The sequence below is a fragment of the Ornithinimicrobium sediminis genome (genome assembly GCF_021272345.1).
GTDB lineage: Bacteria > Actinomycetota > Actinomycetes > Actinomycetales > Dermatophilaceae > Ornithinicoccus > Ornithinicoccus sediminis_B.
In genome coordinates this window covers 1-50,847 of sequence record NZ_JAJSDQ010000012.1, presented here as the reverse complement: position 1 = coordinate 50,847, position 50,847 = coordinate 1, and the positions used below count along the sequence as shown (strand labels likewise).

Annotated in this window: 43 protein-coding genes and 1 pseudogene; 3 read left to right on the top strand and 41 right to left on the bottom strand. The window is 72.9% G+C overall.

Annotation, left to right across the window (positions count from 1 at the left end; translation table 11 throughout):
- Positions 1-263: 263 nt before the first annotated feature.
- The 26 genes and pseudogenes from LVO85_RS16200 to LVO85_RS16075 all read right to left on the bottom strand — a co-directional run bounded on the left by LVO85_RS16200 (position 264) and on the right by LVO85_RS16075 (position 29,805).
- A complete protein-coding gene (locus tag LVO85_RS16200) occupies positions 264-2,135 on the bottom strand; it encodes an ABC transporter substrate-binding protein (protein ID WP_232748650.1) in 1,872 nt (623 codons plus the stop codon).
- 181 nt (positions 2,136-2,316) lie between these two features.
- Entirely contained in the window at positions 2,317-4,419 is a 2,103-nt protein-coding gene (locus tag LVO85_RS16195; RefSeq protein ID WP_232748649.1) for a primosomal protein N' family DNA-binding protein, read from the bottom strand.
- Positions 4,420-4,453: 34 nt separating this feature from the next.
- The gene (gene metK / locus LVO85_RS16190) at positions 4,454-5,668 is read right to left on the bottom strand and encodes a methionine adenosyltransferase (RefSeq protein ID WP_232748648.1); all 1,215 of its coding nucleotides are present in this window, start codon (positions 5,666-5,668) and stop codon (positions 4,454-4,456) included.
- A gap of 61 nt (positions 5,669-5,729) precedes the next feature.
- Entirely contained in the window at positions 5,730-6,965 is a 1,236-nt protein-coding gene (gene coaBC / locus LVO85_RS16185) for a bifunctional phosphopantothenoylcysteine decarboxylase/phosphopantothenate--cysteine ligase CoaBC (RefSeq protein WP_232748647.1), read from the bottom strand.
- Between the two features lie 10 nt (positions 6,966-6,975).
- On the bottom strand, positions 6,976-7,248 hold the full coding sequence (rpoZ, locus tag LVO85_RS16180; RefSeq protein ID WP_332875460.1) for a DNA-directed RNA polymerase subunit omega: 273 nt from the start codon (positions 7,246-7,248) through the stop codon (positions 6,976-6,978).
- Complete coding sequence (gene gmk, locus LVO85_RS16175; RefSeq protein WP_232748646.1) at positions 7,245-7,859, bottom strand: guanylate kinase; 615 nt, start codon at positions 7,857-7,859, stop codon at positions 7,245-7,247. The genes rpoZ and gmk overlap by 4 nt, the downstream gene beginning before the upstream one ends.
- 30 nt (positions 7,860-7,889) lie before the next feature.
- Positions 7,890-8,207, bottom strand: coding sequence for an integration host factor, actinobacterial type (gene mihF / locus LVO85_RS16170; RefSeq protein ID WP_232748645.1), 318 nt, complete (start codon positions 8,205-8,207; stop codon positions 7,890-7,892).
- Between the two features lie 168 nt (positions 8,208-8,375).
- On the bottom strand, positions 8,376-9,221 hold the full coding sequence (gene pyrF / locus LVO85_RS16165) for an orotidine-5'-phosphate decarboxylase (RefSeq protein WP_232748644.1): 846 nt from the start codon (positions 9,219-9,221) through the stop codon (positions 8,376-8,378).
- Positions 9,218-12,553, bottom strand: coding sequence for a carbamoyl-phosphate synthase large subunit (gene carB, locus LVO85_RS16160; RefSeq protein ID WP_232748643.1), 3,336 nt, complete (start codon positions 12,551-12,553; stop codon positions 9,218-9,220). The genes pyrF and carB overlap by 4 nt, the downstream gene beginning before the upstream one ends.
- A complete protein-coding gene (gene carA / locus LVO85_RS16155) occupies positions 12,540-13,682 on the bottom strand; it encodes a glutamine-hydrolyzing carbamoyl-phosphate synthase small subunit (protein ID WP_232748642.1) in 1,143 nt (380 codons plus the stop codon). Before carA ends, carB begins: the two co-directional genes overlap by 14 nt.
- Positions 13,679-15,004, bottom strand: a complete 1,326-nt coding sequence (locus LVO85_RS16150; protein ID WP_232748641.1) for a dihydroorotase — start codon at positions 15,002-15,004, stop codon at positions 13,679-13,681. The genes carA and LVO85_RS16150 overlap by 4 nt, the downstream gene beginning before the upstream one ends.
- Entirely contained in the window at positions 15,001-15,933 is a 933-nt protein-coding gene (locus tag LVO85_RS16145) for an aspartate carbamoyltransferase catalytic subunit (protein WP_232748640.1), read from the bottom strand. Before LVO85_RS16145 ends, LVO85_RS16150 begins: the two co-directional genes overlap by 4 nt.
- Positions 15,930-16,532, bottom strand: a complete 603-nt coding sequence (gene pyrR, locus LVO85_RS16140) for a bifunctional pyr operon transcriptional regulator/uracil phosphoribosyltransferase PyrR (RefSeq protein ID WP_232748639.1) — start codon at positions 16,530-16,532, stop codon at positions 15,930-15,932. Before pyrR ends, LVO85_RS16145 begins: the two co-directional genes overlap by 4 nt.
- A gap of 55 nt (positions 16,533-16,587) precedes the next feature.
- A pseudogene (locus LVO85_RS16135) lies at positions 16,588-17,699 on the bottom strand (PLP-dependent transferase).
- 26 nt (positions 17,700-17,725) lie between these two features.
- Entirely contained in the window at positions 17,726-18,139 is a 414-nt protein-coding gene (nusB, locus tag LVO85_RS16130) for a transcription antitermination factor NusB (protein ID WP_232748638.1), read from the bottom strand.
- A 5-nt stretch (positions 18,140-18,144) separates the two neighbouring features.
- Complete coding sequence (efp, locus tag LVO85_RS16125) at positions 18,145-18,705, bottom strand: elongation factor P (protein WP_232748637.1); 561 nt, start codon at positions 18,703-18,705, stop codon at positions 18,145-18,147.
- A gap of 101 nt (positions 18,706-18,806) precedes the next feature.
- Complete coding sequence (locus tag LVO85_RS16120) at positions 18,807-19,259, bottom strand: type II 3-dehydroquinate dehydratase (protein WP_232748636.1); 453 nt, start codon at positions 19,257-19,259, stop codon at positions 18,807-18,809.
- A gap of 41 nt (positions 19,260-19,300) precedes the next feature.
- The gene (gene aroB / locus LVO85_RS16115) at positions 19,301-20,407 is read right to left on the bottom strand and encodes a 3-dehydroquinate synthase (protein ID WP_232748635.1); all 1,107 of its coding nucleotides are present in this window, start codon (positions 20,405-20,407) and stop codon (positions 19,301-19,303) included.
- Positions 20,404-20,925, bottom strand: coding sequence for a shikimate kinase (locus LVO85_RS16110; RefSeq protein ID WP_232748634.1), 522 nt, complete (start codon positions 20,923-20,925; stop codon positions 20,404-20,406). The genes aroB and LVO85_RS16110 overlap by 4 nt, the downstream gene beginning before the upstream one ends.
- The gene (gene aroC, locus LVO85_RS16105) at positions 20,918-22,171 is read right to left on the bottom strand and encodes a chorismate synthase (RefSeq protein ID WP_232748633.1); all 1,254 of its coding nucleotides are present in this window, start codon (positions 22,169-22,171) and stop codon (positions 20,918-20,920) included. Before aroC ends, LVO85_RS16110 begins: the two co-directional genes overlap by 8 nt.
- A gap of 13 nt (positions 22,172-22,184) precedes the next feature.
- The gene (locus LVO85_RS16100) at positions 22,185-22,931 is read right to left on the bottom strand and encodes a prepilin peptidase (RefSeq protein ID WP_232748632.1); all 747 of its coding nucleotides are present in this window, start codon (positions 22,929-22,931) and stop codon (positions 22,185-22,187) included.
- Between the two features lie 7 nt (positions 22,932-22,938).
- Positions 22,939-23,781 carry a shikimate dehydrogenase gene (locus LVO85_RS16095; RefSeq protein WP_232748631.1) on the bottom strand — a complete coding sequence of 281 codons (843 nt, stop codon included), beginning with the start codon at positions 23,779-23,781 and terminating at the stop codon, positions 22,939-22,941.
- A complete protein-coding gene (gene mltG, locus LVO85_RS16090) occupies positions 23,759-25,156 on the bottom strand; it encodes an endolytic transglycosylase MltG (protein WP_232748630.1) in 1,398 nt (465 codons plus the stop codon). The genes LVO85_RS16095 and mltG overlap by 23 nt, the downstream gene beginning before the upstream one ends.
- Positions 25,153-25,677 (bottom strand): Holliday junction resolvase RuvX, encoded by a 525-nt coding sequence (gene ruvX / locus LVO85_RS16085; protein ID WP_232748629.1) that lies wholly within the window; start codon positions 25,675-25,677, stop codon positions 25,153-25,155. Before ruvX ends, mltG begins: the two co-directional genes overlap by 4 nt.
- Positions 25,678-25,684: 7 nt before the next feature.
- The gene (gene alaS / locus LVO85_RS16080; RefSeq protein ID WP_232748628.1) at positions 25,685-28,366 is read right to left on the bottom strand and encodes an alanine--tRNA ligase; all 2,682 of its coding nucleotides are present in this window, start codon (positions 28,364-28,366) and stop codon (positions 25,685-25,687) included.
- 35 nt (positions 28,367-28,401) lie between these two features.
- A complete protein-coding gene (locus LVO85_RS16075; RefSeq protein ID WP_232748652.1) occupies positions 28,402-29,805 on the bottom strand; it encodes a replication-associated recombination protein A in 1,404 nt (467 codons plus the stop codon).
- Positions 29,806-29,829: 24 nt separating this feature from the next.
- Here LVO85_RS16075 and LVO85_RS16070 point away from each other — a divergent pair, with 24 nt between their 5' ends.
- Entirely contained in the window at positions 29,830-32,148 is a 2,319-nt protein-coding gene (locus tag LVO85_RS16070) for an MMPL family transporter (RefSeq protein ID WP_232748627.1), read from the top strand.
- Complete coding sequence (locus tag LVO85_RS16065; protein WP_232748626.1) at positions 32,145-32,945, top strand: GNAT family N-acetyltransferase; 801 nt, start codon at positions 32,145-32,147, stop codon at positions 32,943-32,945. Before LVO85_RS16070 ends, LVO85_RS16065 begins: the two co-directional genes overlap by 4 nt.
- Here LVO85_RS16065 and LVO85_RS16060 read toward each other — a convergent pair.
- Positions 32,923-34,053 (bottom strand): carboxylate-amine ligase, encoded by a 1,131-nt coding sequence (locus LVO85_RS16060; RefSeq protein WP_232748625.1) that lies wholly within the window; start codon positions 34,051-34,053, stop codon positions 32,923-32,925. The two genes, LVO85_RS16065 and LVO85_RS16060, sit on opposite strands and share 23 nt — an antisense overlap.
- Positions 34,054-34,143: 90 nt before the next feature.
- On the opposite strand from LVO85_RS16060, the gene LVO85_RS16055 reads away from it, so the two are divergent.
- Positions 34,144-34,932 carry a TIGR01458 family HAD-type hydrolase gene (locus tag LVO85_RS16055; RefSeq protein ID WP_232748624.1) on the top strand — a complete coding sequence of 263 codons (789 nt, stop codon included), beginning with the start codon at positions 34,144-34,146 and terminating at the stop codon, positions 34,930-34,932.
- On the opposite strand, the gene aspS is transcribed toward LVO85_RS16055, so the two are convergent.
- From aspS to LVO85_RS15985, 14 genes are all read right to left on the bottom strand, one after another.
- Positions 34,929-36,731, bottom strand: a complete 1,803-nt coding sequence (gene aspS / locus LVO85_RS16050; protein ID WP_232748623.1) for an aspartate--tRNA ligase — start codon at positions 36,729-36,731, stop codon at positions 34,929-34,931. The two genes, LVO85_RS16055 and aspS, sit on opposite strands and share 4 nt — an antisense overlap.
- Positions 36,732-36,773: 42 nt before the next feature.
- Positions 36,774-37,454 carry an NUDIX domain-containing protein gene (locus LVO85_RS16045; protein WP_232748622.1) on the bottom strand — a complete coding sequence of 227 codons (681 nt, stop codon included), beginning with the start codon at positions 37,452-37,454 and terminating at the stop codon, positions 36,774-36,776.
- Positions 37,455-37,457: 3 nt separating this feature from the next.
- A complete protein-coding gene (locus tag LVO85_RS16040) occupies positions 37,458-39,131 on the bottom strand; it encodes a CTP synthase (RefSeq protein WP_232748621.1) in 1,674 nt (557 codons plus the stop codon).
- A gap of 16 nt (positions 39,132-39,147) precedes the next feature.
- Complete coding sequence (locus tag LVO85_RS16035; RefSeq protein ID WP_232748620.1) at positions 39,148-40,278, bottom strand: glycosyltransferase family 4 protein; 1,131 nt, start codon at positions 40,276-40,278, stop codon at positions 39,148-39,150.
- 4 nt (positions 40,279-40,282) lie between these two features.
- Entirely contained in the window at positions 40,283-41,920 is a 1,638-nt protein-coding gene (gene murJ / locus LVO85_RS16030) for a murein biosynthesis integral membrane protein MurJ (RefSeq protein ID WP_232748619.1), read from the bottom strand.
- Positions 41,917-42,711: a hypothetical protein gene (locus tag LVO85_RS16025; protein ID WP_232748618.1), complete on the bottom strand. Its 795-nt coding sequence runs from the start codon at positions 42,709-42,711 to the stop codon at positions 41,917-41,919. The genes murJ and LVO85_RS16025 overlap by 4 nt, the downstream gene beginning before the upstream one ends.
- Complete coding sequence (locus LVO85_RS16020) at positions 42,708-43,832, bottom strand: copper transporter (protein ID WP_232748617.1); 1,125 nt, start codon at positions 43,830-43,832, stop codon at positions 42,708-42,710. Before LVO85_RS16020 ends, LVO85_RS16025 begins: the two co-directional genes overlap by 4 nt.
- 4 nt (positions 43,833-43,836) lie before the next feature.
- Positions 43,837-45,021, bottom strand: a complete 1,185-nt coding sequence (gene steA / locus LVO85_RS16015) for a putative cytokinetic ring protein SteA (RefSeq protein ID WP_232748616.1) — start codon at positions 45,019-45,021, stop codon at positions 43,837-43,839.
- Positions 45,022-45,082: 61 nt separating this feature from the next.
- Positions 45,083-46,861 carry a DNA repair protein RecN gene (gene recN, locus LVO85_RS16010; RefSeq protein WP_232748615.1) on the bottom strand — a complete coding sequence of 593 codons (1,779 nt, stop codon included), beginning with the start codon at positions 46,859-46,861 and terminating at the stop codon, positions 45,083-45,085.
- A gap of 9 nt (positions 46,862-46,870) precedes the next feature.
- On the bottom strand, positions 46,871-47,785 hold the full coding sequence (locus LVO85_RS16005; RefSeq protein ID WP_232748614.1) for an NAD kinase: 915 nt from the start codon (positions 47,783-47,785) through the stop codon (positions 46,871-46,873).
- Positions 47,782-48,606, bottom strand: a complete 825-nt coding sequence (locus LVO85_RS16000) for a TlyA family RNA methyltransferase (RefSeq protein WP_332875459.1) — start codon at positions 48,604-48,606, stop codon at positions 47,782-47,784. The genes LVO85_RS16005 and LVO85_RS16000 overlap by 4 nt, the downstream gene beginning before the upstream one ends.
- On the bottom strand, positions 48,603-48,770 hold the full coding sequence (locus LVO85_RS15995; protein ID WP_232748613.1) for a hypothetical protein: 168 nt from the start codon (positions 48,768-48,770) through the stop codon (positions 48,603-48,605). The genes LVO85_RS16000 and LVO85_RS15995 overlap by 4 nt, the downstream gene beginning before the upstream one ends.
- 9 nt (positions 48,771-48,779) lie before the next feature.
- On the bottom strand, positions 48,780-49,616 hold the full coding sequence (locus LVO85_RS15990) for an HAD-IIA family hydrolase (protein ID WP_232748612.1): 837 nt from the start codon (positions 49,614-49,616) through the stop codon (positions 48,780-48,782).
- A complete protein-coding gene (locus LVO85_RS15985) occupies positions 49,613-50,425 on the bottom strand; it encodes a tetratricopeptide repeat protein (RefSeq protein ID WP_232748611.1) in 813 nt (270 codons plus the stop codon). Before LVO85_RS15985 ends, LVO85_RS15990 begins: the two co-directional genes overlap by 4 nt.
- Positions 50,426-50,847 lie beyond the last annotated feature (422 nt).

Sequence of the window (50,847 nt, the reverse complement as noted above, 5' to 3'; positions counted from 1 at the left end):
TGAGGAGCGGTTCCTTAGACAGCTCCACACCTCACTCGGAGGTCTTCCTCATGTCACGTCGACACCCCGGTTCCGTACCCAACCTCCGTGGTCAGTACACCTAGCCGAGGCACGTTCACACGGGAACGCGCTGGCCAGGTCCGGACGGACCGGTAGGGCGGGAGTGAGTCACTCCCGCCCTACCGGGTTGTCAGTCGCGTCGGGCGACGAAGAGTGTTGGCCGATCCTAGGTCATGGACCCGGGCCCGCCGACACGGGCTACGTCACTCCGAGCGCACCCACTGCTCCGCGTTCCAGGCGGTGCCGGTCTGCGTCGAGTTGAAGAAGATGTTCTCGATCGAGGACTCGTGTGCCACGAGGCCCGGGTGCGAGAAGATCGGGATGCCGTAGAGGTTGTCCCACAGCAGCTTCTCGATCACCTTCTGCTGCTCCAGGTGCACCTCCGGGTCGGAGGACCCGGCGAGCGTGTTCCAGGCCTCGTCGACCTCCTCGTTGGAGAAGCCACCGAAGTTCTGGCCACCGTCGGTGGAGTAGATCGGCTGGCCCGAGGCGATCTGGCCCGAGCCCGCCCAGGCGAACAGGGCGATCTCCCAGTCACCGGTCTCCAGCGAGCCACCCGCAGCGAAGAACTCCGGGTCACCCGCGTCGACGATGTTGAAGCCGGCCTCGTCACAGCTGGACTTGATGGCCGTGACCTGGTCGGTGCGACGCTGGTTCGGAGCCGAGTAGCCGATGCGGACCTCGACCGGCGTGTCGAGGCCGGCCTCCTCCAGCTTGGACGTCGCGCCCTCGATGTCGACCTCGTCGTAGCGACCGTCGTAGGCCGCCTCGACGACCTCGTCGTAGGTCTCCTGGAACGGGAAGACCTCGCGGAGGTTCATGACCTCGGCCTCGGGGTTGATCGGTGCGATCAGGTTGTCGATGATCTGCTGACGGGGCACGCACATCGCGAACGCCTCACGGGCGGCCAGGCCGCCGTTCTCGTCCGCGAAGGGGCTGTCCTCCGCGAAGTTGAAGTCGAGGTGCTCCCAGGTGAGCGAGTCACCGCGCAGCAGGGTGAAGTCCTCACCGAGGGCCTCGATCTGCGAGACGGTGTCCACCGTGGCCTGAGGCTCGATGACGTTGATGTCACCGTTCTCCAGAGCCTGGACGTGCGTCTCCGGTGCGGCGAAGCGGAAGGTCAGGTTCGCCGTGGCCGGGACCGGTCCGTAGTAGCTCTCGTTGGGCACCAGGGTGAGGTACTCCGGGCTGTTCCAGGTCGCGCCGTCCAGCGAGTACGGGCCGCTCGAGGGCACCAGGGAGGCCTCCGGCAGCGACTTGTCGCCGAAGATCCAGCCGGTGTTCCAGAACTCCGCGACCTCGTCCATGCCCTCGGTCTCGCCGTCGATGACGGCCTGGGCCAGCTCGGCCGGCTCCAGTCCGACCTGCTCGGCGACCACGTGCGAGGGCTTGGCCGCCGAGACGAGGAGCTCCCAGTCCGGGTAGGGCTCGGGGTAGGTGACCGTGAAGGTCTTGCTGTCGGGCTCGGTCTCGAGGCCGTCCGGCACGTAGACGCCGAAGGTGTCGCTCACCGGGTCGAACGGACCGTCCTCGTCACCGAACAGGCTGCTCGGGTTGGAGGAGGCCCACTCCAGCAGGTAGTCGTTGGAGGTGATCGGCGTGCCGTCCTCCCACACGGCCTCGTCGGAGATCGTGTACTCGACCGTGAACGGGTCCTCGCTGGTGACCTCGTAGGAGCCGAAGTCCTCGTTGGGGTAGACGGTGCCGTCGGTGCCCCAGTACCAGAAGCCCTCCTGCAGCCGGCCGTTGACCACGGCGTTGTAGGTGGAGTTGGTGGCGGAGGTGTCCCCGTTGTAGGCCTCCCACTCGACCTCACCGATGGAGTAGAAGATCTCGTCGTCGGCGGTCGTCACGTCACCCAGGTCGGGCTTCGCGGTGTCCTGCTGGCCGGCGTCGCCGGTCTCCTCGGCACCGTCGCCGGTGCCCTCCGCACCGTCGCCGGTTTCCTCCGAGGTGTCCTCGGACCCCGCGCCACCCCCGGCATCGGTGTCCGAGTCGCCGGAGTCCGATGTGCACGCGGTCAGCGCCAGGGCTCCCGCGGCCACGATGGCCATCGTCGTGCGCCTGATCTTCAATGTTCCTCCTGAGTGAATGGTCGCGCCCCTGAGCGAGCCCCTCCGGCCTTGCCGGACCGGCGCACGCCTGCGGGTGCACCGAGGTTGCAGGGCAAAGTTATGCAGGAAGTCCGCACTTTGCCACCGAAGAGACAGCAAGGTGACCCGATCGTTACCGACTTGAGACTAAGTTACCGACGGGTTACGCCAGCAGGTCCGGCGGGTCGACCACTGCGACAACATGACCGGTGGCCTTGTGGGCGCTCCGCCCTCTCCGGAGCCGTCTGACCGCCTGGACCACGAGGTCGTCGCACACCGCCGCGGCCGACCCCTCACGGCCCCGCACCACCACCTGGACCTGCGGCTCGTCCCCAGGTCTGTCGTGCCCACCTCGACCCGTCACGGGGACCGGCCCGAGGACCTCCAGCGCGGACAGGCCGGGGTCGGTGACGACCCCCGAGGCCCAGGCCGTGACGGCGTCGGCGTCCCCCGAGACGACGGCGGCCCGGCGGACCGGAGGCAGCCGCAGGGAGGCACGGTCGGCCACCTCCTGGGCGACGAACCACTCCGGGTCCCAGCGCACCAGGGCCTCGACCGGCCGCACGTGCCCGTGCGGAGGGACGCCGACGACGACCACCTGCCCTCCCGCACCGGAGGGCCGGGTGAGAGCCGCTGCGTCCGCCCAGCGCCGGAAGGCCTCCACCGCGGTGTCCAGCCCGGGCCGGTCCAGCAGGGCCCACCCGTCGAGGAGGAGGGTCGCGGCATAGCCGCCGGCGGCGACGGGCTCGGCTCCCGGGGTCGCGACGACGACCGCCGGGGTGTCCCCCACCTCGGGCAGCACGTGGCCGGCGCGTGAGCTGCGCACCGGCACACCGGGGAACGCTCGCCCGATCTCCTCGGCCGTGCGCTGGTCGCCGACGACCGCAGGCCTGCGGCCCGTGGCCCCGCACTCGGGACAGGGGACGTCGGGGACGCCCTGGCCGCACCACTGGCAGGCCGCCCGACGCTCCGGTCCGTCCACCACGCTGGGCCCCCCGCAGTGGGTGCAGCGCAGTGGATGCCGGCACCGGGCGCAGCTCAGCCCCACGGCATACCCGCGCCGCGGCACCTGCACGAGCACCGGTCCGCGCTCCAGCGCGTCGTGCACGGTGCGCCAGGCCAGGCTCGGGATCCGGGCGCGCGCAGCCGCCGCGTCGCGCTCGGCCTCCACCCCCTCACCCGCGACCAGCACCCTCGGGGCGCTGTCCCGCACCGACCGGTGGTGCGGGGCGACGGGCTTGACCCGCCCCTGGTCGACCCAGAGCTGGACCTCGGGGGAGCGCACGAACCCCCCCAGGAGCAGCGCCGATCCGGCGTGCTCGGCACGGGTCCGGAGCACCTCACGGATGTGCGGGTAGGGCGTGCGGGGCTCCCGGAGCAGGTCGTCTCCGTCATCCCACACCGCGAGGAGTCCCGGGTCGAGCACGGGAGCGTACGCAGCAGCGCGGGTGCCGACCACGATGCGCTGGTGGCCCCGCAGCACGGAAAGCCAGGCACGGTACCGCTCACCGGGGCCGAGGTCGGCCGTGAGCCGTGCATGCCGGCCAGGCCCGAGGACGGCGTCGACGGCAGCACAGACCCGGTCGACGTCGCGGTGGTCGGGCACGACGACGACACTCCCCCGACCGGAGGAGAGGGTGGCGGCCGCCGCCTCCGCCAGGGCGAACGGCCAGTCCTGCGCGCCGGTCCGCCCCGGGAGCGCCGTCCATGCCGCCGAGGGAGACTCACCGGCGGAGAGCCGCCGCAGGAACGCCGGCCCCGCGGGATGGTCTGCCCAGGCAGTGCCCGCCACCGGGGCGACACCCGCGTCACCGGGCGCCTCGACCACTTCGGCCTCGACCCGCGCATGACGTGGTGGGACGGCCAGCCGCAGCACGTCCGCCATGGTGCCGCCGTAGTGGTCGGCCACGGCACGACACACCGCCGCGGTGTGCGGGGTGAGCACCGGCTCGTCACCGACCACCCGGCGCAGGGGCGAGAGCGGTCCGGCGTGCTCGGCGCGGTCGGTCCGCTCCAGCACGAACCCGTCGTGGTCCCGCCCGGCCAGGCGCACCCGGACCCGCACCCCGGGGACCGCCCGCTGCGCGAGGTCCTCGGGGACGGCGTACTCGAACGGGCGGTCGAGGTGGGGCAGGGGCGTGTCCACGACCACGCGGGCCACCGGCAGGTCCACGGACGCGGGTGTGCCGGTGGGACGGCGGCGAGGCCGCTGCTCCGGCACGAGGGCCAGCTGCTCCCCCTGTGGCGCGTCGCCCGGTCCGCTCATGGCACCGGTCTACCGCACGGGACCGACAGGGCGGTCAGCAGGCCGACTGCAGGGCCCCGACGCGGTCGGTGCGCTCCCAGGTGAACCCGCGGTCCAGGCCCGGGACCGACGTGCGACCGAAGTGGCCGTACGCCGCGGTCGGCTGGTAGATCGGCCGCAGCAGGTCCAGCTCCTCCACGATGGCCGCGGGACGCAGGTCGAAGACGCTCGTGATCGCGCCCTCGATCTTCTCGACGGGGACCGTATGGGTGCCGAAGGTCTCCACGTAGAGGCCGACCGGGCGCGCGGTGCCGATGGCGTAGGCGACCTGGATCTCGCATCGCCGGGCCAGTCCGGCCGCGACGACGTTCTTGGCGACCCACCGCAAGGCGTAGGCCGCCGACCGGTCCACCTTGCTGGGGTCCTTGCCGGAGAAGGCTCCCCCGCCGTGCCGCGCCATCCCCCCGTAGGTGTCGACGATGATCTTGCGGCCCGTCAGGCCGGCATCCCCCATGGGCCCCCCGACGACGAAGATCCCCGTGGGGTTGATCAGGGTGCGGTAGTCGCTGGTGTCGAGCACCACGCCGGCGTCGCGCGCCTCCTCCAGCACAGGCGTGACCACCCGGGCCCGGATGTCGGGAGCGAGCTGGTCGGACAGCGAGATGCCGTCGGCGTGCTGGGTGGAGAGGACGACGGTGTCGAGACGCACGGGGCGGTCGTCCTCGTAGCCGATGGTGACCTGCGTCTTGCCGTCCGGACGCAGGTAGTCCAGCTCTCCCGACGTGCGCACCTGGGAGAGCTGCTCGGCCAGCCGGTGCGCCAGGAAGATCGGCAGGGGCATGAGCTCGGGGGTGTCGTCACTGGCGTAGCCGAACATCAGCCCCTGGTCACCGGCGCCCTGGGCGTTGCGGACGTCCTCGGTCGAGCCGGTGCGGTGCTCGTATGCGGTGTCGACGCCGACCGCGATGTCGGTGGACTGCTCCCCGATGGAGACCTCCACGCCGCAGGTGCGGCCGTCGAAGCCCTTGTGCGAGTTGTCGTAGCCGATGGCCAGGATCGTGTCGCGCACGATCCGTGGGATGTCGGCGTAGCCGCTGGTGCGCACCTCCCCGGCGACGTGGACCAGGCCGGTCGTGACGAGGGTCTCGACCGCGACCCGCGACTGCGGGTCCTGTCGCAGGAGCTCGTCGAGGATGCCGTCGCTGATCTGGTCACAGATCTTGTCGGGGTGCCCCTCGGTGACGGACTCGGAGGTGAACAGACGGGCCACAGGCTTCTCCTCGGGTTGCAGCGGCTGCTGACTGACGCCCGGGGAGTCTAGCCCTAGGGCCTCAGCGTGCCTGCAGCACCTCGAGGACGGCGTCCCAGACGGCGGTCGCCGTCACCCGCTTGTCCGCAGGGCCGACGCGACGGGGCTCGTCCGTGCCGGGCCGGAGCAGATGGACCGTGCTCTCGTCCTGGCCGAAGGTCACGCCCGGTCCGACCTCGTTGGCCACGAGCAGGTCGCACCCCTTCCGTGCCAGCTTGGCCCGGGCATGGTGGATGAGGTCCCCGTCGGCGTCCCCGGTCTCGGCCGCGAAGCCCACGACCACCGGTCGTGGCGCGGCACCGCGCTCCTGCACCAGCCCGGCCAGGATGTCCGGGTTACGGACCAGGGGGACCGTCGGGGAGGCCTCCTCGTCACCGGGGCCGTGGCGCTTCTTGATCTTGGTCTCGGTGTAGCGGGCAGGACGGAAGTCGGCCACCGCCGCGGCCATCACGACCACGTCCGCCCCGGCCGCTGCACGCCACACCGCTTCCTGCATCTCCAGCGCGGACTCCACCCGCTCGACCTCGACCCCGTGGGGCACCGGGAGCTCGGTCGGGGCACTGACGAGGTGGACGACGGCACCGCGGGCGGCGGCCACGTCGGCCAGCGCGTAGCCCTGCTTGCCGGAGGAACGGTTGCCGAGGTAGCGCACCGGGTCCAGCGGCTCCCGGGTGCCTCCTGCGGTGACCACGACCTGCAGGCCGGCGAGGTCCTGCTGCGGCGTGCCGGGGCGGCCGTCGACCAGCGCCATCGCGGCGGAGAAGATCTCCTCCGGGTCGGGCAGACGGCCCGGCCCGGTGTCGGCGCCCGTGAGGCGCCCGCTGGCGGGCTCGAGGACGTGCACACCACGCGACCGCAGGAGCCCGACGTTGGCCGCCGTCGCGGGATGTGTCCACATCTCCGTGTGCATCGCCGGTGCGACCAGCACCGGGCACCGGGCGGTGAGCAACGTGGACGTGAGCAGGTCGTCCGCCAGGCCGTGGGCGGCCCGCGCGAGCAGGTCGGCGGTCGCCGGGGCCACGACGACCAGGTCTGCCTGCTGGCCGAGCCGGACGTGCGGGACCTCGTGGACGCGGTCCCACACGCCGGCTGCCACCGGACGGCCGGACAGCGCGGCCCACGTGGGCGCTCCGACGAACTCCAGGGCGGCCCGCGTGGGCACGACGGTGACCTCGTGACCGGCCTCGGTGAGCAGGCGCAGCAGGGAACACGCCTTGTACGCCGCGATGCCGCCGCTCACCCCCAGGACGACCCGCATACGGCCGGGCTCAGCTCGGGGCGTCGGTGGGGCTCGAGGTGTGCAGCTTGCGCTGGTCGATCTCGTGCAGCGCGATGGAGAGCGGCTTGTCGGTCTGGTCGGCCTCCACGAGGGGGCCGACGTACTCCAGCAGGCCCTCGCTCAGCTGCGAGTAGTAGGCGTTGATCTGACGCGCCCGCTTGGCGGCATAGATCACCAGCGCGTACTTGGAGTCCGCCTTCTCGAGCAGGCTGTCGATCGGCGGGTTGGTGATGCCGTCGGGGTGGGCCAGGGTGCCAATCACGGAATGTCAGTCCTTCGGGTCGAGGATGGCTCAAGGAGCAATGATACGAGTTCTTCGGCCGCGCGGGCGACATCGTCGTTGACGATGGTCACGTCGAACTCCGTGGCGGCCGCCAGCTCGGTGCGCGCCGTCCGCAGCCGCACCGCACGCTCCTCCTCGGTCTCCGTGCCACGGCCGACCAGCCGGTCCACCAGGTCGTCCCACGACGGGGGTGCCAGGAACACGAAGAGCGCCTCCGGCATGGCCGCGCGCACCTGCCGGGCGCCCTGCAGGTCGATCTCCAGCAGGGCCGGCCGTCGCTGCGCCAGCACCCTCTCCACCGGCCGCCGAGGGGTGCCGTACTTCGCGCGCCCGTGGACCACCGCCCACTCCAGGAGGTCACCCTCGGCGCGCATGCGCTCGAAGTCGGCGTCGCTGACGAAGTGGTAGTGGACCCCGTCCTGCTCACCCGGTCGCGGCGGGCGTGTCGTCGCAGACACCGACAGCCACACCTCGGGGTGGTGCCGTCGCACGTAGCCCGCGACCGTGCCCTTGCCCACCGCGGTGGGCCCGGCCAGCACGACCAGCCGGGGGTGCGCTGCACCCCCGGCCGGTCGTTCGGAGTCCGTCACCGGGCTCGCTGTCGGCGTGTCGATGGCCGGTCAGACCTGGCTGAAGCGGTCGAGCAGCTTCTCCGTCTGGTTCGCACCGAGACCGCGGACCCGCCGGCTCTCGGAGATGCCGATCTCGTCCATGATCGCGCGCGCCCGGACCCGCCCGACCCCGGGCATGGACTCCAGCAGCGCCGAGACCTTCATCTTGCCGACAACGTCGTTCTGCTTGCCCTCGGCGATGACCTCCTTGAGAGAGCCCTGCGAGTTCTTCAGTCGGTTCTTCACGGCAGCGCGCTCGCGCCGCGCCTCAGCGGCCTTGGCCAGTGCGTCGGCACGCTGCTCGGGGGTGAGTTGGGGAAGTGCCACGTCCGTCTCCTCGATGTCGTTGTGCTGTCTGGACGGGGCCGGGCGGCGTGTGCCCGGTCCGTTCCTCGCGGTGGCCCACCGTGCCTGAGCACGCCTTTCGTAGACCTCCACCTGCGAACTTAACGACTCTGTCACCGAGTGCCAACCTCAGAGGCACGGCACGCGGGCTCACCCGAGAGCGTGCCTGAGCTCGTCCCCGAGCTCGGCCACCCTGCGGCTGAGCTGCGCTGCAGCCGGACCGGCCGAGAGCACTCCACGGCTCACCGGCACGACGAGGCGGGAGGTGCATCCGGCGAAGAGTCGGGCCAGGTCAGCGGGCTGAGCGCCCTGGGATCCCACCCCGGGTGCCAGGATCGGCGCCCCTGACCCTGCCAGGTCCAGACCGAGGTCCTCCACCGCGCTACCGACGGTCGCGCCCACCACGACGCCGACATCGCCCATGGGGGTCGCCCCCGCGTTGTCACGGGTCGCTCCCGCCACGACCCGCGCGGCCACCGAGGGGGTGCCGGCGTGCTGCGTCGCCACCCCCTCGGGGTTGGAGGTCAGGGCCAGCACGAAGACCCCCCGGCCCGACGCGCGTGCGAGCTCGACCGCGGGGCGGAGGGAGCCGTAGCCCAGGTAGGGGCTGACAGTCAGTGCGTCGGCCGCCAGAGGCGAGCCCTCGGCGAGGTAGGCCTGGGCGTAGGCCTCCATCGTCGAGCCGATGTCACCGCGCTTGGCGTCCAGGATGCTGACCGTGCCGGACCCCGCCAGGTCCTCCAGCACCCGCTCCAGCACGGCGACGCCACGCGCACCGTGCCGCTCGAAGAAGGCCGACTGCGGCTTCACCGCGCTCACCCGGCCGGCCACCGCCTCCACCACCGTCCGGCTGAAGCGCTCCAGACCCGACGGGTCGTCGCCCATCCCCCACGCACGGAGCAGGTGCGGATGCGGGTCGAGGCCGACACACAGCGGTCCGTGCGCCGCCAGGGCGGCATGCAGCCGTGCGCCGAACCGCTCACGCGTCACGCTCACGGCGCCGTCTCGGCGGGCCGGCCGTGCAGGTCCAGCCGGGCGGCATGCTCCTGCAGGGAGGACACCTGCATGTCACCCCGCTGCATGGCCTCGATGCCGAGGACGGCGGCACCGAGCTGCTGGACGGTCGTGATGATCGGACGGTCCAGGCTGGTGGTCGCCGCGCGGATGGCGTACCCGTCGGCCCTCGCGTCCCGACCCGACGGCGTGTTGACCACCATGTCCACCTCACCGGAGGCGATGCGGTCCACCACCGTGGGCTCACCGGACGGGCCGCGGCCTGTGCTGTGCTTGCGCACCACCTCGGCCTCGATGCCGTTGCGTCGCAGGACGTCGGCGGTGCCACTCGTCGCGAGGAGCCGGAAGCCCAGGTCCACCAGGCGCTTGATGGGGAAGATCATCGAGCGCTTGTCCCGGTTGGCGACCGAGACGAACACCGTGCCGTGGGTGGGCAGGGCCGACCCCTGGCGCAGCTGGCTCTTGGCGAAGGCGGTGCCGTAGTCGACGTCGATGCCCATCACCTCACCGGTCGAGCGCATCTCGGGCCCCAGGATCGAGTCCACCGCATGCCCCTCCTGGGTGCGGAAGCGGCGGAAGGGCAGGATGGCCTCCTTGACGCTGACCGGGGAGTCCACGGGCAGCTGTCCGCCGTCGACGTGGGCGGGCAGCATCCCCTCCTCGCGCAGCTCGGCGATCGTCGCCCCGAACATCACGCGGGCCGCCGCCCTCGCCAGGGGGACCCCGGTGGCCTTCGCGACGAACGGCACGGTGCGACTGGCCCGAGGGTTGGCCTCGAGCACGTAGAGCACGTCCTGGGCCAGGGCGAACTGCACGTTGATCAGGCCGCGGACCCCGATCGACTCGGCCAGGAGGCGGGTGGCCTCCCGCACCCGCCGCATCTCCTCCCTGCCCAGGGTGATGGGCGGCAGGACGCACGCCGAGTCGCCGGAGTGGATGCCGGCCTCCTCGATGTGCTCCATGATGCCTCCGAGGTAGAGGTCGTGGCCGTCGTAGAGCCCGTCGACGTCGATCTCGATGGCCTCGTCGAGGAACCGGTCCACCAGCACGGGGTGCTCCGGCGACGCCTCGGTGGCACGCCCCACGTAGCGGCTGAGCGACTCGTCGTCGTAGACGATCTCCATCCCGCGACCACCCAGCACGTAGGAGGGCCGGACCAGCACGGGGTAGCCGATCTCGTGCGCCACCTCCAGCGCGTCGGCCACGCTGTAGGCGGTGCCGTGACGCGGCGCGGTCAGCCCGGTCTCGGCGAGCACCCGCCCGAACGCACCGCGGTCCTCGGCCAGGTGGATCGCCTCCGGAGAGGTGCCCACCACGGGCACCCCTTCAGCCTTGAGCTTCGCTGCCAGCCCCAGCGGTGTCTGGCCTCCCAGCTGCACGATGACCCCGGCCACCGGACCCGCGGCACGCTCGGCGTGCACCACCTCCAGCACGTCCTCGAGCGTGAGCGGCTCGAAGTAGAGCCTGCTCGAGGTGTCGTAGTCGGTGGAGACCGTCTCGGGGTTGCAGTTGACCATGACGGTGTCGAACCCGACGTCGCGCAGTGCCAGCGACGCATGCACGCACGAGTAGTCGAACTCGATGCCCTGGCCGATCCGGTTGGGCCCGGACCCGAGGATGATGACCGCGGGCCGCTCGCGAGGGGCGACCTCCGTCTCCTCGTCGTAGCTGGAGTAGTGGTAGGGCGTCAGCGCCTCGAACTCTCCGGCACAGGTGTCGACCGTCTTGTAGACCGGTCGCACGCCCAGCGCATGGCGCACACCGCGGACGACGTCCTCGCTCATGCCCACCAGTTCCGCGATCTGCCCGTCGGACAGCCCCACCCGCTTGGCGCGGCGCAGCACCTCCGGCTGCAGCCGCCCGGGACCCTCGTGGGCGGCCCGGTGGACCTCTTCGGCCACCTCGTTGACCATGACGATCTGGTCCAGGAACCACGGGTCGATACGGGTGGCCTCGTGGGCCTCCTCGACCGTCACGCCCCCGCGCAGCGCCTGCTGCACGAGCACCAGCCGCCCGTCGGTGGGCGTGCGAGCCTGGTCGATGAGCGCCAGCGCCTGCTCCCGGCTCGGCTGCTCCTCCGGACGCCAGTGGAAGGACGAGCCCTTCTGCTCGGTCGAGCGCAGAGCCTTGTTGAGGGCCTGGGCGAAGTTGCGGCCGATGGCCATGGCCTCGCCGACCGACTTCATCGTCGTCGTGAGCGTGGGGTCGGCGGCCGGGAACTTCTCGAACGCGAAGCGCGGCACCTTGACGACCACGTAGTCCAGGCTCGGCTCGAAGCTCGCCGGGGTCCGCTGCGTGATGTCGTTGGGCACCTCGTCGAGCGTGTAGCCCAGGGCCATCTTCGCCGCGATCTTGGCGATCGGGAAGCCCGTCGCCTTAGAGGCCAGTGCCGAGGAGCGGGACACCCGGGGGTTCATCTCGATGACGATGACCCGGCCGTCCTCGGGGTTGACGGCGAACTGGATGTTGCACCCACCTGTGTCGACCCCCACCTCGCGGATCACCGCGATGGCGATGTCGCGCAGGCGCTGGTACTCACGGTCGGTGAGTGTCATGGCGGGGGCGACGGTGATGGAGTCCCCGGTGTGGACCCCCATGGGGTCGAGGTTCTCGATGGAGCAGACGACGACCACGTTGTCGGCACGGTCGCGCATGACCTCGAGCTCGTACTCCTTCCACCCCATGATCGACTCCTCGAGGAGCACCTCCGTGGTGGGGCTGTCCTGCAGCCCTGCCCCGGCGATGCGTCGCAGCGACTCCTCGTCGTAGGCGAAGCCCGAGCCCAGCCCGCCCATGGTGAAGCTGGGCCGCACCACCAGGGGGTAGCCGAGCTCCTCGGCCGCGCCCAGCACCTCCTCCATCGTGTGGCAGATGGTGCTGCGTGCGGACTCGGCGCCGCAGCGCTCGACGACCCCCTTGAAGGCCTGGCGGTCCTCCCCCAGCTGGATGGCCTCGACGTTGGCACCGATCAGCGGGCAGCCGTAGCGCTCCAGGGTGCCCGCCTCGTGCAGGGCGATCGCCGCGTTGAGCGCGGTCTGTCCACCCAGCGTGGCCAGGACGGCGTCCGGGCGCTCCTTGGCGATGATCTTCTCGACGATCTCCGGGGTGATGGGCTCCACGTAGGTCGCGTCGGCGACCTCGGGGTCGGTCATGATCGTGGCGGGGTTGGAGTTGACCAGCACGACGCGGATCCCCTCCTGGCGCAGCACCCGGCAGGCCTGCGTGCCGGAGTAGTCGAACTCCGCGGCCTGTCCGATGACGATCGGGCCGGACCCGATCACCAGCACGCTCCTGATGTCCTCACGCCTGGGCACTGCGGGCCTCCTCCATGAGGTCGACGAACCGGTCGAAGAGGTACTCCGCGTCATGCGGCCCGGCCGCGGCCTCGGGGTGGTACTGCACCGAGAAGGCCGGTGTCTGCAGACACTGCACGCCCTCCACGACGTCGTCGTTGAGCGCGACGTGCGAGACGCGTGCCGGGCCGTACGGCGTGTCCGCCGGCTGGTCCAGGTGGCCCGGCCAGGCGATGGCGAAGCCGTGGTTGTGGCTGGTCACCTCGACCTTGCCCGTCCGGCGGTCGAGGACCGGCTGGTTGATGCCGCGGTGGCCGAAGGGCAGCTTGTAGGTCTCCAGGCCCAGGGCCCGCCCGAGCAGCTGGTTGCCGAAGCAGATGCCGAAGAACGGGATCCGGTGCTCGAGGACCTGCCGCAGCAGGGCGACCTCGGCGTCGGCGGTCGCCGGGTCGCCCGGGCCGTTGGAGAAGAACACACCGTCGGGGCGCACGGCCCTGACGTCGTCGAAGCTGCTGGTGGACGGCAGCACGTGCACCTCCACGCCACGCGCGGCCAGGAGCGCCGGGGTCATGCCCTTGATGCCCAGGTCGAGGGCGGCGACGGTGAACCTGCGCTCGCCCTCGGCGGGCACGACATACGGCTCCCGGGTGGTCACCTCGGCCGCGAGCGCGGACCCGGCCATCACCGGCGCCTCGGTGACGCGTCGCAGCAGCTCCGCCGCCGAAGCCCGGGCCGCGTCACCAGAGAAGATGCCGGCACGCATCGCCCCCCGGTCGCGGATGTGGCGGGTCAGGGCCCGGGTGTCGACCTCGCTGATGCCGACGACCCCCTGGTCCTGCAGCGCCCGCTCGAGGTCGCCCTGCGAGCGCCAGTTGGACGGCCGGATCGCCGGGTCCCGCACGACGAAGCCGGAGACCCAGATGCGCCTGCTCTCCGTGTCGGTCGTGTTCACGCCGGTGTTGCCGATGTGCGGAGCGGTCATCACGACGACCTGACGGTGGTAGCTCGGGTCGGTGAGCGTCTCCTGGTAGCCGGTCATGCCGGTGCAGAAGACCGCCTCACCCACGGTCTCCCCCGTGGCGCCGTAGGCCTGGCCGGTGAACGTGCGGCCGTCCTCGAGGACGAGGAGGGCGGGCTCGTGCGCTGTCATGCCGCACCTCCCCAGACAAGACCCTCCCGGGCCGTGACGTCCCCGCGCAGCAGTGTCAGGTGCACCGCACCGGTCAACGTCCGACCGTGCCAGGGGTTGTTGCGGGAGAGCGACTGCGACGTCGCGCTGTCGACCGTGACCTCACGCGCGGGGTCGACGAGCGCGATGTTGGCCGGGGCCCCGACGACCAGGCCCTGTCCTTGGGTGCGCAGACGGGCGATCGCGGCGGGGGCGGCCGACATCACCCGGGCGACGTCGGCCCACCCCATCCGCCCCGTGGTGACCATGGTGGTCGTCACCACCGCGAGCGCCTGCTCGAGACCGAGCATGCCGAAGGCCGCGTCGGTGAAGGCGTGCTCCTTGTCCTGACGGACGTGCGGGGCGTGGTCGGTGGCGACGATGTCGATGGTGCCGTCGGCCAGCGCGGTGCGCAGCGCCTCGACGTCCTCGGCAGGGCGCAGCGGCGGGTTCACCTTGTAGACCGGGTCGTAGCCCGTGAGCAGGTCGGTGGTGAGCATCAGGTGGTGCGGCGTCACCTCGGCGGTGACCGCGATGCCCTGGGCCTTGGCCCAGCGCACGACCTCCACGCTACCGGCGGTCGACACGTGGGCGATGTGGACGCGTGAGCCCGTGTGCCGGGCCAGCATCACGTCGCGGGCCACGATCGACTCCTCGGCCACACCCGGCCACCCGGGAAGGCCCAGCCGGCCGGAGAGCTCGCCCTCGTGGCAGCAGGCCGTGCCGTCGGCGAGCTGGGGGTCCTGCGCGTGCTGCGAGACCACACCGTCGAAGGCCTTGACGTACTCCAGCGCACGGCGCATGAGCCGGGCGTCGTGGACACACCTGCCGTCGTCGGAGAACACCCGCACCCGCGCCCGCGAGCGGGCCATGAGCCCGAGCTCGGCCAGCTCGAGGCCGGCCAGCTCCTTGGTCACCGCACCGACGGGGTGGACGTCGACGTAGCCGGCGCGCTGTCCGAGGTCGAGGACCCGCTCGGCCGCCTCGGCCGTGTCGGTGACGGGCGAGGTGTTCGCCATCGCGAAGACGGCGGTGTAGCCGCCGGCCGCGGCCGCGGCACTGCCCGTGGCGATGGTCTCGGCGTCCTCGCGTCCCGGCTCACGCAGGTGCGTGTGCAGGTCGACGAGGCCCGGCAGCGCGACCATGCCGTCGGCGTGCAGCTGCTGCGCCCCCGCAGGAGCCTGCTCCCGCGCGTCGGCCCCCAGAGCCGCGATGTGCCCGTCGACGACGAGGATGTCCTGCACGCCCTGGCCGAGGAGGTCAGCTCCCGTGACGACGAGCGGGGTGGTGGTGGCGGAGCTCACTGGTCGCTCCCTTCCCCTGCGAGCAGGTGGTAGAGGATGGACATCCGGACCGCGACCCCGGCCGAGACCTGGTCGAGCACGAGGGACTGGGCGGCGTCGGCGGCGTCGCCGGAGATCTCCAGGCCACGGTTCATCGGCCCGGGATGGCAGATCACCGCGTGCTCGGGCAGACGGCGCAGCCGGGCCGTGGTGAGCCCGTAGGTCACGGCATACTCCCGTGCCGTCGGGAAGAACCCACCCCCCATCCGCTCGCGCTGGACGCGCAGCATCATCACCGCGTCCACGCTGGGCAGGACGTCGTCCAGCTCGTAGGAGGTGGCGAACCCGTCGGTGTCGGACCACGGCCCGATCCCGCTGGGCATCAGGGTCGGTGGTGCCACCAGGGTCACCCTGGCCCCCAGGGACCGCAGGCACAGCAGGTTGGAGCGCAGCACCCTGGAGTGGGTCAGGTCGCCCACGATGGCCACGTGCCGACCCTCGAGGTCACCGAGCCTGGCGCGCATCGTGTAGGCGTCCAGGAGAGCCTGCGAGGGGTGCTCGTGGGTGCCGTCCCCGGCGTTGACGATCGAGCACCCGGTCCACTGCGCGATCTGGGCGGGGGCACCGGAGGCCATGTGGCGGATGACCATCATGTCGACGCCCATGGCGTCGATCGTCCGCACGGTGTCGCGCAGGCTCTCACCCTTGGACACGGAGGTGCCCTTGCCGGTGAGGTTGATGGTGTCGGCGGACATCCACTTGCCGGCGAGCTCGAACGAGCTGCGCGTGCGGGTGGAGTCCTCGAAGAAGAAGTTGATGATGGTGCGCCCGCGCAGCGTGGGCAGCTTCTTGACCTCGCGGTGCTGCACCTCGTGCATGGTCACGGCGGTGTCCAGGATCCGCAGGATCTCCGCCCGGTCCAGGTCGGCCATCGACAGCAGGTGTCTCACCGCTCCCCCTCCGCGCCGGCGGGCATGATCCGGACCTCGTCGCGGTCGTCGACCTCGGCGAGCCGCACAGAGACCCGCTCGGTCTTCGCGGTGGGCAGGTTCTTGCCGACGTGGTCGGCCCGGACCGGCAGCTCGCGGTGGCCCCGGTCGACCAGCACCGCGAGGCGCACCGCGCGGGGACGGCCGTAGTCGGACAGCGCGTCCAGGGCCGCGCGCACGGTGCGGCCGGAGTAGAGCACGTCGTCGACGAGCACCACGACGGCACCCTCGATCCCCTCGGGCGGCAGCTGCGTCGGCTCGACCTGGCGCACCGGCTGCGCGCGCAGGTCGTCGCGGTACATCGTGACGTCCAGCGAGCCGGCGGGCACGTCATGGCCCTCCACCTCGTGGATGGCGCGGGCCAGGCGCTGGGCCAGGGCGACGCCACGGGTCGGGATGCCCAGCAGGACCAGCCCGTGGGCGCCCTTGTTGGTCTCGAGGATCTCGTGGGCGATGCGCCGCAGGGCCCGGGCGATCTCTGCGGAGGTCAGGACCACACGTCCTGAGCTGGCGCTGGTGTCCGCCGACGTGTCGGGGACCTGGTCACGGGACGGGCTCATCGGCCCACTCCTTCCCCGCCTCACAGGACGGTGGTTAAAGGACGTGTCGGTGCGGCTACCTTAGCGCCTGCCGGAGCCGCCTCGGTCCAGGGCCCGGGCAAGGTCGTCCCAGAGGTCCTCGAGCCCGACCGACAGACGCACGGTGGCGTCGGAGATGCCGACCCGCGCGCGCCCCTGGGGCCCCAGGCGACGGTGCGTCGTCGTCGCAGGGTGGGTGAGCAGCGTCTTGGCGTCGCCGAGGTTGTCGGAGATGTCGACGACACGCAGCCCGTCCAGCACGGCGAAGGCCTCCTCCTTGGCCCCCGCCGGTGCCGGCGAGGTCGAAGGTCACCACCGTGCCTCCCGCGCTCATCTGGGCGCGAGCGAGGTCGTGCTGCGGGTGCGAGCCGAGGCACGGGTAGCGCACGGAGCGCACACCCGGGTGCTGCTCCAGCCGGGCCGCCAGCACGCCGGTCGCGGCGCACTGTGCCTCCACGCGCGGCGGGAGGGTCTCCAACCCCTTCAGCAGGACCCAGGCGTTGAACGGGCTCATCGACGGTCCGGTGTGTCGCACCATCGTCTGCACGGGGCCCCCGATGTACTCCTCCGGGCCCAGGACCGCCCCGCCGAGGACCCTGCCCTGCCCGTCGATGTGCTTGGTCGCCGAGTAGACGACGATGTCGAGCATCGGGTTCGACGGTGTCTCCAGCAGGACGAGGTCGGCCGGCGTGGACAGCGCCCGTTCCCACTGGTCGAGCTCGTGCGCGTCGACGTAGTCCGTGCGCACCCCCCAGCGCGCGAGGATGTCGTCCAGGACCACCAGGCTGGAGCCGAACAGCGCCCGGCCGGCGACCACCTTGCTGCCCTGCTCGACGAGCGAGGCCAGCGAGGTGAAGACCGCCGACATCCCGGTGGTGTGGCGTAGCAGGCCGGCGCTCCCTCCAGGAGCCGCAGCCGCTCCTCGAAGGTGGCCACCGTGGGGTTGGCGTACCGGGAGTAGACGAAGCGCTCGACGTCCCCGGCGAAGGCCGCCTCCGCGTCCGCCGCGCGGTCGTCGCCGTACCCCTGGGTGAGGAAGAGCGCCTCCGAGGTCTCCTGGAAGCCGGTGCGCTCCTGCCCCGCCCGGACTGCGAGCGTGCGAGGGCGCAGGCCCTCAGGAAGGTCCGATGCCGGGCGTGGGGTGCTCATGCGGCTCCTCCGGGCAAGGTCGGGCCTCAGACCAGCGTGGGCTTGATCTCCGCGACCCGGGCCAGCAGGCCGTTGACGAACCGGGGCGACTCGTCCGTGGACATGCCCTGCACCAGGGCCACGGCCTCGGCGATCGCGACCGCGTCGGGGACCAGGTCGTTCCAGACGATCTCCCAGGTGCCGATGCGCAGGGCCGCCCGGTCGACCGACGGCATGCGCTCCAGAGACCAGCCGTGGCTGTAGGTCGTCAGGACCTCGTCGATGTCGTCCCAGCGGTCCAGGACGCCCCGCACCACCTCGACGGTGTAGCCGGGCAGCGGGTGCTGGGTGGTCGGCGCGGCGACCCGGGCCTCGAGAAGGTCGCCGAGGTCGAGGCCTCGCTGCTCCGCCTCGAAGAGCAGCTCCAGCGCCCGCTTGCGGGCCTTGCTGCGAGCGGGCACCGGGGTCAGCTCACCCGGCCGAGGTAGGACCCGTCACGGGTGTCCACCTTGACCCTGGTGCCGGTCTCGAGGAACAGGGGCACCTGGATCTCGGCGCCCGTCTCCAGGGTGGCCGGCTTCGTGCCGCCGGTCGAGCGGTCCCCCTGGAGCCCGGGGTCGGTGTGCGAGATCTCGAGCACGACGGTGGCGGGCAGCTCGACGTAGAGCACCTGCCCGTCGTGCTGGGCGATCATCGCCTCTCCGTTCTCCAGCAGGAAGTCCTTGGCGGCCCCCATGACCTCCGGCGTGACGTGCACCTGCTCGTAGGACTTGGTGTCCATGAAGATGTAGTCGGTGCCGTCGTGGTAGAGGTACTGCATGTCCGAGCGGTCCACGGTGGCCGTCTCGACCTTGGTGCCGGCGTTGAAGGTCTTGTCGACGATCTTGCCCGAGAGGACGTTCTTGAGCTTCGTGCGGACGAACGCCGGTCCCTTGCCGGGCTTGACGTGCTGGAACTCCAGGACCTGCCACAGCCCGTTGTCCATCTGCAGGACGAGTCCGTTCTTCAGGTCGTTCGTGGTGGCCACAGGATCTCTTTCGGTATGTCGGATGCCGGCGGAGCGCCTGCCCGGCGCCCCTGCCTCGGCGCGGGATCGGCTGGCAGTCTACCTGCCCTCGGCAGCGTGCCTCACGACCGCTCGGGGAGGGCTGCGAGCGCCTGCAGGGCCAGCAGGTAGGACCGGGCGCCGAAGCCGGCGATCGTCCCGGTCGCGACCCCGGCGACCACCGAGGTGTGCCGGAAGCTCTCGCGGGCAGCGGGGTTGGACAGGTGCACCTCCACCAGCCGGGACCCGGTCCCGACCAGGTGGGCGCAGGCGTCGCGCACCGCATACGAGTAGTGCGTGAACGCCGCCGGGTTGAGGACCACGTCCCAGCCGGACCGCGCGGCCTCGTGCAGCCACCCCACCAGCTCGGCCTCGTCGTCGGTCTGTCTCAGCTCGACGCCCGTCCCCAGCTCACCGGCGAGGGCGGCCACCTGCTCCCCCACGTCGGCGAGGGTCAGGGTGCCGTAGACCTCGGGCTCTCGGGAGCCCAGGGCCGCCAGGTTGGGTCCGCTGAGGACCAGCACATGTCGGGACACGGACCCAGCGTATGCGGCCGGAGCGCCCGTCGGGGGCCGGCTCAGCCGCGCACCGCCGCGTAGGCCTGCTCGAGCTGGGCCTCGGTGGGTCCTTCCAGGCGTCCCGGCACCGCGAGGTCGTCGAGGACCACGAAGCGCAGGGTCGTGCCCCGCGTCTTCTTGTCCCTGCTCATGGCGGCGCGCAGGTCGGCCCAGGCCGCCCCTGCGTACGTGGTGGGCAGGCCCACCGAGGTGAGGACCGCGCGGGTGCGGGTGACCAGCGCGGGGGGCGTGCGGCCGGCCAGCCGCCCCAGCTCCCCGGCGTACACCAGGCCGACGGCCACCGCGTCGCCGTGCCGCCACCGGTAGTCCTCCACCAGCTCCACGGCGTGCGCGAAGGTGTGGCCGTAGTTGAGGATCTCGCGCAGCGAGGACTCCCGCAGGTCCGCCGCGACCACGTCGGCCTTGACCTGCACCGCGCGCGTGACGAGCTCCAGGGCGACCGCCGAGTCCGGGCGGGTCGCGGCGCCGGGGTCGGACTCGACCAGGTCGAGCAGCACCGGGTCGACGATGAGCCCGCACTTGACGACCTCAGCCAGCCCGGAGACGTAGTCGGCCCGCGGCATCGTCGCGAGCCACGCCGGGTCACAGAGGACGGCGACCGGCGGGTGGAAGGCACCGACGAGGTTCTTCCCCTCCGCGGTGTTGATGCCGGTCTTGCCGCCCACCGCGGCGTCCACCACCCCCAGCAGGGACGTCGGCACCTGGACGACGTCCACACCGCGCAGCCAGGTGGCCGCGACGAACCCGGCGAGGTCCGTCACCGCGCCTCCGCCGATGCCGACGACCAGGTCGTCACGGGTGAAGTCGGCCTCCCCGAGACGGTGCCACAGCTCGGCCAGGACACCGACCTCCTTGGCGCCCTCGGCGTCCGGGACCGGCGCCGGGTGTGCTGTCCCGCCGGCTGCGGCCACGACGGCCGCGACCTCGCCGGCCAGCTGCTCCCGCCCGGCCTGGTGGACGACCAGGACCCGGCGCCCGGGTGTCACATGCTCACGCAGGTGCCACAGCACCCCGGGGCCGATGTGCACGGGGTAGCCCGGGTCGCCACCGACCTGCACGGTGCGTCGGGTCCCGGCGCCGCCTCCGCTCACAGCGCCTCCGCTCACAGTGCCTCCTGCGTGCCGAGCAGCGCCACGACCTCGTCGGTGACCTCCTGCGGGGTCCGCCCAGCCGTGTCCACCCGCCAGGTGGCGAGAGCTTCGTAGACCGGGCGGCGGGCCTGCATGAGACGCATCCACGAGGCGCGTGGGTTGACCACGAGCATGGGACGGGAGGCGTCGAAGCCGACCCGGCCGGCGGCGTCGGCGATGCTCACGTCCAGGAACACCACGGTGTGACCGGACAGCGCGGCCTGGACGTCGGGGTCCATGACCGCGCCTCCGCCGAGGGAGAGGACGACATCGGGACTCCCGAGGGCGCGCAGCACCTCCCCTCGCTCCAGCGCACGGAAGACCGCCTCGCCGTCGTCGACGAAGATGTCGCTGATGCTGCGACCCTGCGCCCGCACGATCGCCGCGTCGGTGTCGTGGTGTTCCAGCCCCAGCCGCTGCGCGACCTGGGCCCCGACGGTCGACTTGCCCGCCCCCGGGGGGCCCACCAGCACGAGCCTGGGCAGCTCAGACATCCTCGGCCCACCGCATCGTCTCGGGGACGGCCGCGAGGTACCCCTCGAGGTTGCGCCGGACCTCGGCCACGCTGTCGCCGCCGAACTTCTCCAGCACCGCCTCGGCCAGGACCAGCGCGACCATCGCCTCGGCCACGACCCCTGCCGCCGGCACCGCGCACACGTCGGAACGCTGGTGGATCGCGGTCGCCGCCTCCCCGGACGCCGTGTCGATGGTGCGCAGGGCCCGAGGCACGGTCGAGATGGGCTTCATCGCGGCCCGCACCCGCAGCACCCCACCCGTGCTCATCCCGCCCTCGGTCCCACCGGAGCGCAGGGTGGTGCGCCGCACCGCACCGCTGCCGTACCGTGCGATCTCGTCGTGGGCCAGGCTCCCCCGCCGGGCAGCGGTGCGGAAGCCCTCACCGACCTCGACACCCTTGATGGCCTGGATGCCCATGAGGGCTCCGGCGAGCCGCGAGTCCAGACGTCGGTCCCAGTGGACGTAGGAGCCCAGCCCCGGCGGCAGGCCCCACGCCAGCACCTCGACCACACCACCGAGCGTGTCGCCGGCCTTCCGGGCCGCGTCGACCTCGGCGACCATCGCCGCCGACAGGTCCGGGTCCAGGGTGCGCACCGGGTCGGCGTCCAGCCGGTCGACGTCGTCCGGGCGCGGCAGGTCCTCCAGCGCCGGGGCGTCGTCCTCGATGCCGGGCACCCCCGCGGTGCCGATGGACACCGTGTGGCTCACGAGCCGCACACCCCCGGCCTGTTCCAGCAGCGCAGCGGCGACGGCCCCCAGGGCCACCCGTGCGGCCGTCTCCCTGGCCGAGGCCCGCTCCAGGACCGGCCGGGCCTCGGTGAAGCCGTACTTCTGCATACCGGCCAGGTCGGCGTGCCCGGGGCGCGGGCGGGTCAGCGCCTGGTTGCGCGCCAGCTCCTTGGGTGCGCCCACGTCGTCCGCGCGGGCGAGGTCGCCGTCGGGGACGGGCTCGGGGCTCATCACCGCCTCCCACTTGGCCCACTCGCTGTTGGCGATGTGGAGCGACAGCGGCGAGCCGAGCGTGAGCCCGTGGCGCATCCCGCCCAGGAAGCTGAGCCGGTCGGCCTCGAAGGACATCCTCGCGCCGCGCCCGTAGCCCAGGCGGCGACGAGCGAGCGCCCCCTCCACCAGGGCTCGTTCCACCCGCACCCCGGCGGGCAGCCCCTCGATGACGGCCGTCAGGGCGGGGCCGTGGGATTCCCCGGCGGTGAGCCAACGCAACATGGCCCGCATCCTCTCAGACCACGGTGGAGAGCACGTCGGGCGCCAGGAGGGCACCCACCAGTGCGCCCACCATCATGGGCGGACCGTAGGCGAGGTCACCCGTGATCCCCACCCGACGGGTGAGCAGCAGTGCGATCGCGACGAGGCCCCCGACGAGGAAGCCCGCGTACATGCCCGCGAGGACGGTCTGCCACCCGAACCAGCCCAGTCCCACTCCCAGCACCACGGCGAGCTTGACGTCCCCGAGCCCCAGTGCGAGCGAGCCCCGGGCCAGCGAGAGGAGCGCGAGCGTGAGGTACCCGGCCCCGCAGACGAAGCCCGCCAGCAGGAAGCGCCCGACCACCGCCCACTCCGCGCCGACGAGGGCGGCGAGGGTCAGCCCGCCGGCGACCGAGGCCATCGTGGGCCACATGATGCGGTCCGGCAGACGGTGCACGTCCAGGTCCATGGCAGCCAGGCAGACGCACGCCAGCGCCAGGACCAGGAAGGTGAGCAGGGCGATCCACTGGGTCGCGGTCGCGCCGCCTGCTGCCGCGCCGGGGTCGACGGTGCGTGCCGGCGGCGCGGCGAGCACCCTCCAGGCGAGGACGCCGGCGACCAGTCCCAGGGTCGGCGCGACCCACCACCGTGTGCCCGGCAGCGGCAGGTCCTCCTCGTCCGGCTTGCGGTAGGTGACCTCGCGCAGCCAGCGCCCCACGGGCACCCCTCCGGCCAGGCCCACCACCGCCGCCACGACGACGGCCCACTCCAGCCCGCTCACCCTCGGATCACGTGTCCCTCCCCCTGTGCTCGAGCGCCCGGCGCATCTGCTCCAGCGGCGCGGCTCGTCCGGTCATCAGCTCGACCTGCCGGGCTGCCTGGTGCAGCAGCATCGTCAGGCCGTCCACCACATGGGCGCCGCGCGCCGCCAGGCCGGTGGCCCACGCCGTGGGCCACGGATCGTAGCGGACGTCCAGCGCGACCACCCCGGACAGGTCCCGGTCCGGCAGCGCGGACGTCCGGCCTCCCGGCGGCACCGTGCTCACGAGGACACCCTGTCGCGGCTCCTGGCCGATCCCCTCGCCATCCGTGACGACCCGCAGGGACATCCCCAGCACCGACCCCAGCCGCAGGGTCTCCTCCCGTGCGCGCGCTCGCACCTGCAGGGTCACCTCGGTCGCTCCCAGCCGGCCGAGGGCGACCAGCGCAGAGCGGGCGGTGGCTCCCGACCCCACGACCAGCGCAGGGACTCCAATGGGGGCTCCGGCCTCGCGCAGCGCCGTCTCGAGCCCCACCACGTCCGTGTTCTCGGCGCGCCATCCGCCCTCGGTGCGCAGCAGGGTGTTGGCGGCACCGACGAGCTCGGCCTCCTCCCCCGCCTCGTCCGCGAGCGCGAGCGCCTCCTCCTTGCCGGGCATGGTGACCGACAGCCCGACCCAGTCGCGGGAGCGGGTGGACACGTATGCCGTCAGCTCACCCGCCCGCACCTCGGCCCGCTCGTAGGTCCAGCCTCGCAGGCCCAGCGCCTGGTAGGCGGCACGGTGCAGCACCGGCGAGAGGGAGTGGTCGACCGGGGACCCGACCACGCCGGCGCGCCGGTGCTCGGCCTCAGCAGTCGTCCGGGTTGTCACGGCACCACTGGTTGAACAGCCTGACGTTCTCCTGGTGCTCCTCGAAGGTCTCCGCGAAGTTGGTCTCACCCGTCGTGGGGTCGACGGTGGCGAAGTAGAGCCACGGGCCCTCCTCGGGGTTCATCGCAGCCTCGATCGCGTCGAGACCCGGGCTGTTGACCGGACCCGGCGGCAGACCCGTGTTGAGGTAGGTGTTGTACGGGTCCTCGGTGCCACGCTGCGCGTCCGTCGTGCCCGCCCGCCCGCGCTCCTGGAACATGAAGTGGATGGTCGAGTCGAAGCCCAGCGGCATCCCCTCCTCCAGACGGTTCTCGATCACCTGGGCGACCTTGGGCAGGTCGTCGGCGAAGGCGGCCTCCGCCTGGATGAGGCTCGCCTTGATGACGACCTCCTCCATCTCCTCGTCCTCGAGCCCCACCTCGGCGAACCTCTGCGTGCCGAGGTCGACCATCGCCTGCAGCTGCTGCTCGGCCGTCGCGTCCGGCGGGAACTGGTAGGTGTCGGGGAAGAGGTAGCCCTCCATGTTGTCGCCCGCAGCCTCGGGCAGGTCGAGGTCCGAGGCGTCGACGTCCTCGTAGTCGTCGCGGTCGGTCTCGGTGGCCTCGGCAAGCAGGTCGAAGACCTCGTCCTTCCACAGGCCCTCCCGGACGGTGACCCCTGAGACCACCCGGTTGGCGGGGTCGAGCATGCGCTCCAGCGCGTCCGCCGCACTCATCTGCTGGAGCATCGAGTAGGTGCCCGGCTGAAGGCTGTTGGCCCTCGGGTCGGCGACGGCGACGTTGCTGAAGGCCGCCGCGGAGGCGACGACGTCGGCCTCGGCGAGGATCTGGCCGATCTGGCCGCCACCGGCACCCTCGGGCACCTGCACCGTGACCTCGCCGGACCCGGGCCCGGCGTAGTCCTCCGCGGTGTCCGACCCCAAGCTGAAGCTGGGGATCAGCCCGCTCACGGCCTGCACGGCCAGGTAGCCTCCGACGACCACCACCGCCAGGGCGGCCAGGATGGCGGTCCAGCGCACGACGGGGCTGCGCCGGGCCCGCCGCTCCCGATGGGCGGGCTCGGCGTGCGCGCCCAGGATCTCGTGCGTGTCGTAGTGGTGGTCGTCGTCGTAGTGGACGTCGTCGTGATGCGCGTCGTCGTAGTGGACGTCGTCGTGATGCGCGTCGTCGTAGTGGACGTCGTCGTGATGCGCGTCGTCGTAGTGGACGTCGTCGTAGTGGACGTCGTCGTGATGCTCGTCGTGGACGTCGTCGTGCGAGGTGCCCGGGGTCGCCGAGGAGGAGGCCTCGGGGCGCGACCGTGCGCGCCCCCGCGCCTGCCGGGAGCGGTAGTCCCGCCGGCTCGTGAACTCAGGGGTGTCCTCGGATGGACTCATGCCTGCCGTCCTTCGTCTGGTCGACCGGGCCGCGTGGCCCGGGGTTTGCGTCCCCCGACGGACTGTCCAGGTGGACGACCGGTGGCTCGCTCGGCGTCCAGGGCGGACTGCAGGATGAGCACGGCCGCGGCCTGGTCGACGGACTGCCGCTGGCGGCGGCCCGCCACCCCGCTCTCGCGGAGTGCGCGGTGGGCGTCGACCGTCGTCAGACGCTCGTCCCACAAGCGCACGGGGACACCGGAGAGCCGCCCGTGCAGGTCCCTAGCGTAACTGCGGGCACGCTGGGCAGCGACACCCTCTGCCCCGGAGAGGCTTCGGGGCAGCCCGACCACCACCTCGATGGCGCTGCGGTCGAGGACCTCTCGGACGATGGCCTCGAGGTCCTGACCGTCCTTCGCGTCTCGGACCAGGGTCGCCACCGGGAGCGCGAGCATCCCGGCCGGGTCGCTCACTGCCAGCCCGACCCGGACCTCTCCGACGTCGACGCCGAGGCGGACCCCGTGGCGTGCCGTCCCCGTCATCCGCGCCTCATCGTCCCTGGGTCACCTGCTCGCCGACGGCGTGCTCGATGCGCCGGAGCGCCGCCGACGTCTGCGACGCATCCGTGCCGCCGCCCTGCGCCAGGTCGTCCTTGCCACCACCCCCGCCGCCGAGGACCTGCGCGGCGACCTTGACCAGCGCACCGGCCTTGACACCCCACTGACGGGCCTGGTCGTTGGTGGCGACCACCACGACCGGCCGCCCCTTCGCGGTCCCGGTGAGGGCCACGACGCTGGGCCGGTCCTGGCCGAGCCGTCCACGCAGGTCGGTCACGAGACGGCGCAGGTCGTCACCACCGACACCCTCGCCCGCGTCGTGGCCGAGGTAGGTCACGCCGTAGACGTCGCGGGCCTGCTCCACGAGCGTGCCTGCGGCGGCCAGCACCTGCTGCTGGCGGGCAGCCGCGATCTCCTTCTCGGCGTCCCTGAGCCGGGCGAGGATGCCGTGCACGCGCTCGGGCAGCTCCTCGGGGCGCACCTTGAGCACCTCGGTGAGCTGACCCACGACGGCGTGCTCACGAGCGAGGAAGTCGTAGGCGTCGGTGCCCACGAGCGCCTCCACGCGCCGGACACCCGAGCCGATGGAGGCCTCCCCCAGCAGCTTGACCAGGCCGAGCTGACCGGAGCGTTGGGCGTGGGTGCCACCACAGAGCTCGCGTGCCCAGTCACCGACGGAGACCACCCGCACCTGGTCGCCGTACTTCTCCCCGAACAGCGCCATTGCGCCGGCCTCGCGAGCCTGCGCCTGGGTCATCACCTCGGCACGGACCGGCAGGTCGTCCATGAGCAGCGCGTTCACCCTGGCCTCGACGTCGTGCAGCACCGAGCCCGGAAGCGCGGACTGCGCGGTGAAGTCGAAGCGGAAGCGCCCCGGCGCGTTCTCCGAGCCCGCCTGTGTCGCCGTGTCGCCGAGGGCCTCGCGGATCGCCTTGTGCACCATGTGCGTGGCGGTGTGTGCTCGCGAGATGGAGCGCCGCCGTGCGATGTCGACCTCGCTGTGGGCCTGCTCCCCCAGGGCGACCTCACCGGAGACCACCGTCGCCTTGTGCACGATGAGGCCGCCCATGGGCGACTGGACGTCGTGGACCCGCACCACCGCTCCGCTGTCGAGGCGGATCAGCCCGCCGTCGGCGAGCTGGCCACCGCCCTCGGCGTAGAACGGGGTGCGGTCGAGGACGACCTCGACCTCCTGGCCCGCGTGAGCCTGCTGCACCACTGCACCGTCGACGAGCAGCCCGGCGACGCGGGCCTCGGAGGTCACCTCGTCGTAACCGGTGAACTCCACGCTGCGGCCCAGGGCGTCGGCGACGCTGCGGTATGCGGTGGTGTCACCGTGGCCGGACTTCTTGGCCCGTGCGTCGGCCTTGGCCCGGTCCCGCTGCTCGGCCATCAGCCGGCGGAACCCCGGCTCGTCGACCTCGACGCCCTGCTCGGCTGCCATCTCCAGGGTCAGGTCGATGGGGAACCCGTAGGTGTCGTGCAGCTGGAAGGCCTCCGCACCACCGAGCGTCCCGCTCCCGCCTGCCTTCACCTTGGCCACCGCGGTGTCCAGGATCGTGGTGCCGCTGGACAGGGTGCGCGAGAACGCCTCCTCCTCCCCGTAGGCGAGCTGGCTGATCCGCCCGAAGTCGGTCTCCAGCTCGGGGTAGGAGGCCTTCATGAGGTCCTTGCTGATCGGCAGCAGCGTGGGCAGCGAGGGGTCCTGCACCCCCAGCAGGCGCATGGAGCGGACCGCACGTCGGAGCAGACGTCGCAGCACGTAGCCGCCACCCTCGTTGCCCGGGCTGACACCGTCACCGATGAGCATGAGCCCGGAGCGCACGTGGTCGGCGACCACCCGGAACCGCACGTCGTCGGCCGGGTCGGCTCCGTAGCGGCGCCCGGACAGCTCCTCCGCGGCGGCGATGACCGGGTAGACCTCGTCGATCTCGTACATGTTGTCGACCCCCTGCAGCAGGTAGGCCACCCGCTCCAGCCCCAGCCCGGTGTCGATGTTCTTGCTGGGCAGCGGACCCGCGACGTCGAAGTCCTCCTTGGAGCGCACCGCGGACAGCTCGTCCTGCATGAAGACGAGGTTCCAGAACTCCAGGTAGCGGTCACCGGCGTCCCAGTCACGCTCGGCACCGAACTCGGGGCCCCGGTCGATGAGGATCTCCGAGCACGGCCCACCCGGGCCCGGCACGCCCATGCTCCAGTAGTTGTCCTTCTTGCCCAGCCGCACGATGCGGTCGTCCGGCAGCCCGGCCACCCGCCGCCAGAGGTCGATCGCCTCCTGGTCCTCGTGGTAGACGCTGGCGTAGAGGTCACGCTCGGGGAAGCCGTAGCCACCCTGGTCCTGAGGCCGGGTCACCAGCTCCCAGGCCAGCTGGATGGCGCCCTCCTTGAAGTAGTCACCGAAGGAGAAGTTGCCGGCCATCTGGAAGAACGTGCCGTGTCGTGTGGTCTTGCCCACCTCCTCGATGTCGAGGGTCCGCACACACTTCTGCACCGATGTGGCCCGGGGCCAGGGGGCGCTCTGCTGGCCCAGGAAGTAGGGCTTGAACGGCACCATCCCGGCGTTGACGAACAGCAGGGTGGGGTCGTCGTGCACGAGCGGCGCGCTCGGCACCACCGTGTGACCTGCTGCTTCGAAGAAGGACAGCCATCGACGGCGGATCTCAGCGGATTCCATAGCTCCTCATCCTGGTTACCAGTGCGAAGGGCACTCTATCCCCGGGGCTCCTCTCCTCCGCCGCCCTGACCCCGGATGGTGCGCCGCAGCTGCTCCCAGCGCGGGCCGAGGCGCTCCTCCCACCCGCGGTCGGTCGGACGGTAGTAGGCAGCGTCCGCCAGGTCGTCCGGCAGGTACTGCTGTGGACCCACCCCGGCCGGCTCGTCGTGGCTGTAGCGGTAGCCGTCGCCGTGCCCGAGGCGAGCGGCACCCGCATATCCCGTGCCCCGCAGCGGCGGAGGGACCGGACCTCCGCGTCCTGTGCGCACGTCGGCGACAGCAGCGTTGATCCCGGAGTAGGCGGCGTTGGACTTCGGGGCCAGGCTGACGTGCACCACCGCCTGCGCCAGGATGATCCGGGCCTCGGGCATCCCGATCTGAGCGACGGCGTGCAGCGCGGCGACGGCGGTCTGCAGTGCAGTCGGGTCGGCCATGCCGACGTCCTCGCTCGCGGCGATCACGACCCGCCGGGCGATGAAGCGCGCGTCCTCCCCGGCCTCCAGCTGGCGGGCGAGGTAGTGCAGCGCTGCGTCGACGTCGCTGCCACGCATCGACTTGATGAACGCGCTGGCCACGTCGTAGTGCTGGTCCCCGGCACGGTCGTAGCGCACCGCGGCATGGTCCACGGCCTGTTCCGCCGCTGCCAGCGTGATCCGCACCGGCACGCCCTCGCGCTCCGCCTCCCCGCCTGGTGCCACCGCGTCGAGAGCCACCCCGGCGGCTGCCTCGAGGGTAGTGAGGGCGCGGCGGGCGTCACCCCCGGCGATGCGGACGACGTGCTCCCGTGCGGCGGGCTCCAGGGTGAAGCCGCCGGCGAGGCCGCGCTCCTCGACCAGCGCCTGGTCCACCAGCTCGCCCACCTCCTCGTCGGTGAGCGGATGCAGGGTGACCAGCATCGAGCGGGAGAGCAGCGGGGCGATGATGCTGAACGAGGGGTTCTCCGTCGTCGCGGCGACGAGCACCACGAGCCGGTTCTCCACGCCCGGCAGCAGCGCGTCCTGCTGGGCCTTGCTGAACCGGTGGATCTCGTCCAGGAAGAGGACGGTCTGTCGTCCGTAGAGGTCGCGCTCGCGCCGGGCCTGCTCCATCACGGCGCGCACGTCCTTGACACCGGCCGTCACCGCGGACAGCTCGACGAAGGTGCGCTCGGAGGCCCGGGCCACGAGATGGGCCAGCGTCGTCTTGCCGGTGCCCGGCGGGCCCCACAGGATCGCCGACAGCGCCCCCGCGCTGCCGCGGTGCCCCTCGATCAGCCGCCGCAGCGGGCTCCCCGGCCGCAGCGCCTCCTGCTGTCCACGCACCTCCTCCAGGCTCCGTGGCCGCATCCGGGCCGCCAACGGCAGGTCGTGCCCCGCGGACGTCCCGGGGTCACCGCTGAAGAGGTCGAGGTCGTCTGGCACCGGCACACCTGGCAGGCTAACCCGGTGGACACCGCGATGCTGCCGGCGCCGTCGGACGCCGGACGACACTCGTCACCGGGCCGGCACCGCCCCGCGACCCTTCCACTGCTCGCCGGGCTGGGCCGGCTCACCGCCCGGCGTCCCTGGTGGTTCATCGTCTTCTGGGTCGTCGTCACCGTCGTCAGCTTCCTCGTCAGCCTGGGCCTCGTCGGCACCCAGGGGCTCTTCGACCGGCTCTCGAACGGCGAGGTCATCGCGCCCGGCGAGTCCAGCATCGGTCGTGACCTCGTCACCACGTCGGACGACGAAGGAGCCGTGCTCATGCTCCGCGCGGACGGGGTGGAGGACCTGCTCGACCCCGGGCTGACGGACGCGGTCACCGGCCTGGTCGAGGAGCTGGCCGACGACCCTGCGGTGGCCGAGGCGAGCTCCCCGATGACCACGCCCGGATGGCCGCAGGAGCCGGCGGCCTACGCCCTGGTCGCCGACCAGGACCCGGAGGCGGGCTCCTTCGTCGTGGTCGCCACCCTGGAGGCCGAGGCCACCTCCGAGCAGGAGACGGAGACGGCCGCCCTGCTGGACTCGCTCGGCGCGGAGGCGCTCGCGCCGTTCGCCGACGCGCTGACCGTGGGCGGTGGCCCGCTGCTGTTCGAGGACATCGTCCATCAGATCGAACGCGACCTGATCACCGGCGAGGCGGTCGCGATCCCCATCTCCCTGCTCGTCATGGTCGTCGTCTTCGGCGGCTTCGTCGCCGCCGGGATGCCCATCGCGGGAGCGATCGCCTCCATCGGCGGTGCCCTGGCCATCCTCTTCGGGTTCTCGTTCGTCATCGACCTCGACGCCACGGTCGTCAACATCGTCACGGTGATGGGGCTGGCGCTGTGCATCGACTACGGACTACTGCTGGTGAGCCGGTTCCGGGAGGAGGTGCGTCTGCAGGCCCCGGACACCGCGCACCGAGACCTCACGGACGAGCAGGTGGAGTGGGCCGTGGTCGGTGCCGTGGCCAGCGCCGGGCGCACGGTCCTCTTCTCCGCTCTCATCGTCGGCATCTCGCTGTCGGGCCTGGTCGTGTTCGACGCGCCCATCATGCGTGCGATCGGGGCCGCAGGCGTCTCGGTCGTCATGGTGGCCCTGCTGGTGGCACTGACCCTCGTGCCGGCGCTGTGCGCCGTGGGAGCGCGCCGTCTCGGCAAGCGCCGCGGGGCGGAGGTCGCACCCGACGACGGGTGGTTCAGCCGGCTCGCCCGCGTCGTGCAGCGACGCCCGGCCGTGACCACGGCCGTCGCGGTGACACTCCTTCTCGGCGCGGCCACCCCGGCGCTGGAGATGCGGCTGACCAGCTCCGGCGCCGAGCTGCTGCCTCCTGGCGCGGAGCAGCGGGTCTTCTTCGAGACCCTCGACGAGGACTTCCCGGCGCTCGCCTTCCCGGCTGTCACGGTGGTCGCCCAGGCGCCCCCCGACGAGGTGCAGGCCTGGGCGGAGGATGAGGTCGCGGGCCTTCCCGGCGTCGAGCTCGTCGCGCCGCCCGAGGTCGTCGGGCCACCACCGCCGGGGGTGAGCGACGAGGCCCGGCCCGGGCAGGACCTCGTCACCGTGGTCGTCCGCACCGAGGGAGGACCCCAGGACGACGCGGCCCGTGAGGTGACCCGCATCCTGCGCGACCTGCAGACTCCCTTCCCCACCTGGGTGACCGGGCAGGCATCCGGACTGGCCGACTTCACCGACGCCGTGCGTGCCGGCGCCCCCTGGGCCGCGCTGTGGATCATCGGGGCGACCTTCGTCCTGCTCTTCCTGCTCACCGGGTCCGTCGTGATCCCGGTCAAGGCCCTGCTGCTCAACATCGTCTCCCTCGGCGCGAGCCTGGGCATCCTCGTCTGGGTCTTCCAACAAGGGCACCTGGAGTCACTGCTGCGCTTCGAGTCCGTCGGGGCGATCGAGTCGGTCATCCCCCTGCTCGTGCTGGCCTTCGGCTTCGGTCTGTCCATGGACTACGAGGTCTTCCTGCTCTCGCGGATCATCGAGCTGCACGAGCAGGGTGTGGACGACGACACGGCCGTGCGCCTGGGGCTGCAGCGCTCCGGGCGCATCATCACCTCCGCCGCCCTGATCATGGTCATCGTCTTCGCCGGGTTCGCAGCCGGGCAGATGCTCGTCATCAAGCAGACCGGCTTCGCCCTGGCGGTCGCCGTGGCCATCGACGCGACCATCGTGCGCATGGTGGTCGTGCCGGCAACGATGACGATGCTGGGGCGGTGGAACTGGTGGGCGCCGTCGTGGCTCACGCCGGTGCACAGACGCTTCGGCATCACCGAGCACGCCCCGCCCGTTCCGCGATGACCGGTGCGTTACGTCCGGTCCCCAGCCACGCCGAGCTGCTCGACCTCACCGGAGAGGACCCCTATGTCCGGCTCGGCATCCCCGACCCTCTCCCGACGACAGCCCTGCTGGGCACCCGCGCCGTCGCCGTCGAGCGCCACGGGTGGCGGCACGGCTTCGTCGTCCTGCCCCTGTCCGGTGGCGGCGTCCACGACGTCGCGAACCTGCTCGTGGCGCTGCGCGACGAGGGCCACCTGTGCGAGCGGGGAGTCCGGTCGCTGACCGTCCCGCAACCGTATGCAGCACTGCTGCCACGGCTGTTCGAGCTCGGTCCGGGAGGGGACTGGGAGTGGATGTGGACGACCGAGCCACCCCAGCCTGTGCCCGGCGAGGAGCGCCTCGTTCCACTGGACGACGACCTGCATGCCCGTGAGCTGGAGGGGCTCTCGCGGGCGCACAGCCCTCGTGGCGAGGGCGACCCGGGCAGCGGGACGACACTGCACTGGCTCGGGGTCCGTGACGCGCGCGGAGCGCTCGTCGCCGCCGGCGGGCTGCAGCGGCTCGCGTCCGGCGCCCCGCACCTGGCGGGGATCGTCGTGGCGACGCCCTTGCGCGGTGCCGGGCTGGGAGCGGCGGTCTCCGCCGGGCTCACGCGCCTGGCCCTGACGGACAGCGGTGTCTCCACGCTGGGGATGTACTCCGACAACGCTTCGGCCCGACGCCTCTACCGCCGCCTGGGCTACCGGACCGCCTACGCCTGGAGCAGCCGGCGCCTGCCGGCCGCCAGCCCAGACATCACTCGTCCTCACCGGCGGTGAGACGCACCGCGTCGCGGACCACGTCCCGCAGCCGACCCGACTGCGCGTGCACCCGGCGCTGACGCCGCGCGCTGCTGCCGTGGGTGAGCACCGCGTCGACCCGGTCGGCGACACTGTCCGCCCCGTCGTCCTCGTCCAGGGCGTCCTGCACGTGGTCGAGCAGCGCGTGCACGACCTCGTCGGCCGGCACGGCCCTGCAGGTCTGCGGCAGGAGGAGCTCGTCGTCCAGACCGAAGCGGGCGGCCTGCCACGCCGCAGCCCGCACCAGCGCGGTGGGCACCTCCGACGGCGGCCGGCCCTCGGCCCACGCTCGAGCCTCGGTCTCGACGAGGGCTCGCACGAGGCCTGCCAGCATCACCGCGTCCCGGACGTCCGTGCACACATCGGCCACCCGGACCTCGACCGTGGGCAGGTGGTGTGACAGCCGCGCGTCGAAGTAGACCATGGCCACGTCGACCAGCGCGCCGCTGCCGACGAGGTCGTCCACGACGCGGTGGTAGGCCCGCGCGGAGCCGAACAGGTCGGTCGGTCCGGTGGCGGGCCACCGGGACATCGCCTGGGTGCGGTAGCTGGCGTACCTGCTGTCCCGCCCCTGCCAGAAGGGGGAGCTCGCGCTGAGCGCCACCAGCACGGGCAGCCAGGTCCGGATCCGGTCCAGCACGCCGACGCCCTCCTCCTCGGACTCGACGCTGACGTGCACGTGGCACGCACACGTCAGGTGCTCCTCGGCGGTCAGCCCGTAGCGCCTCAGGATCCGCTCGTAGCGCGGGCTCGGCACCGTGACGGGCCGGACCGGCTGGGGGGACGTGCCCAGCGCGGCGATGGCCGCGCCCACGTCCGCCGCCGCCGCGTTGACCCGTCCCCTCGCCTCTCCCAGGTCGGACCGCAGGTCCACCAGGCTGCTCCGGGTGCACGTGTGGATCTCCACCTGCTGCCGCTGGAACTCGCCCTCCACCTCGTCGCCCTCCTCCTGGGGCGGCGCGGAGGGCGGGTGCCCCGGCGCCGGGTGCGTATGGGCGTAGCGGAGCACCGCCTCGGAGACCGGCAGCGGGTGACCGGACTCCGGGTCGACGAGGAGGTACTCCTCCTCCACCCCGACGGTCCTCATGGGGCCAGTCTGCGCCACGTCGGGAGCCGGTGCCCACCGACGGGCGACCACCTGCCTCCCCCAGGCAACCCCGGGGGCCATGATGGGGGCATGCACGGAGTCCTGCTGGACCTCGACGGGGTCGTCTACGTCGGGCACGAGCCGGTGCCCGGCGCCGGGAGCGCCGTCGACTGGCTCGACCGCGAGGGTGTGCCCTACCTGTTCCTCACCAACACCAGCTCCCGCCCACGCCAGGCCGTGGTCGACCGGCTCGCCTCGATGGGCGTCGTCGTGCCGCCCGAGCGCATCCTGACACCTGCGGTTGCGGCACTGTCCTGGTTGCAGACCCGTGGCGTCGGACGTCCGGCCCTGTTCGTGCCCGAGGCGACGGCCGGCGATCTCGCCGCGACCGACCCGCTACCGCCGGGAGCCGAGAGCGGAGCGGGCGCGGTCGTCGTGGGCGACCTCGGCCAGGGCTGGGACTTCCCGACGCTCAACCGCGCGTTCCGGCTGCTCATGGACGACGCACGACCGCCTCTGGTGGCGCTGGGGATGACGCGCTACTGGCGGGCCGAGGACGGCCTGCGGCTGGATGCCGGCGCGTTCGTCCGCGCCCTCGAGTTCGCGACCGGCCGCCGGGCGGTCGTGCTGGGCAAGCCCGCTGAGGCGTTCTACCGCGCAGCGGTGGACGAGCTGGGCCTGACCGGCGGCGACGTCGCGATGGTGGGCGACGACATCCGCTCGGACGTGGCCGGGGCGCAGGCCGCGGGCCTCACCGGGGTGCTCGTACGCACCGGCAAGTTCACGCCCACGGACCTCACCGGCGACGTCTCTCCCGACGCCGTCCTGGGCTCCCTCGCCGACCTGCCCGCGTGGTGGCGCGAGGCCACCGCCGGCTAGGCGGAGGCGACCTCGTCCTCGTCCTCGGGCTCCGCGTCCACGCCCGCCTCGGCGCGCTGCTCGGGGGTGATCGGGGCCGGCGCCGCGGTGAGCGGGTCGAAGCCGCCGCCGGACTTCGGGAAGGCGATGACCTCCCGGATCGAGTCCGTGCCGGCCAGGAGCGCCACGATGCGGTCCCACCCGAAGGCGATGCCGCCGTGCGGCGGGGCGCCGAACTTGAACGCCTCGAGCAGGAAGCCGAACTTCTCCTCGGCCTCGTCCCGGCTCAGGCCCATGATCGCGAAGACCCGCTCCTGGACCTCACGCCGGTGGATACGGATGGACCCGCCGCCGATCTCGTTGCCGTTGCACACCAGGTCGTAGGCGTAGGCGAGAGCCGACCCGGGGTCGTCCTCCAGGGTGCCGAGGAACTCCGCCTTGGGTGAGGTGAACGCATGGTGCACCGCGGTCCAGGCTCCGCCACCCACGGCCACCTCACCGGCGGCGACCGCCTCCGATGCCGGCTCGAACAGGGGCGCGTCGACGACCCAGAGCAGCGACCAGGCCGACTCGTCCACGAGCTCGCAGCGACGGCCGACCTCCAGGCGGGCGGCACCCAGGAGGGCCCGGGCGGACTTCACGGGTCCTGCGGCGAAGAAGACGGCGTCGCCCGGCCGTGCCCCCACGTGGGCGGCGAGGCCCTCGCGCTCGGCGTCGGAGAGGTTCTTGGCGACCGGCCCGCCGAGCGTCCCGTCCTCCGCCACCGTGACGTAGGCCAGGCCGCGCGCGCCGCGCTGCTTGGCCCACTCCTGCCAGGCGTCGAACTGGCGACGCGGCTGGCTGCCACCGCCGGGCATGACGACCGCCCCGACATACGGTGCCTGGAAGACCCGGAAGGGCGTGCCGGCGAAGTAGTCGGTGCACTCGACCAGCTCGATGCCGAAACGCAGGTCGGGCTTGTCGGTGCCGAACCGCCGCATCGCCTCGGCGTAGGTCAGGCGCGGGAACGGTGTCGGCAGGTCGACCCCGATGACACCCCAGACAGCCCGGGCGACCTGTTCGCCGAGCTCGATCACGTCGTCCTGCTCGACGAAGCTCATCTCGATGTCGAGCTGCGTGAACTCGGGCTGGCGGTCGGCACGGAAGTCCTCGTCGCGGTAGCACCGTGCGATCTGGTAGTACCGCTCCAGGCCGGCGACCATGAGCAGCTGCTTGAACAGCTGGGGGCTCTGCGGCAGGGCGTACCAGCTGCCGGGCTGCAGCCGCGCGGGCACCAGGAAGTCGCGGGCACCCTCGGGCGTGGACCGCGTCAACGTCGGGGTCTCCACCTCGACGAAGTCCTGTCCGTTGAGCAGGTCGCGGGCCGCCGCGTTGACCTTGCTGCGCAGGCGCAGGTTGGCGCCGACGGAGCCGGCCCCGGGCCGGCGCAGGTCGAGATAACGGTGGCGCAGGCGGGCCTCCTCACCGACGGAGACCCGCTCGTCGATCTGGAAGGGCAGCGGCGCCGCCTCGCTCAGGACCTCCAGGTCCGAGACGAGGACCTCGATGTCCCCGGTGGGCAGGTCGGGGTTGGCGTTGCCCTCGGGGCGCGCCCGGACGACCCCGGCCGCCCTGATGCAGTACTCGTTGCGCAGCTCGTGCGCCCCGCCCTCGGCGAGGACCTCGTCGCGGGCGACCACCTGCACGACGCCCGAGGCGTCACGCAGGTCCAGGAAGGCGACACCGCCGTGGTCCCGTCGCCGGGCGACCCACCCGGTGAGCGTGACGGACTGGTCGGCATGCTCGGCGCGCAGGACGCCGGCCTGGTGGGTGCGGAGCACAGTGGTATTCCTCGTGAGGTCGGGGTAGGCAACCAGGACAGTCTAGGCGTCGTCGCGGGGGCCCCGTCCCGGGTGGGCGGGCCAGGGCGCGTCGGCACCGCGCAGCCCACGCCAGCCGTGCTCGCCGAGCTGCCGGGCCGCCAGCACACCGACGACGGACGTGGCGTTGCGCACGCGGCCGGCCAGGACGGCCTCGACCGCCCCGTCGAGCGGCACCCACCGGGCGGGCATGCCGGCCTCCTCGGCCGCACGGTCGTGCCGGTCCGCCACCGGCACGTCCGCCAGGTCGCGTGCGAGGAAGATCCGCAGCGCCTCCGACATGCCGCCCGGGGAGGACACGTAGTCGACCAGCACGTCCCAGCGCCGCGCGACGAGGTCGGCCTCCTCGGCCAGCTCGCGCGCCGCCGCCTCCTGCGGCGGTTCGCCCTCGACGTCGAGCAGCCCGGCGGGCAGCTCCCACTCGAGCGCACGCACGGGGTGACGGTACTGCTGCACCATCAGGACCTCGTCCAGACCGCGGTCCTGCCGCAGCGCCAGCACGGCCACGGCCCCGGTGTGCTCGACGTAGTCACGCTCGACCGCGCCGGCCTCGCCCAGGTCCACCGTGTCGCGGCGCACGTCCCAGACCCGGCCCCGGTAGACCAGCCTCGTCTCCCGGACGGGGCGTGGCTCGATGCGGTCCTGCAGCTCGTCGCCGCGTAGGCGGGGTGCCTCCAGGCTCATGGCTCAGTGCACCGGCGTGCGCTCGACCTCGACCAGCCGCTGGCTGCGCTGCAGCTCCACGGCAGCAGCGACGAGCCCGGCGAACATCGGGTGAGCGTGGTCGGGACGGCTCTTGAACTCCGGATGGGCCTGGGTCGAGACGTAGTACGGGTGGACCTCGGCCGGCAGCTCCACGAACTCCACGAGCATGCCGTCCGGCGAGGTGCCGCTGACCACCAGCCCGGCCTCGGTGAGCCGTTCACGGTAGGCGTTGTTGACCTCGTAGCGGTGCCGGTGACGCTCGGTGACCTCGGTGGTGCCGTAGGCCCGGGCGAGCACCGAGCCGGACGTCAGGTGCGCAGGGTAGGAGCCCAGGCGCATCGTGCCGCCCAGGTCGCCCGCTCCCTCCACGAAGGCCTTCTGCTCCTCCATGGTCGCGATGACCGGCGCCGGGGTGTCGGGCTCGAACTCGGTGGAGCTCGCCCCCTCGATGCCGGCGACGTTGCGGGCGTACTCGATCACCATGGCCTGCAGCCCCAGGCAGATACCCAGCGTGGGGATGCCGCGCTCGCGTGCCCACCGCAGGGCACCGATCTTGCCCTCGATGCCGCGCACGCCGAAGCCACCCGGCACCAGGACGGCGTCCACACCTCCCAGCGCCCTGGTCGCCCCTGCCTCGGTCTGGCACTCGTCGGAGGCGACCCACCGGATGGACACCCCGGCGTCATGGGCGATGCCACCTGCACGCAGCGCCTCGGTCACGGACAGGTAGGCGTCGGGGAGGTCGACGTACTTGCCGACCAGGGCGATCTCCACCTGGTGCTCGGGGTGGTGCACCCGCTCCAGCAGGGAGTCCCAGACGGTCCAGTCGACGTCGCGGAAGGGCAGGCCGAGGTGACGGACGACATACGCGTCCAGCCCCTCGCTGTGCAGGACCTTCGGGATGTCGTAGATGCTGCGCGCGTCGATCGCGTTCGCGACCGCGGCCTCGTCGACGTCGCACATCATCGAGATCTTGCGCTTGATCGAGACGGGGATGTCGCGGTCGGCCCGGCAGACGATCGCGTCCGGGGTGATCCCGACCTGGCGCAGCATGGCCACCGAGTGCTGTGTGGGCTTGGTCTTGAGCTCGCCGCTGGGCGCGAGGTAGGGCACCAGGGACACGTGCAGGAAGAAGCTGTTGGCCCGGCCGACGTCGTGCCGCACCTGGCGTGCCGCCTCGAGGAAGGGCAGCGACTCGATGTCGCCGACGGTGCCACCGATCTCGGTGATGATGACGTCCGGTGGGTCCTCACCGAGTGCGTCCGCCCTCATCCGGGCCTTGATCTCGTTGGTGATGTGCGGGATGACCTGGACGGTGTCCCCGAGGAACTCCCCGCGGCGCTCCTTGGCGATGACGTCGTTGTAGACCTGCCCCGTCGTGACGTTGGCGCGCCCCCGCAGGTTGACGTCGAGGAAGCGCTCGTAGTGCCCGATGTCCAGGTCGCACTCGGCGCCGTCCTCGGTGACGAACACCTCGCCGTGCTGGAACGGGTTCATCGTGCCGGGGTCGACGTTGATGTAGGGGTCGAGCTTCTGCATGGTGACCCTGAGGCCGCGGGAGCGGAGCAGGAACCCGAGGCTGGAAGCCGTCAGCCCCTTGCCGAGGGAGGAGGCTACGCCTCCGGTCACGAAGATGTGTTTCGTCGTCTGCACCACGGGCTACCAGCCTACGTCACACCGGGCGCTGCGGGTGGACGGCACGCGCATAGGCGGCCAGCGCCGCATCCACCGCCTCCTCGACCGTCGGCAGCTCGGCGGCCCGTGCGACCGAGGACTCGGCGAGGGCGGCTCGCAGGCCGGGGTCTGCCAGGACGAGCCCGACCTGCTCGGCCAGCGCCTGCGCGACGACCAGGGGCTCGGTCTCGGACACCAGCAGGCCGGCGTCGCCCAGCACCGTCGCGGTCCCGCCGACGTCGGTCGCCACGACGGGGGCACCCGCCGCCAGCGCCTCCTGCAGCCAGACGGGCTGTCCCTCCCAGCGCGCCGCCGAGACGACGACGTCCGCGGCGGACAGCAGGTCGGGGACGTCCTCGCGTGCACCGAGCAGGTGCACGGGCAGGGCCTCGCGGTCGATCCGGCGCTGCAGCGCGGCGCGCTGCGGCCCTTCTCCTGCCACCACGAGCACCGCCCGCGGCTGGTCGCCACGCAGCGTGCCCAGGGCGTCCAGCAGATGGTCGAAGCCCTTCTGCGGCGCCAGCCGGCCCACCGTCACCAGGAGCCGCTCGCCCTCGTCCAGGCCCAGGCCTGCCCGCACCTCACCGACCGTCCGCTGCGGGGCACGCGGGGTGGCCGGCACCACCGCGAGCGCCGCCTGCCCCGCACCCAGCCGACGGGCACGCTCCAGAAGGTCCGGTGACACCGCCAGGAGCACGTCGGCGCCCCGGACGACCACCCGCTCCAGCGCACGGTGGACGGCAGCGGCGACCGGCCCGTCGGGGGCGGCGTTGTGGTGCGTGACGACCAGCGGCGGGACCGACAGACCCGTGGCGCGCGAGCGGCGGCGGCGAGCGGCGAGCGACAGAGCACCCGCCCGGAGCCCGTGCGCGTGCACTACGTCGGCCGTGGCCATCGCCTCCCCGATGCGGGTGACCGCACGGTGGTCGCGGTGCGGCGCCGGGCGCGGCCCCACCTCCACCTCCACCACGGCCGCACCGGCGTCGTCCAGGGCGAACCCGGTGGCGACGACGGCGGGACAGGCCACCGTGACGGTGTGCCCCCGGCCGACGAGCCCACGGGTCAGCTGTGCGACGTGCCGGCCCACCCCTCCGGCGACGAGACCGGTGACCATCAGCACGTGCGACATCGGGTCAGTCTCCCCCACCACGGCGGGTGAGCGCACCCACCACCGAGGCGTAGGTCGGTGCGTCCACCGCGCGCAGCGCCGCGAGCACGGCGAGCAGGAGCACGACGCCGGTGGCACCGGCCATGACCAGGGCACCACCCCACCCCGTCTGGACCGGCACCGACCCGCTGAGCGAGAGCGCCTCGCGCGCCAGCACGACCGCGACCCCGGCCAGTGTCACGGCAGCGGCGGTGCGACCGGCACCACGCAGCGCCGGCACCTCCCAGGCCGCCCGCACCTGGCCGAGCAGCAGCACGGCGCTCAGCGTCATCCCCAGGCTGGACGCAGCGCCCAGCACGACGAGGGCCACGGCGACGTCCGCCCGTCCCGGCAGCACCAGCAGGACCAGTGGCCCGACGGCGGCCACGGCCCAGCCAGCCGCCACGCAGGCGGCGGCTCGGGTGGGTGGCCCCACCGCATACAGCGCCCGGGTGAGGAGGGCGGCCAGCCCGAAGCCGACCAGGCCCGGCGCGAACGCGGCCACCGCCACGGGGAGCGCGTCGAGGGCGGCACGGCCCGGACCGGCCGAGCCGGCGTCGATCGACAGGAACACGGCTCCGATGTCACGGCGGACCGCGACCAGTCCCAGGGCTCCGAGCAGCGCGGCGGCGAGCACCGCCCGTGCCGTGCGCAGCAGCACCTCACCGGCCTCGTCGGGGGCGGTGAGCCGTGGGAAGGCGACGGTGGCGAGCGGCACCACCAGGACGGCATACGGCAGCAGGTAGATCGTCTGGACGTAGGTGTAGACGTTGATCGTGCCGACCCCCACGCGGTTGCTGGCCAGGACCGTGCCGAGCACGGTGACCTGCTGGGCGACGACGGCCAGCACTCCCGCCAGCGCCAGCACGCGCGCCCGGGACGCGGTGCCGGACGGGAACCGCCAGGTGGGGCGCAGCCGCACCCCGGCCCGGACACTCGGCAGCAGCAGCGGGACGCTGAGCGCCACGACGCCCAGCGTCGTGCCTCCGGCCAGCAGGAGGACCCCGCTGCGCGGCACGTCCTGCACGGGGACGGTGGCGTCGTAGAGGGTGGCGAAGAGCAGGTAGGTCGCGATGACGACCAGGCTGGACAGCAGCGGGGCCAGCGCTGCCGCGAGGAAGCGCCGGTGTGCCTGCAGCACGCCGGTGAGGACGACGCCCAGGCCGTACAGCGCGATCTGGGGAGCGAAGACGACGAGCATCAGAGCGCCCGCCTCCCGTGCAGGCTGCTGGTCGCAGCCGTCGGCCGAGCCGAGCAGCAGCCCGGCCAGCGGGTCCGCCGCGACCGCCACCAGCAGGCTGAGCGGCACGAGCAGCGTCATCGCCCAGGTGAGCAGTGCCGAGGCGGTGCGGTCGGCGTCAGCCTCCCGGCCGACGTTGAGCATCGCCGCTACCAGGGGCACCGCGACGGCGGCGAGCGCGCCCCCGACGGCGATCTCGTACAGCACGTTGGGCACCTGGTTGGCACTGGCGTAGACCTGGCCGAGACAGGTCGTGCCCACGCTGTGCGAGAACACCGCCCAGCGACCGAGGCCGACCACCCTCGACAGCAGGGTCGTGACCGCCACCAGGCCCGCGGCAGCGGCCATGCCGCCGACGACGAGCCGGGGGCTGGGGGGGCTCATCGCGGCGGTCGTCCCCAGGCGTCCAGCTCACGCAGCCCAGGAGTCGACTCGATGACCCGGGTGAAGCTGACCCGCTCCGAGGCTAGCGTCAGGGCCGTCAGAGCCGCCAGCAGGGCACGGCGGTGTCCGGCGGTGCCTCTGCGCGCGGCGGCCAGCCCGACGAGGCCACCCAGGGGGTTGGCGCCGGTGTCACCCAGCATCGACCTGCCGCGCAGGTCGTCCCGCAGCAGCACGGTCGCCGCCCCGACCGCGGCGGCGGCCGGGGACCCGGTGTCGTGCAGCGCCAGCGGTATGCCGCTCAGCAGGCCCACCTTGAGGGCACGGCCGGGCCTGAGGTCGAGCAGGTTGGCCAGGTTGGCCGAGCCGGCCACGATCGCGGCCTGCACGAGGGTGTCGTGGACCGGCCGGTCGCGGGCGCCGGGAGCTGCCCCCGCCAGCCCGGTGGCCAGCAGCCCCACGATCTTCAGCGCGCCCACGGTGACCTCGCCACGGGCCAGTGCTCCCAGGTGCCCCGCGAGACCCTTGCGGACCGCGTCGGGCCGCAGGTCGTCGACCGCGCCGGTCAGTCCCGCTCCCAGGGACACCACGGCGGAGGCCGGGTCGACGACGGCCAGCGGCACCGTCGTGCCGGCCACCAGCGCCACCCCCTCCAGGAGGGTCACCTCGGCCCCCGCGTGGTTGGACCGGGTCCAGCGAGCCCGTCCGCCCGGCGCCGGGCCGTGGCGCAGCAGCAGGTCAGCGGCCAACGTCGCCGCGCCGCTGCCCAGGAGCACGGCGGTGGGTCGTCTCACGGGGCGCTCTGGGCGTCGTCGTCGGGGTCGTCGTCGCCGCTGTCCCCGTCCTCCGTGCCGGGTCCGGGCACGCTCGGGGCGGCGCCCGGCCCGGTCGGTCCCGGTTCGGAGGGGTCCGCCGTGGCCTCCCTCGCCGGCGGGGCCGCGGGGACCGGGCCCTCGGCGGAGGCCGCGAGCCCGTAGTGACCGGTCTCGCCGGCCAGCTCCCAGGCCAGCGCCCACGCCGTCGCGAGGCGTCCCGTGGCGCTCTCGACGTTGTCCACCGTGGAGACTTCGCCGTCCAGGTCTCCGTCGTCCCGCACCGCAGCGACCAGGAGGTCCTCGGCATCGGTGACCGGGTCCTGCCAGGACTCCGTCCCGGCACCCACGACGAGCACGGGAGCGGGGCTCTCCTGGAGCGCACGCACGATGCCCAGCCTTCCCTCGAGCGTCGTCTGGGTCTGGGCCACCAGGTCGGGCTCGTCCTCCGGCGGCCGCTCCAGACCACCGGCGACGACGACCACGACGTCAGGAGGGGTCGGGTCCAGCGCACCGGGCAGCTGCGGCTCGCCGGCTTCGTCGGTGCGCAGCAGGGAGATGAGGTCGGCCTGCTCCAGCAGCGAGGCGGCGGAGCCGGCGACGACCATGTCACCGGCCGGCGTGGTGCCCGTCACGACGGCGGCGAGCACCGCGGCCGGGTCGTCCTCCACACCGAGGAGCGTCGCGGCCTCCGTGACGGCCTCCTGCCGGGTCTCGCGGTCACCCGTCGTCTCCCAGGCCGACCGCACCTCGGTGCGCGTGACGAGCTGGGCACCGGCACCGGCCAGGGTGACCGTCAGCTCGTCGGCCAGCTCGCCGTCGGCGTCCGGCATCTCCAGCACGGCGACGCGGATGTCGGGCAGCAGGTCGGCGACCGCTGCGGGGGTCATGCTCGTGACAGCCTCGTCCTTGTCGGCGGCCCGCCGCTCGTGCAGCTCGACCTGGGAGCGCAGCGCGTTGCGCTCGGTGCCCAGCTCGGCGACCTGCCCCTCCAGGGTGTCGGAGAGCTGGCCGCGCAACGGCCCGGCACCCAGGGTGATGCCCACCGCGAGCGCGATGAACACCGCGACGAGCGAGACCAGGTGGTAGCGGAAGTCGATCACGGTCTCAGAACACCCCTCCCAGCCAGGCGAGCAGGTCGTCCCAGCGCACCGCCACCACGCCCATGATGGCGCGCCCGCCGGGGGTCGCCGCGAGGGCGGCCAGCAGGGCCACCAGACCGGCGACCACCAGCCAGGTGAGCGAGCCTGCGGAGATGCGTGACCGGTAGAGCAGGCTCACGCCCTTGGCGTCGACCAGCTTGCTGCCCACCCGCAGCCGGGTGAGGAAGGTGCTCGCCATGCCCTTGCGGCCCTTGTCGAGGAACTCGACCAGCGTGGCGTGGGTGCCGACGGCCACGATGAGCGAGGCTCCCAGCCCGTCGGCCAGCAGCATCGCGACGTCCTCGCTCGTCCCCGTGGCCGGCAGCACGACGGGGTCGGCCACCCCCAGGTCGTGCACGCGCTGGAGCCCCGGCGCGCGCCCGTCCCGGTAGGCATGGACCACCACCTCGGCACCACTGGTCAGGGCTGCGTCGCTGACGGAGTCCATGTCCCCCACGATCAGGTCGGGCCGCAGCCCCATCTCGATGAGCGCGTCCGCACCACCGTCCACGCCGACCAGGACCGGGTGGGCCTCTCGGATGAAGGGCCGCAGAGTCTGCAGGTCCTCCTTGTAGTGGTAGCCACGGACGACGACGAGCACGTAGCGCTCATCCATCCGCGTGCGCAGCGAGGGCAGGTCGATGCCGTCGAGGAGCAGCTCCTGCTCGGCCTGGACGTAGGCCATCGTGTTGCGGGCGAAGGCCTCGATCTGCGCGGAGACCTGCCCCCGGGCGACCTCCATCGCCTCGTGCACCGCGTCGGGGTCCAGCCGGGTGCCCTCCACCACCACCGCGCCGTCGACGAGCACCTGCCCCTCACGCACCTCCGCACGCGTGCCCTCGTGCAGCAGGGTCATGGCATCGGGACCGGCGTGGTCGATGAGGGGCACACCCGCCTCGACGAGGATCTGCGGGCCGAGGTTGGGGTAGGCACCGCTGCTGGAGGCCGCCGCGTTGACCACGGCCGTGGGCCGGCAGGCCACCAGGGCGTTGGCGCTCACCTGGTCGAGGTCCTCGTGGTCGATGACCGCGATGTCGCCCGGGCCCAGGCGCTTGGTGAGGTTCTTGGTGCGCGCGTCGACCCGGAGGGTCCCGCTGGCCGGGGTCCCCTCCGAGGCAGGTGGATGCGCCGACCGGCCGAACAAGGTCATGGTGGCCCCATCGTGCCACGCCGTCGTGCCCCCGGTCGCGATCCTCGCCGCGTGCTGCGGGTCACCCGGAGGCCGAGGCCGCAGTGGCGCGGGCCCGGGCCGGCGCGTGCTCGTGCAGCAGGGCTCGCGCGTGCTCCAGCGCCGCGGCGGAGTCGCTCACGCCACCCAGCATCCGGGCGATCTCGCTGACGCGCTCGTCACCGCTCACCTGCCGCACGCCGCTGGAGGTGACCTGTCCGTCGGACGACTTGTGCACCACCAGGTGCCGGTCGGCGTAGGCCGCCACCTGGCCCAGGTGGGTGACGACGAGCACCTGCGCGGTCTCCGCCAGGCGGGCCAGCCGGGCGCCGAGGTCGAGCGCGGCGCTGCCGCCGACCCCCGCGTCGACCTCGTCGAAGACGTACGTCGGCACCTGCGTCTGCGCACAGACCAGCTCGAGGGCGAGCATGACGCGCGACAGCTCACCGCCGGAGGCCGCCCTGGTGACAGTGCGGGCAGGTGCCCCGGGGTTGGCCGCGAGCCGGATCTCGACGTCCTCCAGGCCGTGCGGGCGGGGCCGCACGGCCGCCCCGGCGACCTCGACCTCGTCGTCCGCGGCACCACCGGGGCCGCCGGTGCGCGGCAGCACGACGACCTCGACCTGGGCCGAGCCCATGGCCAGGTGCCCCAGCTCGGCGGTGACCAGTGTGCCGAGACGGGCCGCAGCGTCGATGCGGAGCCGGCGGAGCGCCATACCGCGCTGAGCCACGTCGCTCCTGCGGGCCTGGACCTCCTCGGTCACCTGGGCGACGCGGTCGTGGGAGGTGTCCAGCTCCGCCAGCCGCTGTGCCGAGTCGGCCGCCCAGCGAAGCACCTCCCCTGTGCTCGCGCCGTAGCTGCGCAGGAGCGAGGTCAGCGTCGCTCGGCGCTGCTGCACCTGGGCCAGGCGAGCCGGGTCGACGTCGATGCCGGCCGTGTAGGAGGCGAGGTCCCCCGCCAGGTCCGAGGCCAGGTAGCCCAGCTCGTCGGCACGCGTGCGCAGCGCCTGCAGCTCCGGGTCGTGCTCGCTCACCCGGGCCAGGGTGTGGCCGACCGCGCCGAGCAGGTCGACGACGGGCGGGCCGGGCTGCTCCGCGGCGTCGTCGTCACCGCTCAGGACGGCGTGGGCACCGGCCGCAGCAGCACGGAGGCCGTCGGCGTGGGCAAGCCGCTCCTCCTCGGCTCGCAGCGCGTCCTCCTCCCCCTCCTGGGGGTCGACGGCCTCGATCTCCTCGAGGGCGACCCGCAGCATCTGCGCCTCTCGGGCGCGCTCCGCCCCCGTGGTCGTCAGCTCGTGCAGCAGCGTCCTGGCTCGCGTCCACGCCGCATACGCCTCCCCGTAGGCGGCCAGGGACGCCGCGAGCTCGGGCCCTCCGAACGCGTCCAGCAGACGGCGGTGCTGCTCCGGGTCGCGCAGGCGCCACTGGTCGGCCTGTCCGTGGACGGCGACGAGGTGCTCGCCCACCTCACCCAGGACTCCGACCGGTGCCGCCCGCCCGCCGACGTGGGCACGGGAGCGTCCTTCGGCACTCAGGCTGCGCACCAGGATGAGCCCGTCCGCGACGTCTCCTCCCGCGGCGGCCGCCCGTGCCGCTGCAGGGTGGTCGGATGCGACGTCGACCTCCCCCTCGACCACCGCCTGGGCTGCGCCCGTCCGCACGAGGCCGGAGTCGGCCCGGGCGCCGAGCAGGAGGCCGAGCCCGCTCACTACCATGGTCTTGCCGGCACCGGTCTCGCCCGTGATGACGTTCAGGCCGGGCGCCAGCTGCAGTTCGGCGTCGTCGATGACGCCGAGTCCCTGGAGTCGCAGGCTGCGCAGCACGACGACAGCCTAGGAGCCGGCGGCGTCGGGCGAGCCGCGCCACCCGGTGACGTTCAGCTCGAACTTCGCGACCAGGCGGTCGGTGAACGGGGAGGTGTGGAGTCGGGCCAGCCGCACGGGCAGCGTGCTGCGGCGCACCTCGATCCGGGCGCCCGGTGGGAGGTCGACGGTCCTGCGTCCGTCGCACCACATCACGCCGGTGACGGAGGCGTGCGGCACCACCTCGACCGCCAGCCGGGTGTCCGGACCGAGCACCAGCGGGCGGGCGAACAGGGCGTGGGCCGAGATCGGCACGACGAGCAGAGCAGCGACATCGGGCCAGACCACCGGCCCCCCGCCGGAGAACGCATAGGCCGTGGACCCGGTCGGAGTCGCCATCACCACACCGTCACACCCCCAGGTGGACAGCGGACGTCCGTCGATCTCCACGGTCAGCTCGACCATCCGCTCGCGCGCCGACTTCTCGACCGAGGCCTCGTTCAGAGCCCAGCTGTGACAGACCACCTCACCGTCGTGGATGACGTCGACCTCCAGCGTCATCCGCTCCTCCACCGCATAGTCGCGGGCGACGATGCGTTCCACCATCCAGGAGATCTGCTCGCGCTCGGCCTCGGCGAGGAAGCCGACCCTGCCCAGGTTGACCCCGAGCAGCGGCACCCCGGCGGGCCGGGCGATCTCTGCTCCGCGCAGGATCGTCCCGTCCCCCCCGAAGACCACGACGAGCTCGGTGCCCTCGGCGAGCGAGAGGTCGGCCTCCGCTGCGTCGTGCCCCAGCGTCAGCGGCACGACGCTGCTTCCGGTGGCCGCGGCAGGAAGCACGTCCACGGCGATGTCCTCCGCCGCGAGCCGTTCGGCGAGCTCCTGGACGAGGGCCGGCACCTCCGAACGCCGAGGGTGCGTGACGAGCAGGATCCTGCGGCTCACGGGTGCTCCTTCGCGGTGACGTCGTTGCCGAGCGCCAGGGCGGCCTCGACGTCCATCATGCCCTCGCGGCCGGGTCGGGCCCACAGGAGGTACTCCATGTTGCCCTCGCCACCCCGGATCGGGGAGGGTGTCAGCCCCTGCACGGCCAGGCCGCTGCCATAGGCCGCCCGCAGCACCGCCCGCACGGCGTCGCGTCTGGCCTCGGCCGAGCGGACCACCCCGCCGCGTCCCACCCGTCCGGGACCGACCTCGAACTGCGGCTTGACCAGGAGCACGAGGTCGGCCTCCGGAGCCACCAGCGCTGCCAGCAGCGGCAGCACCCGCGTGAGCGGGATGAAGGAGAGGTCGGCGACGAGCACGTCCACCGCCCCGCCGATCGCCTCGGGGGTGGTGTCGGCGATGTGGGTGCCCGGCAGGTCGCGCACACGGTGGTCCCGCACCAGCTCGGCCGCCAGCTGTCCGTGGCCCACGTCGAGCGCTGTGACGTGAGCCGCCCCCTCCTGCAGGAGCACCTGCGTGAAGCCTCCCGTGGAGGCCCCGACGTCGAGACACCTCCTGCCTGCCACCTGCAGCCCCTCGGCCCGCCACCGCTGGAGAGCGTGCTCCAGCTTGTGGGCCCCCCGGCCCACGCGGCGCGGACCGGGGCGGCGGGCGTGCACCACCGCTGCAGGCGTGACGGCATGCGACGGCCTGGTCACGACGACGCCGTCGACCGTGACAAGACCTGCCCTGATGAGCTCGGTGGCCTCGCCCCGGGCCCGGGCCACGCCGAGGTCGACCAGCCGACGGTCCAGGCGGGTTGTGGCCTCGGGCACGCTCACGACGAGGAGGACAGCCGAGCCTGGAGCCGCGCGAGGGCCTGGCCGACGGCCTCCACCTGGGCGTGCTCCTCCCCCTGCACCGCGGCGTCGAAGTCGGCCAGGATGCGGTCGACCTCGGCGTCACCGGTGGTCGGGACCGGGCCGGACGCAGGCATGTCGCTCATGGCGTCACGCTAGCGCCACAGATGGGCCAGGTCCGGGAGCGTCGCGGCGACGTGCTGGGGCCGGCGCTCCTCGGGGCGCGCGTCGGCCTCCTCCTGCGTGCTCACCCCGGTGAGGACCAACGCCGCCGGCACCCCTGCCTCCAGGGCTCCGTCGATGTCGGTGTCCAGGCGGTCGCCGACCGCAAGCACCCTGTCGGCCGGCAGGCCGAGCCGCTGCAAGGCGATGCGGTATGCCGGGGGGTGCGGCTTGCCCACGACGACCGGGGTCGCCCCGGTGCCGTGTGCGACGGCAGCGACGAGTGCCCCGTTGCCCGGCACCGGTCCGCGGGGGGTCGGCAGGGTGGCATCGGTGTTGGTGGCCACCCAGTGCGCCCCGGCGTTGACGGCGTGCGCCGCCTCGTGCAGGTCCCGCACCATCATCTGGGGTCCGTAGCCCTGCAGCAGCGCCCACACGGGACGGTCCGTCCCTTCCGCCTCCCGCGCCTCGGCGGCCGTCACCGCACTGAAGCCCTCGTCCCGGAGCGCGTCGAGCACGCCGGGGCCACCGACCGCCAGCACGAGCGGGTCCGCGTCCTCGAGCCCCTCCTCCCGGCGCAGCTGCGCCAGGTGGGCAGCACCCACCTGTGAGGAGGTCAGCACCTCCTCGCCGGCGGCCTGCACCCCGACCGAGCCGAGGTGCTCCGCGACCTGGGCGGGGGTGCGCGAGGCGTTGTTGGTCATGAAGAGCAGAGCGACACCGGCAGCGCGCGCGTCCTGCAGACCCTCGGCCGCACCGGGGCAGCGCTCCCCACCCGTGTAGACGACACCGTCGAGGTCGACGATGAGCGCCTCGCACCTGCCGGTCATCTCGGCCCCTCCTCGCGACCGTCGGCTGTCGTCGTGGGCTCGCCCGTCTCCACCGGCTCCGTGGTCTCCTCGGGCTCCCCGGTCTCGTGAGGCTCGCCGCTCTCGTCGGGCTCGCCGCTCGCGTCACCCAGGTCGATGAGCTCCTCGACCCCGACACCCAGACGCTCGGCGGCGTCCGTCTGCGCCTCGACGTCCGCCGCTGCCGCCCGGGCCAGCCACTGCTGCGCCTGGTCGTCGCGACCGTCCGCCTCGAGGGCGTCCGCGAGGGCGTAGTAGACCCGCGCGGCATAGGCCGCCTGCGGGTCCATCGTGCGCACGATGTCGCGCAGCGTCTGGACCGCCGCCGCGGCCTGCCCCAGGTCACGCCGGGCGCCGGAGACCACGACCGCGAGCTCCATCCGCTCCGCCACGGCCAGCCGCTGCGCCTCGGGCGACCCTCCGATCTCGATGGCGCGCTCGGGTCGGCCGAGCCCTCGCTCGGTGTCCGCGATCAGCGGCAGCAGGTGGTCGGACCCCGAGAGCCTCCTGGCGGTGCGGAACTCGGCGAGGGCCTTGGCCCACTCGGCCCGCCGGTAGTGCACCAGGCCGAGGGTCTCCCGCACGACCGGCACGCGCCCCGCACGGCGGGAGGCGTTCTGCGCGTGCGCCAGAGCCAGGTCGTAGTCCTCGGCCACCAGCGCCTCGGCCGTGGCCGCCAGGTGCCGCGCCACGCCTTCCGCGTTCTCCTTCGACAGCGTGCGCAGCTCGCGGTGCACCGAGCGGTCGACCTGGTCGGCGGTGATGTGCTCCGGCAGCTCGGGCTCCACCACACGGGGCCGGCGCTCCTGCGGGGGTCGTCCCTCGTCCCGGACGTCCCCCCTTCCGGGCCTGTTGCCGCGCTCCTCACGTCCCTGGCCGGTGCGCCCTACGCCGCGTCCGGCCCCCGCGCCGCGTCCGCCGTCGTGCCCGTGGCGCCTCGGCGCCCCACGCCCCCCGTCGCGGGGTCCGCCTCGAGGCGGCGGACGCCGTCGTCCGTCGTCCTCGCGGCGTCCGTGTTCTGCCGGCGTGTCCACACATACTCCTCTAGGCCTGACGTCGGGCGGTCCATGGTCTCACGGGTCGAGGCCCGGTCGGGCGGGTGTGCAGTCGTGGAATGCCAGCAGCCCCGGTCACCCTTGTGGGGTGTCCGGGGCTGCTGGGTTAATGGTGGTCCGGCGGTGTCCTACTCTCCCACACCGTCTCCAGTGCAGTA

Excerpts from the sequence above, each read along its gene's own strand:
- LVO85_RS16195 (WP_232748649.1), bottom strand. The coding sequence starts at position 4,419 with ATGAGCGGACCGGGCGACGCGCCACAGGGGGAGCAGCTGGCCCTCGTG.
- coaBC (WP_232748647.1), bottom strand. The coding sequence starts at position 6,965 with ATGCGGGTCGTCCTGGGGGTGAGCGGCGGCATCGCGGCGTACAAGGCG.
- carA (WP_232748642.1), bottom strand. The coding sequence starts at position 13,682 with ATGACAGCGCACGAGCCCGCCCTCCTCGTCCTCGAGGACGGCCGCACG.
- pyrR (WP_232748639.1), bottom strand. The coding sequence starts at position 16,532 with ATGAGCCCGTCCCGTGACCAGGTCCCCGACACGTCGGCGGACACCAGC.
- LVO85_RS16110 (WP_232748634.1), bottom strand. The coding sequence starts at position 20,925 with ATGTCTGAGCTGCCCAGGCTCGTGCTGGTGGGCCCCCCGGGGGCGGGC.
- aroC (WP_232748633.1), bottom strand. The coding sequence starts at position 22,171 with ATGTTGCGTTGGCTCACCGCCGGGGAATCCCACGGCCCCGCCCTGACG.
- mltG (WP_232748630.1), bottom strand. The coding sequence starts at position 25,156 with ATGAGTCCATCCGAGGACACCCCTGAGTTCACGAGCCGGCGGGACTAC.
- ruvX (WP_232748629.1), bottom strand. The coding sequence starts at position 25,677 with ATGACGGGGACGGCACGCCACGGGGTCCGCCTCGGCGTCGACGTCGGA.
- alaS (WP_232748628.1), bottom strand. The coding sequence starts at position 28,366 with ATGGAATCCGCTGAGATCCGCCGTCGATGGCTGTCCTTCTTCGAAGCA.
- LVO85_RS16065 (WP_232748626.1), top strand. The coding sequence starts at position 32,145 with ATGACCGGTGCGTTACGTCCGGTCCCCAGCCACGCCGAGCTGCTCGAC.
- LVO85_RS16060 (WP_232748625.1), bottom strand. The coding sequence starts at position 34,053 with ATGAGGACCGTCGGGGTGGAGGAGGAGTACCTCCTCGTCGACCCGGAG.
- LVO85_RS16055 (WP_232748624.1), top strand. The coding sequence starts at position 34,144 with ATGCACGGAGTCCTGCTGGACCTCGACGGGGTCGTCTACGTCGGGCAC.
- LVO85_RS16045 (WP_232748622.1), bottom strand. The coding sequence starts at position 37,454 with ATGAGCCTGGAGGCACCCCGCCTACGCGGCGACGAGCTGCAGGACCGC.
- LVO85_RS16035 (WP_232748620.1), bottom strand. The coding sequence starts at position 40,278 with ATGTCGCACGTGCTGATGGTCACCGGTCTCGTCGCCGGAGGGGTGGGC.
- murJ (WP_232748619.1), bottom strand. The coding sequence starts at position 41,920 with ATGAGCCCCCCCAGCCCCCGGCTCGTCGTCGGCGGCATGGCCGCTGCC.
- steA (WP_232748616.1), bottom strand. The coding sequence starts at position 45,021 with ATGACCTTGTTCGGCCGGTCGGCGCATCCACCTGCCTCGGAGGGGACC.
- LVO85_RS15995 (WP_232748613.1), bottom strand. The coding sequence starts at position 48,770 with ATGAGCGACATGCCTGCGTCCGGCCCGGTCCCGACCACCGGTGACGCC.
- LVO85_RS15990 (WP_232748612.1), bottom strand. The coding sequence starts at position 49,616 with ATGACCGGCAGGTGCGAGGCGCTCATCGTCGACCTCGACGGTGTCGTC.